General features: G+C 59.3%; 56 protein-coding genes and 5 tRNA genes (2 of these 61 running past the window's edge). 12 read left to right on the forward strand and 49 right to left on the reverse strand.

Annotation, left to right across the window (positions count from 1 at the left end; all coding sequences use genetic code 11):
* Window positions 1-684 carry the 3' portion of an alpha/beta hydrolase gene (locus AC27VU_RS12295; protein WP_400497770.1) on the forward strand. It extends 261 nt beyond the left edge of the window, so 684 of the gene's 945 nt are visible here — the last part of the coding sequence; its start codon lies beyond the left edge, outside the window; it ends in the stop codon at window positions 682-684.
* Here the strand turns inward: AC27VU_RS12295 and AC27VU_RS12300 are convergent.
* Window positions 681-2,492, reverse strand: coding sequence for an ABC transporter ATP-binding protein (locus AC27VU_RS12300; protein ID WP_488724164.1), 1,812 nt, complete (start codon window positions 2,490-2,492; stop codon window positions 681-683). The genes AC27VU_RS12295 and AC27VU_RS12300 overlap by 4 nt on opposite strands.
* 202 nt (window positions 2,493-2,694) lie before the next feature.
* Here AC27VU_RS12300 and AC27VU_RS12305 point away from each other — a divergent pair, with 202 nt between their 5' ends.
* Window positions 2,695-3,108, forward strand: a complete 414-nt coding sequence (locus AC27VU_RS12305; RefSeq protein WP_003226342.1) for a VOC family protein — start codon at window positions 2,695-2,697, stop codon at window positions 3,106-3,108.
* 57 nt (window positions 3,109-3,165) lie between these two features.
* Here the strand turns inward: AC27VU_RS12305 and AC27VU_RS12310 are convergent, their stop codons facing one another.
* The 5 genes from AC27VU_RS12310 to AC27VU_RS12330 form a co-directional block, all read right to left on the reverse strand.
* Window positions 3,166-3,495 carry a hypothetical protein gene (locus AC27VU_RS12310; RefSeq protein WP_003226343.1) on the reverse strand — a complete coding sequence of 110 codons (330 nt, stop codon included), beginning with the start codon at window positions 3,493-3,495 and terminating at the stop codon, window positions 3,166-3,168.
* Between the two features lie 106 nt (window positions 3,496-3,601).
* The gene (gene rtcA / locus AC27VU_RS12315; protein ID WP_488724165.1) at window positions 3,602-4,630 is read right to left on the reverse strand and encodes an RNA 3'-terminal phosphate cyclase; all 1,029 of its coding nucleotides are present in this window, start codon (window positions 4,628-4,630) and stop codon (window positions 3,602-3,604) included.
* A gap of 8 nt (window positions 4,631-4,638) precedes the next feature.
* Window positions 4,639-5,427, reverse strand: a complete 789-nt coding sequence (locus tag AC27VU_RS12320) for a nucleotidyltransferase domain-containing protein (protein ID WP_103483610.1) — start codon at window positions 5,425-5,427, stop codon at window positions 4,639-4,641.
* Between the two features lie 14 nt (window positions 5,428-5,441).
* Complete coding sequence (locus AC27VU_RS12325) at window positions 5,442-6,668, reverse strand: RtcB family protein (protein ID WP_488724166.1); 1,227 nt, start codon at window positions 6,666-6,668, stop codon at window positions 5,442-5,444.
* Between the two features lie 336 nt (window positions 6,669-7,004).
* Entirely contained in the window at window positions 7,005-8,552 is a 1,548-nt protein-coding gene (locus AC27VU_RS12330; RefSeq protein WP_488724167.1) for an RNA-binding protein, read from the reverse strand.
* Window positions 8,553-8,756: 204 nt separating this feature from the next.
* Here AC27VU_RS12330 and rtcR point away from each other — a divergent pair, with 204 nt between their 5' ends.
* Window positions 8,757-10,364, forward strand: coding sequence for an RNA repair transcriptional activator RtcR (gene rtcR / locus AC27VU_RS12335; RefSeq protein WP_488724168.1), 1,608 nt, complete (start codon window positions 8,757-8,759; stop codon window positions 10,362-10,364).
* Between the two features lie 92 nt (window positions 10,365-10,456).
* Window positions 10,457-10,729 (forward strand): hypothetical protein, encoded by a 273-nt coding sequence (locus tag AC27VU_RS12340; RefSeq protein WP_003226354.1) that lies wholly within the window; start codon window positions 10,457-10,459, stop codon window positions 10,727-10,729.
* 35 nt (window positions 10,730-10,764) lie between these two features.
* Here the strand turns inward: AC27VU_RS12340 and AC27VU_RS12345 are convergent, their stop codons facing one another.
* The 11 genes from AC27VU_RS12345 to thrS all read right to left on the reverse strand — a co-directional run bounded on the left by AC27VU_RS12345 (window position 10,765) and on the right by thrS (window position 19,359).
* The gene (locus AC27VU_RS12345; RefSeq protein ID WP_488724169.1) at window positions 10,765-11,184 is read right to left on the reverse strand and encodes an RDD family protein; all 420 of its coding nucleotides are present in this window, start codon (window positions 11,182-11,184) and stop codon (window positions 10,765-10,767) included.
* An 82-nt stretch (window positions 11,185-11,266) separates the two neighbouring features.
* Window positions 11,267-11,614 (reverse strand): hypothetical protein, encoded by a 348-nt coding sequence (locus AC27VU_RS12350; RefSeq protein ID WP_103483630.1) that lies wholly within the window; start codon window positions 11,612-11,614, stop codon window positions 11,267-11,269.
* A gap of 292 nt (window positions 11,615-11,906) precedes the next feature.
* Window positions 11,907-11,983: transfer RNA gene (locus AC27VU_RS12355), tRNA-Pro, on the reverse strand.
* Window positions 11,984-12,071: 88 nt separating this feature from the next.
* A complete protein-coding gene (locus AC27VU_RS12360; protein ID WP_003179985.1) occupies window positions 12,072-12,428 on the reverse strand; it encodes a MerR family transcriptional regulator in 357 nt (118 codons plus the stop codon).
* On the reverse strand, window positions 12,409-12,711 hold the full coding sequence (gene ihfA, locus AC27VU_RS12365; RefSeq protein WP_002553164.1) for an integration host factor subunit alpha: 303 nt from the start codon (window positions 12,709-12,711) through the stop codon (window positions 12,409-12,411). Before ihfA ends, AC27VU_RS12360 begins: the two co-directional genes overlap by 20 nt.
* Window positions 12,712-12,714: 3 nt before the next feature.
* Window positions 12,715-15,093, reverse strand: a complete 2,379-nt coding sequence (gene pheT, locus AC27VU_RS12370; protein ID WP_488724170.1) for a phenylalanine--tRNA ligase subunit beta — start codon at window positions 15,091-15,093, stop codon at window positions 12,715-12,717.
* Between the two features lie 26 nt (window positions 15,094-15,119).
* Window positions 15,120-16,136 carry a phenylalanine--tRNA ligase subunit alpha gene (pheS, locus tag AC27VU_RS12375; RefSeq protein ID WP_003226365.1) on the reverse strand — a complete coding sequence of 339 codons (1,017 nt, stop codon included), beginning with the start codon at window positions 16,134-16,136 and terminating at the stop codon, window positions 15,120-15,122.
* A gap of 109 nt (window positions 16,137-16,245) precedes the next feature.
* A complete protein-coding gene (gene rplT / locus AC27VU_RS12380) occupies window positions 16,246-16,602 on the reverse strand; it encodes a 50S ribosomal protein L20 (protein ID WP_002553161.1) in 357 nt (118 codons plus the stop codon).
* 28 nt (window positions 16,603-16,630) lie between these two features.
* Entirely contained in the window at window positions 16,631-16,825 is a 195-nt protein-coding gene (gene rpmI, locus AC27VU_RS12385; protein WP_002553160.1) for a 50S ribosomal protein L35, read from the reverse strand.
* 60 nt (window positions 16,826-16,885) lie between these two features.
* The gene (gene infC, locus AC27VU_RS12390; protein WP_170929410.1) at window positions 16,886-17,437 is read right to left on the reverse strand and encodes a translation initiation factor IF-3; all 552 of its coding nucleotides are present in this window, start codon (window positions 17,435-17,437) and stop codon (window positions 16,886-16,888) included.
* Window positions 17,437-19,359 (reverse strand): threonine--tRNA ligase, encoded by a 1,923-nt coding sequence (gene thrS, locus AC27VU_RS12395; protein WP_003226368.1) that lies wholly within the window; start codon window positions 19,357-19,359, stop codon window positions 17,437-17,439. Before thrS ends, infC begins: the two co-directional genes overlap by 1 nt.
* A gap of 382 nt (window positions 19,360-19,741) precedes the next feature.
* On the opposite strand from thrS, the gene AC27VU_RS12400 reads away from it, so the two are divergent.
* Together AC27VU_RS12400 and AC27VU_RS12405 are read left to right on the forward strand one after the other, a co-directional pair.
* Window positions 19,742-20,041: a hypothetical protein gene (locus AC27VU_RS12400; protein WP_003226370.1), complete on the forward strand. Its 300-nt coding sequence runs from the start codon at window positions 19,742-19,744 to the stop codon at window positions 20,039-20,041.
* Window positions 20,042-20,333: 292 nt separating this feature from the next.
* Window positions 20,334-20,546: a cold-shock protein gene (locus tag AC27VU_RS12405; protein ID WP_003179963.1), complete on the forward strand. Its 213-nt coding sequence runs from the start codon at window positions 20,334-20,336 to the stop codon at window positions 20,544-20,546.
* Between the two features lie 72 nt (window positions 20,547-20,618).
* On the opposite strand, the gene AC27VU_RS12410 is transcribed toward AC27VU_RS12405, so the two are convergent.
* Both AC27VU_RS12410 and AC27VU_RS12415 read right to left on the reverse strand, forming a co-directional pair.
* On the reverse strand, window positions 20,619-20,936 hold the full coding sequence (locus AC27VU_RS12410; protein WP_007961248.1) for an I78 family peptidase inhibitor: 318 nt from the start codon (window positions 20,934-20,936) through the stop codon (window positions 20,619-20,621).
* Window positions 20,937-21,104: 168 nt separating this feature from the next.
* Entirely contained in the window at window positions 21,105-21,410 is a 306-nt protein-coding gene (locus tag AC27VU_RS12415) for a hypothetical protein (RefSeq protein WP_473017608.1), read from the reverse strand.
* Between the two features lie 131 nt (window positions 21,411-21,541).
* Between AC27VU_RS12415 and AC27VU_RS12420 the strand changes: the two genes are divergently transcribed.
* Window positions 21,542-21,754 (forward strand): hypothetical protein, encoded by a 213-nt coding sequence (locus AC27VU_RS12420; protein ID WP_003226376.1) that lies wholly within the window; start codon window positions 21,542-21,544, stop codon window positions 21,752-21,754.
* A gap of 33 nt (window positions 21,755-21,787) precedes the next feature.
* Here AC27VU_RS12420 and AC27VU_RS12425 read toward each other — a convergent pair whose 3' ends face one another.
* The 8 genes from AC27VU_RS12425 to AC27VU_RS12460 form a co-directional block, all read right to left on the reverse strand.
* Complete coding sequence (locus tag AC27VU_RS12425) at window positions 21,788-22,816, reverse strand: nucleoside hydrolase (RefSeq protein WP_488724171.1); 1,029 nt, start codon at window positions 22,814-22,816, stop codon at window positions 21,788-21,790.
* A gap of 45 nt (window positions 22,817-22,861) precedes the next feature.
* A complete protein-coding gene (gene rbsD / locus AC27VU_RS12430) occupies window positions 22,862-23,266 on the reverse strand; it encodes a D-ribose pyranase (protein WP_400508609.1) in 405 nt (134 codons plus the stop codon).
* Complete coding sequence (rbsK, locus tag AC27VU_RS12435) at window positions 23,263-24,180, reverse strand: ribokinase (RefSeq protein ID WP_488724172.1); 918 nt, start codon at window positions 24,178-24,180, stop codon at window positions 23,263-23,265. Before rbsK ends, rbsD begins: the two co-directional genes overlap by 4 nt.
* A gap of 24 nt (window positions 24,181-24,204) precedes the next feature.
* Complete coding sequence (locus AC27VU_RS12440) at window positions 24,205-25,224, reverse strand: LacI family DNA-binding transcriptional regulator (RefSeq protein ID WP_488724173.1); 1,020 nt, start codon at window positions 25,222-25,224, stop codon at window positions 24,205-24,207.
* A 3-nt stretch (window positions 25,225-25,227) separates the two neighbouring features.
* Window positions 25,228-26,205 (reverse strand): ABC transporter permease, encoded by a 978-nt coding sequence (locus tag AC27VU_RS12445; protein ID WP_003226385.1) that lies wholly within the window; start codon window positions 26,203-26,205, stop codon window positions 25,228-25,230.
* Window positions 26,202-27,755: a sugar ABC transporter ATP-binding protein gene (locus tag AC27VU_RS12450; protein WP_103483617.1), complete on the reverse strand. Its 1,554-nt coding sequence runs from the start codon at window positions 27,753-27,755 to the stop codon at window positions 26,202-26,204. The genes AC27VU_RS12445 and AC27VU_RS12450 overlap by 4 nt, the downstream gene beginning before the upstream one ends.
* Before the next feature lie 56 nt (window positions 27,756-27,811).
* Entirely contained in the window at window positions 27,812-28,768 is a 957-nt protein-coding gene (locus AC27VU_RS12455) for a sugar ABC transporter substrate-binding protein (protein ID WP_003226388.1), read from the reverse strand.
* A gap of 202 nt (window positions 28,769-28,970) precedes the next feature.
* Window positions 28,971-29,426, reverse strand: a complete 456-nt coding sequence (locus AC27VU_RS12460; RefSeq protein ID WP_488724174.1) for a hypothetical protein — start codon at window positions 29,424-29,426, stop codon at window positions 28,971-28,973.
* A 348-nt stretch (window positions 29,427-29,774) separates the two neighbouring features.
* On the opposite strand from AC27VU_RS12460, the gene AC27VU_RS12465 reads away from it, so the two are divergent.
* The 3 genes from AC27VU_RS12465 to AC27VU_RS12475 all read left to right on the forward strand — a co-directional run bounded on the left by AC27VU_RS12465 (window position 29,775) and on the right by AC27VU_RS12475 (window position 32,026).
* Entirely contained in the window at window positions 29,775-30,863 is a 1,089-nt protein-coding gene (locus AC27VU_RS12465) for an asparaginase (protein ID WP_003226392.1), read from the forward strand.
* A 178-nt stretch (window positions 30,864-31,041) separates the two neighbouring features.
* Window positions 31,042-31,332 carry a DUF1654 domain-containing protein gene (locus tag AC27VU_RS12470; RefSeq protein ID WP_003226395.1) on the forward strand — a complete coding sequence of 97 codons (291 nt, stop codon included), beginning with the start codon at window positions 31,042-31,044 and terminating at the stop codon, window positions 31,330-31,332.
* 4 nt (window positions 31,333-31,336) lie between these two features.
* Entirely contained in the window at window positions 31,337-32,026 is a 690-nt protein-coding gene (locus tag AC27VU_RS12475) for an endonuclease (RefSeq protein WP_064588319.1), read from the forward strand.
* Window positions 32,027-32,081: 55 nt separating this feature from the next.
* Here the strand turns inward: AC27VU_RS12475 and AC27VU_RS12480 are convergent, their stop codons facing one another.
* A complete protein-coding gene (locus tag AC27VU_RS12480; protein ID WP_262142995.1) occupies window positions 32,082-32,993 on the reverse strand; it encodes a siderophore-interacting protein in 912 nt (303 codons plus the stop codon).
* Window positions 32,994-33,079: 86 nt separating this feature from the next.
* On the reverse strand, window positions 33,080-33,448 hold the full coding sequence (locus AC27VU_RS12485) for an SPOR domain-containing protein (protein ID WP_003226400.1): 369 nt from the start codon (window positions 33,446-33,448) through the stop codon (window positions 33,080-33,082).
* 250 nt (window positions 33,449-33,698) lie between these two features.
* On the opposite strand from AC27VU_RS12485, the gene csrA reads away from it, so the two are divergent.
* Window positions 33,699-33,893, forward strand: a complete 195-nt coding sequence (gene csrA / locus AC27VU_RS12490) for a carbon storage regulator CsrA (protein ID WP_003179932.1) — start codon at window positions 33,699-33,701, stop codon at window positions 33,891-33,893.
* Window positions 33,894-34,126: 233 nt separating this feature from the next.
* On the opposite strand, the gene AC27VU_RS12495 is transcribed toward csrA, so the two are convergent.
* Window positions 34,127-34,582 carry a DUF2214 family protein gene (locus AC27VU_RS12495; protein ID WP_488724175.1) on the reverse strand — a complete coding sequence of 152 codons (456 nt, stop codon included), beginning with the start codon at window positions 34,580-34,582 and terminating at the stop codon, window positions 34,127-34,129.
* Window positions 34,583-35,084: 502 nt separating this feature from the next.
* Window positions 35,085-35,161 (reverse strand) — tRNA-Val (locus AC27VU_RS12500).
* 184 nt (window positions 35,162-35,345) lie between these two features.
* Here AC27VU_RS12500 and AC27VU_RS12505 point away from each other — a divergent pair.
* A complete protein-coding gene (locus AC27VU_RS12505) occupies window positions 35,346-36,629 on the forward strand; it encodes an NAD(P)/FAD-dependent oxidoreductase (protein ID WP_003226404.1) in 1,284 nt (427 codons plus the stop codon).
* A gap of 148 nt (window positions 36,630-36,777) precedes the next feature.
* On the opposite strand, the gene AC27VU_RS12510 is transcribed toward AC27VU_RS12505, so the two are convergent.
* The 18 genes from AC27VU_RS12510 to AC27VU_RS12595 all read right to left on the reverse strand — a co-directional run.
* Window positions 36,778-37,749 (reverse strand): XdhC family protein, encoded by a 972-nt coding sequence (locus AC27VU_RS12510; protein ID WP_488724176.1) that lies wholly within the window; start codon window positions 37,747-37,749, stop codon window positions 36,778-36,780.
* A 1-nt stretch (window position 37,750) separates the two neighbouring features.
* On the reverse strand, window positions 37,751-38,986 hold the full coding sequence (locus AC27VU_RS12515) for a c-type cytochrome (protein ID WP_488724177.1): 1,236 nt from the start codon (window positions 38,984-38,986) through the stop codon (window positions 37,751-37,753).
* Window positions 38,987-38,988: 2 nt separating this feature from the next.
* Window positions 38,989-39,528, reverse strand: coding sequence for a (2Fe-2S)-binding protein (locus AC27VU_RS12520; RefSeq protein ID WP_003226408.1), 540 nt, complete (start codon window positions 39,526-39,528; stop codon window positions 38,989-38,991).
* Entirely contained in the window at window positions 39,521-42,352 is a 2,832-nt protein-coding gene (locus AC27VU_RS12525; RefSeq protein WP_139055549.1) for a xanthine dehydrogenase family protein molybdopterin-binding subunit, read from the reverse strand. The genes AC27VU_RS12520 and AC27VU_RS12525 overlap by 8 nt, the downstream gene beginning before the upstream one ends.
* A gap of 499 nt (window positions 42,353-42,851) precedes the next feature.
* Window positions 42,852-42,928: transfer RNA gene (locus tag AC27VU_RS12530), tRNA-Asp, on the reverse strand.
* Between the two features lie 94 nt (window positions 42,929-43,022).
* Window positions 43,023-43,099 (reverse strand) — tRNA-Asp (locus AC27VU_RS12535).
* 55 nt (window positions 43,100-43,154) lie between these two features.
* Window positions 43,155-43,230: transfer RNA gene (locus AC27VU_RS12540), tRNA-Val, on the reverse strand.
* A 216-nt stretch (window positions 43,231-43,446) separates the two neighbouring features.
* A complete protein-coding gene (locus tag AC27VU_RS12545) occupies window positions 43,447-44,223 on the reverse strand; it encodes an SDR family oxidoreductase (RefSeq protein ID WP_003226413.1) in 777 nt (258 codons plus the stop codon).
* The gene (locus tag AC27VU_RS12550; protein ID WP_488724178.1) at window positions 44,220-45,431 is read right to left on the reverse strand and encodes an O-succinylhomoserine sulfhydrylase; all 1,212 of its coding nucleotides are present in this window, start codon (window positions 45,429-45,431) and stop codon (window positions 44,220-44,222) included. Before AC27VU_RS12550 ends, AC27VU_RS12545 begins: the two co-directional genes overlap by 4 nt.
* An 80-nt stretch (window positions 45,432-45,511) precedes the next feature.
* Window positions 45,512-47,017 (reverse strand): amidophosphoribosyltransferase, encoded by a 1,506-nt coding sequence (purF, locus tag AC27VU_RS12555; protein WP_003226416.1) that lies wholly within the window; start codon window positions 47,015-47,017, stop codon window positions 45,512-45,514.
* 41 nt (window positions 47,018-47,058) lie between these two features.
* Window positions 47,059-47,619, reverse strand: coding sequence for a CvpA family protein (locus AC27VU_RS12560; RefSeq protein ID WP_045122548.1), 561 nt, complete (start codon window positions 47,617-47,619; stop codon window positions 47,059-47,061).
* A 98-nt stretch (window positions 47,620-47,717) separates the two neighbouring features.
* The gene (locus tag AC27VU_RS12565) at window positions 47,718-48,371 is read right to left on the reverse strand and encodes an SPOR domain-containing protein (RefSeq protein ID WP_400497106.1); all 654 of its coding nucleotides are present in this window, start codon (window positions 48,369-48,371) and stop codon (window positions 47,718-47,720) included.
* Window positions 48,355-49,662, reverse strand: a complete 1,308-nt coding sequence (gene folC, locus AC27VU_RS12570) for a bifunctional tetrahydrofolate synthase/dihydrofolate synthase (protein ID WP_488724179.1) — start codon at window positions 49,660-49,662, stop codon at window positions 48,355-48,357. The genes AC27VU_RS12565 and folC overlap by 17 nt, the downstream gene beginning before the upstream one ends.
* Window positions 49,659-50,579, reverse strand: a complete 921-nt coding sequence (accD, locus tag AC27VU_RS12575) for an acetyl-CoA carboxylase, carboxyltransferase subunit beta (RefSeq protein ID WP_027611535.1) — start codon at window positions 50,577-50,579, stop codon at window positions 49,659-49,661. Before accD ends, folC begins: the two co-directional genes overlap by 4 nt.
* A 200-nt stretch (window positions 50,580-50,779) precedes the next feature.
* Entirely contained in the window at window positions 50,780-51,424 is a 645-nt protein-coding gene (locus AC27VU_RS12580; protein ID WP_103520452.1) for a phosphoribosylanthranilate isomerase, read from the reverse strand.
* 65 nt (window positions 51,425-51,489) lie between these two features.
* Entirely contained in the window at window positions 51,490-52,314 is an 825-nt protein-coding gene (gene truA / locus AC27VU_RS12585; protein ID WP_171061913.1) for a tRNA pseudouridine(38-40) synthase TruA, read from the reverse strand.
* Between the two features lie 267 nt (window positions 52,315-52,581).
* Window positions 52,582-55,224, reverse strand: coding sequence for a motility hub landmark protein FimV (locus tag AC27VU_RS12590; protein WP_488724180.1), 2,643 nt, complete (start codon window positions 55,222-55,224; stop codon window positions 52,582-52,584).
* A 209-nt stretch (window positions 55,225-55,433) separates the two neighbouring features.
* A protein-coding gene (locus tag AC27VU_RS12595) for an aspartate-semialdehyde dehydrogenase (protein ID WP_400497102.1) crosses the window boundary here: on the reverse strand, window positions 55,434-55,860 show its 3' end. Its footprint extends 584 nt past the window's final position; only the last 427 of its 1,011 coding nucleotides appear in the window; its start codon lies off the right edge, out of view; the stop codon is at window positions 55,434-55,436.

Consider the following 55,860-nt stretch of genomic DNA (forward strand, 5'->3'; position numbering starts at 1 on the left):
CCGGCAATTCTCTATCTGCATGGCGTGCGCTGGAACCTCACCGGACAGCTGTTCCGCATCGAGCAATTGCGCGCGGCCGGCTACTCGGTACTGGCGATCGACTACCGTGGTTTCGGCCAGAGCAAGGGTGATCTGCCTTCGGAAAGCAGCGTGTACGAAGATGCCCGTGTGGCGTGGGAGCGCTTCAAACTGCTGCAGCCCGACCCGAGCAAGCGCCTGATCTACGGTCACTCCCTGGGGGGCGCCGTGGCCATTGATCTGGCCGCCGAACTCGGCCAGGACGCCGTTCGGGACAATACTCCGCTGCCGGTCAAAGGCCTGGTGATCGAGTCGACGTTCACCTCCCTCGCCGACGTGGCGGCCGCAGTGGCCAACACTTCACTACCGGTGCGCTGGCTGCTGTCGCAGAAGTTCGACTCCATCGACAAGATCGCCGAAATTCACATGCCACTGCTGGTGGTGCACGGCATGGCCGACGCGTTTGTGCCGCCGCGCTTCAGCGAGCAACTGTTCAACGCCGCCCTACAACCAAAGCGACTGCTCTTGGTGCCGGGAGCCACTCACAACAACAGCATGGCGCTGGGCGGACAGAATTATCGCAAGGCAATTGATGCGCTGATGCAGTCCAAACCCGCGCCCCACGTCGCAGGCCCCGCGCTGGCACGCAGCGCACAGGACTCCTAGCGATAGCCGCGAGCCTGCAGATCAAACAGCTTGGCATAGTGTCCATCGGCGGCGATCAGGCTGTCGTGATCGCCCTGCTCCAGTATCCGTCCGACCTCCAGCACCATGATCTGATCGGCGTTGCGCACACTGGAGAAGCGATGGGAGATCAGCAAGGTCATGCGACCTTCGGTGTGCTGGCTGAAATGCTCGAACACTGCCGCTTCCGCCGCCGGATCCAGCGCCGAGGTCGGTTCGTCGAGGATCAGGATGTCGGCATCGCGGCGCATATAGGCCCGGGACAAGGCAATCTTCTGCCATTGCCCACCCGACAACTCCTGACCGCCGGCGAACCAGCGACCCAGTTGCGTGGCGTAGCCGCGGTCGAGCCCTTCAATGAACGGCGCGGCCATGCCTTCAGCCGCTGCCGCGTGCCAGCGCGGTTCTTCGTTGAAGGCCGAAGTATCCCCCACGCCGATGTTTTCACCCACCGTGAACTGGTAGCGAATGTAATCCTGAAAAATCACGCCGATACGCCGCCGCAAGGTGATCTCTTCCCAATCCTGCAAATCGCTGCCGTCGAGCAGAATGCGCCCCTGATCCGGCCGATACAGACGGGTCAGCAATTTGATCAGTGTGGTCTTGCCTGAGCCATTCTCCCCCACCAGTGCCACGCTCTTGCCCGGCACCAGGTGCAGGTCGATACCTTCCAGCGCTGCCCGGGTTGCTCCGGGATAACGGAAACCGACGTTTTCAAAGCGCAGGCCATCGCCCGGTTGCGCGCCGACAGTGAGGTGACCGGAATCGGCCAGCACCGGTTCGGCCAGGTACTCGTACAGGTTCGACAAGTACAGACCGTCCTCGTACAAGCCGCTGATTGCACTCAGGCTGCTGCTGACCGCACTCTGGCCCTGCTTGAACAGCACCAGGTACATGGTCATCTGGCCGAGACTGATATTGCCGTTCACGGCATCGATCACCACCCAGGCATAAGCCAGATAGAACGCCCCGGTGCCGAGCAATCCAAGACCGAAGCCCCAACCATCGCGACGCAATGTCAGGCGCCGATCCTCAGCGTAGAGCTTGGCGAAGGTGTCCCGATAACGCTGCAACAGCAACGGCGCGAAGCCGAACAGCTTGACCTCTTTGATATAGGCCTCATGGGACAGCAAGGTTTCGATGTAATTTTGCTGCCGACTCTCCGGCGCACGGCGGGTGAACAAGCGGAAAGCGTCGCCGGAAAAATGCGCCTCGGCAAAGAACACCGGCAACGCGCCGATCACCAGTAATACCAGCGCCCACGTCGAAAAATGCACCAGCAGCACACCGAAGCTGATCAACATGATCAGGTTCTGGATCAATCCCAGAGACTTCATCACCAGCGCCAGCGGCCGGGTCGAAGCTTCGCGGCGCACGCGGACCAGTTTGTCGTAGAACTCGGAATTCTCGAACTGCACCAGCGACAGGGTCTGCGCCTTCTCCAGAATCAGCGTGTTGACCTTCTGCCCCAATTGCACCCGCAGCAACGACTGTTGCACCGAGAGCGCCCGTTGCGTGCCGGACAACAGCGCCAATACCCCCGCCTCCATCAGCACATAACGCAACACCGGCCACAGTGGCGCATCGCCCTGCTGCGCGTGCAACTGCATCGCCGTCACGACCGCATCGACAATGCGCTGGCCCAGCCACGCAGCCAGCGCCGGCAGAACGCCGGCAATCAGGGTCGCCAGCACCAACCCCAGAAACAACCCGCGTGATGTCGCCCAGACCAGCAACAGGGCGCGCCGGGCCTGATCGAACAGGGCGTTGAAGCGGGAAATCAAAGGCATGGCAGATCAAGCTCGACAGGTAGTACAGGGTGTCATGGTACTCCGCAGGTTTTATCCGTGCTGAAGCGCGGCGTTTTCAGAAGAAAAACATCTGGAAAAACTCTGGCCGTTGCGGCGTCCAATGCTTTGCTATGGTTTAACCGCCTTTCGCGGAACCTGGCGAAAATCGCCTCACTCCGCGCCTACTGCCAGGAACGCCATCATGAGAATCAATCCCTACCTGATCTTCAACGGCAACTGCCGCGAGGCCTTCACCTTTTATGAACAAGCCTTGCAGGGCAAACTCGAAGCGATGATGACCTACGGCGAAACACCCGCCGCCGAACACGTACCGAAGGAGCACCACAACCTCGTCAACCATACCTGCCTGAAGGTTGGCGACCAGATGATCATGGCCTCGGACACCACACCTGACCGGCCAACCGAGGGCATGAGCGGGTGCTCGATCTCCCTCAACGTCGACAGCATTGCCGAAGCCGAGCGAGTGTTTAACGCGCTGGCCAAGGACGCTCGCGTCGACATGCCGCTGCAAACCACATTTTGGGCCGCCCGTTTCGGCATGCTGGTCGATCGCTTTGGCGTGTCATGGATGGTCAATTGCGAGACTGACCAGTGATGCTGACATTTCGTCAGGCATGAAAAAGCCCAACCTCTTCAGGTTGGGCTTTTGGGTTTATCGCTGGGCCAGCTCATGCCGCACGCATTGTTCGTAATAGGTCTGCTTGACCGCCGCGGGTTTGAGCCTGGAGGTGCTGTTGTACGTCTGCTCGGTAATGCCCATCGCCGTCATGCGCATCCACGGTTGCTGGAACTTGCGCACCTGCAACTGCTTGCGCGCGCCGTACAGCGAGATCCCCGACAGCTTCGACTGCTGCGCCCCGGCAGCGATGTCCGAGCCCCAGGTACAGGCAAAACGATGACTCTTGCTCAACTCCTTCGCTTCAATGGCCGAAGCGAAGGCAGCCAGGGAAAGCGTTGCAACGGTTATGACAATCGTCCGCATATAGCCAACCTAACCTTTTGAAAAAAGGCGAGTTTGCCGGGGAAGCCCAAGCCTGGGGGCCAGCAAATTGCCGCTTTTCCGAGATTGACCTGTGCCTGCGCCGTGATCAGCGACCGCTGCGGACCTCAACCCGCAGACGCTCGGCGCCCTCCTCCGAAAATTCGATATTCACCGGCAAGAAGCGCTCGATCACTGCGATATTGCTGTGCAGATGCTCGGTCATTCTCGGGGTGGTAAATGACCCGCCGCCGGCCAGCGCCATCGGCAGCAGCAACTGGTCGGCGAGGTGTTCCGCCACCGCAGCGTCACTGCGCAACCAGTCTGCCGCCTGATTGATTGCGGTATCAGCGACCTTCTCGGCCCGTAACAACACCTGGCCAAAGGCACTGAAGACTTCGGTGACCTGTTCGAACACGTACTCCAGCAACAACACATTACCGGGGCCACGCGCCGGATCGAGCGTGATCGACTGCAATGTTTCCGATGACCAGTTCAGGCGTTTGGCCACCCGATTCAGTTCTCGCTCGGCGACAGTCGGTGCGAGACCGGCCGTCAGCGCGATTGCTTGATGCGACAGCAGTGTCCCGCGCTCACACAGATCAAGTCGCGTCAGTTGCGACGGCTGCACCGTGACGTCGATCTCACCACCACCGGCCGGGACGAAGCCGTGACGCAACAGATCCAGCTCAATGCCGGCCCCCATGCGTCGCATCAGCGGCAACCAACTGCGCGTGAGGAAATCGGCAGGCGGCGCCAATGGATTATGGGTACCGCCGCTGATCCGCACGCGACTTGTGCCCGGCGCCTGCAACAGCGCAGGCAGCAGTGTCTGCAACACCAACGTGCAACTACCGGCCGTACCGATCGCAAACCGGTAATCACCCGAACGAATCGTTCCCGGCTCGAAATGCAGCTCTTGCGAGCCCAACTCCGCTCCCGCGATCCGTGCGCCGCAGACTTCGGCAGCTGCCATCACTGCCGTCAAATGCTGACGCAACAGTCCCGGCCGACTGCGGCGGGCGCGGATCTGTTTAATGCGAAACGCCTGGCCCGTCACCATCGACAGGCTCAGCGCGCTGCGCAACACCTGACCGCCGCCAATCGCGCCGTCCAGTTCAATCACTTGCTGTTCCATTTCAATCCTTACGCGTACAACCCGACGGTCTCCCTGAGGTAGTCATCCAGTCGTCGCGAGTCTTCCTGAGTTCTGAGTAATGTGGGCACATCGCGCTCGAGTTCGGCCGCGATGAACCTGTGCAGCGCCGGACGACGCGGACCATAGGTGCTCTCGTCGGCATTGCGTTTAAGTGCCAGCAGTTCGTCGACTTCAGCCAGCAGTGCACGGTCGTCGACCGTGGTCAGCAGGTCGGCGAAGGTCATCGGTGGACGTCCACGCCCCTGATCGATCCAGCGCACCGCCAGCAATGGCCGCAGCACGTAGAAGTACTTCTTGAACCGCACGCTGTCGCCTTGCAGGTACTGGCGAAAGTTGTTTTTCGCCATCGACAGATAGTGGTTGCGGGCTGCCGGCGGGCTGTAGAACGCTTCGGCCAGCTCACGCAGTTGCGCAACCTGTGCGCTTTCGCTGCGGTACACCAATGGCGAGTCGAGCCACTCCAGCAGCGTCGGGTTGGACTTGCGCAACAACCCGAGGGTCTTGCGCAGCTCCCAGCCGCTGACATCCAGCTCATCGTCCAATGGCCGCTCGATCACATCGCGCGGCGTGTCGACCTGAACGAACCACTGCGGTTTTTCCACGTACACGAACCGTACGTCGTAGTCACTGTCGGTCGAGGCAAAGCCCCAGGCCCGACTGCCGGACTCACAGGCGTATAACACCGTGACGTTGCGCTCGCGCTCTATACGCGCCAACTCTTCCAGTACCCGCGCACGCATCGTGTCGCACAGCGGGTGGCGTTCTTCGAATTCCATGCTTGCTGCTCCTTTTATCCTTTGACGCACACCACTTGCCGCAGGGTGTGCAGCACTTCCACCAACTCGCGCTGGGCGTGCATGACTTTGTCGATGTCCTTGTAGGCCATCGGAATTTCGTCGATCACCGCTTCGTCCTTGCGGCACTCCACATGCGCCGTGGCGCGGATCTGATCCTCGACGGTGAAGGTGTTCCTGGCCTTGGTGCGGCTCATGGTGCGGCCGGCGCCGTGGCTGCAGGAGTTGAACGACTCTTCGTTGCCCAGGCCGCGCACAATGAAACTCTTGGCGCCCATCGAACCCGGAATGATCCCCAGCTCACCTTTCTTCGCCGACACCGCGCCTTTGCGAGTGACCAATACTTCTTCGCCGAAATGCCGCTCTTTCTGCACGTAGTTGTGATGGCAGTTGACCGCTTCCAGCGCCACCTCGAACGGCTTGCGAATGATCTGGCGCGTGGCCTGAATCACCGCACGCATCATCAGTTCGCGGTTCTGTCTGGCGAAGTCCTGCGCCCAACTCACCGCTTCCACGTAATCATCGAAGTGCTGGCTGCCTTCTTCGAAATACGCCAGGTCGCGATCCGGCAGGTTGGCGATGTGTTGCCGCATATCCGCCTGAGCCTTCTGAATGAACAGGTTGCCGATAGCGTTACCGACACCGCGAGAACCACTGTGCAACATGAACCAGACCCGGTTGGCTTCGTCCAGGCACACTTCGATGAAGTGGTTGCCACTGCCAAGCGTGCCCAGATGCCCGCGGTTGTTGGTGTTGGCCAGTCTCGGGTACTTGTCGGTGATCAGCTTGAAACGTGGCTGAAGCCCCGCCCACGCCTGATCGGCTTGCTGCGGAATCTCGTCCCATGCACCCTTGTCGCGCCGCGAACGGTTCGAACTGCGGCCATGGGGCACCGCTTGCTCGATGGCGCTGCGCAGACCTTGCAGGTTGTCCGGCAGGTCGGCAGCGGTCAGCGACGTGCGTGCGGCGATCATGCCGCAACCGATGTCCACGCCGACGGCCGCCGGGATGATCGCACCCACCGTCGGAATCACGCTGCCAATGGTCGAGCCCTTGCCCAGATGCACATCCGGCATCACCGCCAGATGCTTGAAGATGAACGGCATCTTTGCGGTGTTCATCAGTTGTTCGCGGGCCTCGGTTTCTACCGGGACGCCTTCGGTCCAGAGTTTGATCGGCTTGCCGTTGGCGACTTCGAGCAGTTGGTAAGTGTGTTCTTTCATTTCTCTATTCTTTATTCGTTGGCCGATGATTCGGCGTTGTTCCGTCATGTGCAGCGACAAAAAAACAGACACTGTGGCTCTGCCAGTCGAGCCCCCGTTGCCGGGGCGGGATTCGAACCCGCGTTCCGATGGAGTACCTGTTGCATTCGCTGCCTTCTTTTTCAATTAAGGTGGCACGACAAAAGTTGATGACTGTTGCGCGTTGCCGCGCACCGGGGTTAACCGGCCTCAGATGTACAGCCATCAGGCATTCGTGCCGTCACACACGCTGACAAGGGTTTGATGAGACGTCTTGGATGTAGTCCCACCGGCATTCAGCGCCTGTGACAAATCAATTCATTGCATGCTCTCGATCGCTTCGACCCAGTGCTGCGCGCCGTAACGGCCGCTGGTGAACTGCTCGACCACATCGAACACTGCATCACTGAAACCGCCGACATTCAGAATGTCATCGCGGTCCGCCGCCTGCGTTGCATAACCCGGCTGGATATCGATGCACACCAGCCGCGCCTGCGGGTTGATCTGCTTGATGCGCTCCCACTGGCGCATGGTCTCACTGGCACCATGGCGTCGCGTATCGATCCAGGACTCGTTGTCCGATACCAGAATCAGCGTATCGACCCTGGCCTTGCTGTCCGCCAGTTTCTTCAGCGGCGCCGAGCAATTGGTGCCGCCACCAAAGGCCGCGGCCAGTTTCTCCGCGTTGCTGATCACGCTGTCCCGTGGATTGAGCTGGATATCCACCACCTTCACTTCGAACGGCATCACCCGCGCCGCCGGCTGTTTGCGCAACACCGTTGCCGCGACCAGTGCCGCCACATCGATGCAACGCACCGCCGTGGTCGCGCCCTGACGATAACCGGTCGCCGGGCTGCCCATCGAACCCGATACGTCCGGGCAAACCACCACCGCACCTTCCAGCTTCGGCACGTTGGCCAGCGATAACTCAAGTGCGTCCTGCAATGCCTCGCGGATCTGCAGCGGTACGTTATCGCCAACCATCCGATAAGCCGCCAGCAACTGGTATGGATAAACCCGCGCCTTGGCCACTTCCTGCGGATCTGCAAGTCGCGCTGCCACGTACTCGACGCAACCCGGTACCTCGAATGCGCCATGCCGCTCCAGGGTGTTGAGGTTGATGCGCAATCCCTGCCAGCCCATGTTGTAAGCCTGCGCAGCCCATTGTTCTTTGCTCAGGGTTTCGTTGCCGAGCAGTTGGAACGGTACCGCGGGTACTTGATGACTCGCGCCGCTGCGAAATGCCAGCAGATCGCGGGTCAACTCAGGCAATGCCTGCACATCCACCGGTTTACCGATCAACCACGCGAAGAATGCTTCGCGCCAGGCCTCAGCCGGTTTCGGGTGAACCATCTTCACCACGTCCGCCAGCGATGGCTGGTTGCCAATCGACGCTTGCAGCAGTTGACGTTCGGTCGCGCGGTTCAGCCAGTTCTGCACCAGACGCTTGGGTTGCGAACCGAGGGATTTGCGCCCGGTGGCGCCACTGCGCAGGATCTGCACGTAGTTGCGCAACATCTTGCCGCTGTCGATCACTTGTTCAAACACCTCAGGTACCAGCGACGAACGGTTCGCCGTCAACGCCGCCAGCAGCAACGCCGGCATGTCTTTCATGTGGCCTTTTTGGCGAGCGTAGACAGCAGCCTTCGCCACGAAACGGCTGTCGAGTTCAGCCACCAGCTTCAACACTTGATCCAGCTGACTTTCAGCGCTGGCGTAAAACGTCTGGTTCAGGCAACCGGTGACCGCCAGTTGAGCCAGTTGATGCTTCGGTGTGTAGGCATATGCCGAGGCACCCGAAGCATTCAAAGTGTCGCAGGCTGGCAGTTGCTTCGATTGCGTGTTGAAGAGTTTGAAGTTGGCCATCGTGGCGTCTCGCTCTGTTGTCCTGTTCGTTGCGATAGGTATTGCAGCGGCTGTGCCAGCTTTTGAAAGTCGTAAAATTTATTTTTTATCTAATTGATTTATAAAGGCTTTTTATTTTCTAGCGTTTTCTTTTCGCTGAACCGAAGACAAACCCGGCATGAGAAATCTATCATTTGATATCGTCATTTATCTTTTGAGATAGCCATGCCAAACAAACGCACCGTCGCCATCGGTTTTATCGGCGCCACCCTGGACCGCGTTGGCAAGGGCGCCAATCGCTGGAGCCATTGGCGGCCGAGCGTGGGCCTATGCCAACAACCGGATGTGCTGATCCATCGCCTGGAATTGATTCACGGCATCGACGCGCGCGACATCAGCCTCGCTGAACGGGTTCGCGCCGATATCCAGCAGGTCTCACCGGAAACCGAAGTCCACCTGCACCCCATGGCACTGCGCAATCCGTGGGATTTCGAAGAGGTCTACGGCGCCCTGCATGACTTCACAACGGCCTACAGCTTCGATACCGAGCACGAGGATTATCTGGTTCACATCACCACCGGCACCCACGTCGCACAGATTTGCTGGTTCCTGCTGACTGAAGCACGCTATCTGCCGGCGCGCCTGATCCAGACCTCCCCCGCCCGACGCAAAAGCGAAGATGAACAAGCCACCGGCACCCACGCCCTGATCAACCTCGACCTGTCGCGTTATGACCGCATTGCCTCGCGTTTCGCCAATAAACGCCTCGAAGGCCTGGAGTTCTTGAAGTCCGGCATCGCCACCCGTAACGCGGCGTTCAACCGCTCCATCGAACAGATAGAGCGCGTCGCGGTGCGCTCCAAGGCGCCCATGCTGCTGATTGGCCCGACCGGCGCCGGCAAATCGTTTCTCGCCCGACGCATCTATGAACTCAAACGCAGCCGCCATCAAATGCAGGGCCGGTTTGTTGAGGTGAACTGCGCCACCCTGCGTGGCGATGGCGCGATGTCGGCTTTGTTTGGTCACGTCAAAGGCGCTTTCACCGGCGCACAGAACGCCCGCGACGGCCTGCTACGGGCAGCGAACGGCGGCATGTTGTTTCTCGATGAAATCGGTGAGCTGGGCGCGGACGAACAGGCGATGCTGCTCAAGGCTATCGAAGAAAAGCGCTTCTTTCCGCTTGGCTCCGACAAGGAGGTCGACAGCGACTTCCTGATCATCGCCGGCACCCACCGCGACCTGCGCAGCCGCGTCGCCGAAGGCCTGTTCCGCGAAGATCTGTACGCGCGGATCAACCTCTGGACATTTGATTTGCCCGGCCTGGCCGGGCGCCGCGAAGACATCGAGCCCAACATCGACTTCGAACTGGAACGCCACGCCCGCGATCACGGCCAGCTAGTGCGCTTCAACCTCGAAGCGCGGCGGCGCTACCTCGCCTTCGCCAGCTCTCGGGAAGCGGCATGGCTGGGCAACTTTCGCGAACTGTCAGCGTCGATTACCCGGATGGCCACACTGGCTGACAGCGGACGAATTGATGAGGCGCAAGTGCAGGAAGAAATTGATCGGCTGCGTTATGCGTGGGGGCTGACGCAAGCGGACGGGATGTCGGATGAACTACCGGGAGACGCCGAAAGCATGGACCTGTTCGATCGGCTGCAATTGAAGGCGGTACTTGACGTATGCCGGCAGGCAGACAGCCTGTCGGATGCAGGGCGCAGATTGTTTGGGGTATCGCGCCAGGCCAAGGCGCAGCCGAATGATGCAGATCGCTTGAGAAAATACCTGAGCCGGTTCGGGATTGAATGGGCCGACTTGCAAGCCGCAAAATCATAGTCCCCGCCGACTCTACCGCTCGTCCAACAGCAAGCACCTTGGGCCTGTTCATGCCTCCAATGGTTTACCCCCATCGCACGGAAGACTCAACAATGAACAAGTCGATTGTAACCATGACGCTTGCCAGCCTGCTGTTGACTGGCTCGCTCTCCTCGCAGGCCGCGGAGAAATCAGGAACGGTAGAAGCACCCGCCGTCTCACCCGGAGCCAATCAGGCGAACAGCTCCGAGTCCAACGACGAAAAAGCCAATAAAAAGGGCGAAGAAGCGTCAGGCTCAAACTCTGGCGCCGAACCCAAAGAAACCCAGAAAGATGCCGCCACCTCGAGTGACTCGGAGGATATTCAGCAAGATTCGAAACCTTAAAACTTGGGCGACTGCCGCCGCCTCATTTGACTCATCTAAACGCGGATCACAATTGTCGAGGCAAGCATGTCGCCCAGGCGTTTGCGCGAGCCAAAGAAGATGAAAATCCAGTCGAGGATGCTCAGGAAGGGCGTTGTGATGTTGCGTATGAACGATTGATACAGATTGCAGTTCAAGTAGCTACGCTCATCAATCACCGACATCCCCAGCAGTTTTTTACCCAGGCTTTGCCCGTTGGGCATTGCATCGGAAAACAGGTAATACGACACACCCGTACCAAGAGCCAGGATAGCCACCACATTTGGCGGCAAGCCAATAAACTCCGCCAACCGTCCTACGAAGAGGATCAAAAAGTAGGTGATCAACGTATCGATGATCTGCCCGCCCCAGCGACGGCCCAGCCCTGCGAGATTTTTGGGCTTTTGATATTCACTGCTGGTATTGCTGATGTCCATGCGCCTTCGCTCGATCGGAATTTAGATAACCGGGTATCGGCATCCGATCGCCAATATTTAATGGCGCTTCAGGGGAGTGCGGTCAATCAAACCCGCAAGATTGCTCCGAGTGAACAGGCTCACTGAAGGTAAAGAAGTAGAACGATATTTTCTCGTCCTCTACGTCTTTTAATTCATATCTGATCCTGTCGAGCCCACGATCGATTCGGGTAACGACGAGTTCCATGAATTGAGTCAATCCGCCACCAAAGCCGCTTAGATCAAGCGCACTGACATCCTGAAAATTTATAGTGATAGCGCTTTCTGCTGCGTCATCGAGCGACGACATCGTCAAGGCCAGGTTGTACTTGAAGTCTTGAATTTCGATATTCAGCGAAACGACCGCATTGTGCTGAATCAAAAGCGAGTTCAAGCGAGATAACTTATCCATTTTCTTAGGAACCAATGACGAAAAAGATGTGGCCTGCACTTCATTCGTGTATCTGAGCGAGCATCTTCAGCCCTGGCAGGCAGAGTATCAACCCGACATCAAATGGCTGCGCAGCCGGATCCCGCTTGTCTATCAAGTGATCCAAACTTTTCATCCAGCGACCTTTTTTGCGCGGGTTTTGCGCAGGCACAAAAAAGCCGATCTGGATGATCGGCTTAGATGAAGTCCCGAAAAACTCCCTACGCATGAAAAAGCCCAACTGGTTAGAGTTGGGCTAAGTCATTGAATTATATGGTCGGGACGGAGTGATTCGAACACTCGACCCCTAGCACCCCATGCTAGTGCGCTACCGGACTGCGCTACGCCCCGACTGGTTTGAAACCTGCCCTTCATCTCGAAGAGCGCTCAAGAATATAGCGCAAGCTTTTGAAAACTGGAAGTATTCAAACGCAGCTTTTTATTTCTTGAGAACCACCAGTACATCTTCAAGCTCAGCGATCATCTGGCGGATCATTTGCTTGTATTGGGTGGTGTCGTCTTTGGCTTCATCGCCGGACAAACGCAGACGCGCGCCGCCGATGGTGAAACCCTGATCGTAAAGGAGCGCGCGGATCTGCCGGATCATCAGCACATCCTGGCGCTGATAATACCGGCGGTTTCCGCGGCGTTTGACGGGGTTGAGTTGAGGAAACTCCTGCTCCCAGTAGCGCAGCACGTGTGGTTTTACCGCACACAGCTCGCTGACTTCACCAATGGTGAAGTAGCGTTTGCCCGGGATGACGGGTAGTTCGTCGTTATGACTTGGTTCCAGCATAAGCCTCAACTCGGGCCTTCAACTTCTGCCCTGGACGAAAGGTGACCACACGGCGAGCCGTGATCGGGATTTCTTCCCCCGTTTTCGGGTTGCGGCCAGGCCGCTGGCGCTTGTCCCGAAGGTCGAAATTGCCGAAACCGGACAATTTGACCTGCTCGTTGTCTTCAAGAGCGTGCCTGATTTCCTCGAAAAACAGTTCAACCAATTCCTTGGCTTCCCGCTTGTTCAGGCCCAGCTCTTCATACAGACGTTCCGCCATCTCAGCTTTCGTCAAAGCCCCCATACGTCACTTCCTTAACGTGGCGTTCAACCTTTGTTCGAGCGAGGTGAGGATATTTTGCGTCGTCGAATTCACCTCATCGTCATTAAGAGTGCGCGATGGATGCTGCCAGGTCAAGCCAACTGCAAGGCTTTTTCTATCAGGATCAATACCTTTACCCTGATACACGTCAAACAGCCTGAGATCCGTGAGCCATTCGCCTGCATTTTCTCGGATTACGCCCAATACCGCCGAGGCCGCGACGTCTTTGTGCGCGATCAGCGCAAGGTCACGACGCACTTCAGGAAAACGCGACAACTCGTGGAATTGCGGCATTTTTCCGGAAGCGACTTCAGCCAGAACCAGCTCGAAGACGAATACCGGACGATCCAGACCCAGGGCCTTGGACAGCTCAGGGTGAATCGCACCGATAAAGCCGACTTCACGCCCGTCACGTTCGATGCGCGCGGTTTGCCCCGGGTGCAGCGCCGGGTGTTTGCCCGGAGCGAAAGTGAAGGTATCCAGCGCACCGGCAAAGCCCAGCATCGCTTCAACATCAGCTTTTACGTCGAAGAAATCGACGGTGTCGCGACCTTGCGCCCAACCTTCCGGCAGACGGCTGCCGCAAACCACGCCCGACAGCATCGGCTCTTGCTTCAGACCTTCCAGCTGACCGACGAAGCGCAGACCGCTTTCGAACAGACGCACGCGATCCTGCTGGCGGTTCAGGTTGTGCTGCAACGCCTTGACCAGACCCGGCCACAGCGAAGAACGCATGGCAGCCATGTCATTGGAAATCGGGTTGGCCAGCAACAGCGGCTCGACGCCCGGATTGAACAGTTCGAACTGCTTCGGATCGATGAAGCTGTAAGTGATCGCTTCCTGATAACCACGGGCTACCAGCAGACGACGCAGCTCAGGCAATTCGCTGCGCGCTTCAGCCTTGGCCTGTGGCGCCAGACGCGCTTGCGGGTAACGAACCGGCAGACGGTTGTAGCCATACAGGCGAGCCAGCTCTTCGATCAGATCGACTTCCAGGCTGATGTCGAAGCGATGGCTTGGCACTTCTACGCGCCACTGCCCTGCGCCGTCAGCGGAAATATTCAGACCCAAGGCGCTGAGCAGACGCTCGACCTGTGCCGAATCCATCTCCATCCCCAGCATCTGGGTGATGCGCTGCGCACGCAGGGTGATCGGCGCGATCGACGGCAGGTGCTGCTCGCTGACGGTCTCGATGATCGGGCCGGCTTCGCCGCCAGTGATTTCCAGCAGCAGGCCCGTGGCGCGCTCCATGGCTTCACGGGCCAGTTGCCAGTCCACACCGCGCTCGTAACGATGCGAAGCGTCGGTGTGCAGGCCGTAGGAGCGAGCCTTGCCTGCCACAGCGATCTGATCGAAGAACGCACTTTCCAGGAAAACGTCGCGAGTGGTTGCAGATACACCGCTGTGCTCGCCACCCATCACGCCGGCAATCGCCAGAGCACGGGTATGGTCGGCGATCACCAGGGTATCACTACGCAGGCTGACTTCCTGACCGTCGAGCAAAACCAGCTTCTCGCCCTCTTCCGCCATACGCACGCGGATGCCGCCATTGATTTCGGCGAGATCAAAAGCGTGCAGCGGCTGACCCAGCTCGAGCATCACGTAGTTGGTGATGTCGACGGCAGCGTCGATGCTGCGCACATCGGCGCGGCGCAGACGCTCAACCATCCACAACGGGGTTGGTTTGGACAAGTCGACATTGCGGATGACGCGGCCCAGGTAACGCGGGCAAGCGGCAGGCGCCAGCACTTCTACCGAACGCACTTCGTCGTGCGCAGCCGGGATGGTCATGACCACCGGGCGAGCGACCGGCGTGTCGTACAGCGCGCCGACTTCACGGGCCAGACCGGCCAGCGACAGGCAGTCGCCACGGTTCGGGGTCAGGTCAACCTCGATGCTGGCGTCTTCCAGATCCAGATACACACGGAAATCTTCGCCCACCGGCGCATCGGCCGGCAGCTCCATCAGACCGTCATTGCCTTCACCGACCTGCAGCTCGGCTTGCGAGCACAACATGCCGTTGGACTCGACGCCGCGCAGCTTGGCCTTCTTGATCTTGAAGTCGCCCGGCAGTTCGGCACCGATCATGGCGAACGGAATCTTCAGGCCCGGACGCACGTTTGGCGCACCGCACACGACCTGGAAGGTTTCCGCGCCATTGCTGACCTGGCATACACGCAGCTTGTCGGCGTCAGGGTGTTGCTCGGTGCTCAGCACCTCGCCCACTACCACGCCGCTGAATACACCGGCGGCCGGGGTCACGCTATCGACCTCCAGACCCGCCATCGACAGACGAGCAACCAGCTCGTCGCGACTTACCTGCGGGCTAACCCAGCCACGCAGCCATTGTTCACTGAATTTCATCCTGCTCTCCTAAGAATTCGTTACGACTAGCGAAATTGCGCGAGGAACCGCAAGTCGTTGTCGAAGAACAGACGCAAGTCGTTCACGCCGTAACGGAGCATCGCCAGACGCTCGACGCCCATGCCGAAGGCAAAACCGGAGAACTCTTCCGGATCGATGCCGGACATGCGCAGCACGTTCGGGTGGACCATGCCGCAGCCCATGACTTCCAGCCAGCCGGTCTGTTTGCAGACGCGGCAGCCTTTACCGCTGCACATCACGCATTCCATGTCGACTTCAGCGGATGGCTCGGTGAACGGGAAGTACGAAGGACGGAAACGTACGGCCAGCTCTTTTTCGAAGAACACCCGCAGGAACTCTTCGATGGTGCCTTTGAGATCGGCGAAATTGATGTCGCGATCGACCAGCAGGCCTTCGACCTGGTGGAACATCGGCGAGTGGGTGATATCGGAGTCACTGCGGTACACACGGCCTGGGCAGACAATGCGGATCGGCGGTTGCTTGGACTCCATGGTGCGGACCTGTACCGGCGAGGTATGGGTGCGCAGCAACATGTTCGCATTGAAATAGAAGGTGTCATGCATCGACCGGGCCGGGTGGTGGCCTGGGATGTTGAGCGCTTCAAAGTTGTGGTAGTCGTCTTCGACCTCAGGGCCTTCGGCGATGCCGTAGCCGATGCGGGTGAAGAACTGCTCGACTCGTTCCAGAGTCCGGGTCACCGGATGCAGACCACCGGAGGTCTGACCACGGCCCGGCAACGTCACGTCAATGGATTCGGCAGACAGTTTGGCAGCCAGTTCGGCTTCTTCAAACAGAGCCATGCGCGCATTGAGAACGCCTGTGACACGTTCCTTGGCAACGTTGATCAGGGCGCCGACTTGCGGACGCTCTTCTGCCGGCAAATTCCCCAGGGTCTTCATCACCTGAGTCAATTCACCTTTTTTGCCAAGGTATTGAACCCGGATTTGCTCCAGGGCATTGATATCTTCAGCGCTTTGCACAGCCTCTAGTGCTTGAGAGACCAGCGCATCCAGGTTTTCCATGTACAGACTCCAGATACAAAATAGGGGAAGAGCTTGAAGGCTCTTCCCCTATTTATGACGTTTAACACCTGGCCCCACAGAGGTGAGGCCGGGTGACTGTCGGGGGTACTTAAGCCAAGGTGGCTTTAGCTTTCTCGACAATCGCAGCAAACGCCGCTTTTTCGTTCACTGCCAGATCAGCCAGAACCTTACGGTCGATCTCGATGGACGCTTTTTTCAGGCCAGCAATGAAACGGCTGTAGGACAGACCGTTAACACGAGCACCAGCGTTGATACGAGCGATCCACAGAGCGCGGAACTGACGTTTTTTCTGACGACGGTCACGGTAGGCGTATTGGCCTGCCTTGATTACCGCTTGCTTGGCAACACGGAATACGCGGGAGCGTGCGCCGTAGTAGCCTTTAGCAAGTTTCAGAATTTTTTTGTGACGCTTACGGGCAATGACGCCACGCTTTACACGAGCCATGAGTTACTTCCTCTATTCTTGACTAAAATTAACGAAGGCGCAGCATGCGCTCGACTTTTGCCACGTCAGACGGATGCAGCAAGCTGCTACCGCGCAGTTGACGCTTACGCTTGGTCGACATTTTGGTCAGGATGTGGCTCTTGAAAGCGTGCTTGTGCTTGATACCGTTAGCAGTTTTCAGAAACCGCTTAGCAGCACCACTTTTGGTTTTCATTTTTGGCATGTTCGGATACTCCGCATTCAGTTGATAAACATAATCAGAAGGCCTGCCGTGCCCTGTTGATTACTTCTTCTTTTTCGGGGCGATGACCATGATCAGCTGGCGTCCTTCCATCTTAGGATGCTGTTCGACCGAACCGTACTCGAGCAGGTCAGCTTCAACCCGCTTGAGGAGTTCCATCCCCAGCTCCTGGTGGGCCATCTCACGGCCGCGGAATCGCAAGGATACCTTGGCCCTGTCCCCGTCACTCAGGAAACGTACCAGGTTGCGCAGTTTTACCTGGTAATCCCCTTCCTCCGTCCCTGGACGAAACTTGATTTCTTTTACCTGAATCTGCTTCTGGTTTTTCTTCGCTGCTGCAATCTGCTTCTTCTTTTCGAAGATCGATTTGCCGTAGTCCATCACCCGGCAAACCGGTGGGACTGCGTCAGCAGAGATTTCTACCAGATCAAGCTTTGCTTCTTCAGCAATACGAAGCGCTTCATCAATCGAGACGATGCCAATCTGCTCGCCATCAGCGCCAATTAACCGAACCTCGCGTGCCGAGATATTCTCGTTGATCGGGGCTTTCGGTGCAGCTCGTTTATCTTGTCTCATTTCACGCTTAATAATAATTACTCCGAATCTGGGCGACCACGCCGGGAAACCGCTTGCGCGAGAAACTCAGCGAACTGGGCGACGGGCATCGAGCCCAGGTCAGCACCTTCACGAGTACGCACAGCGACAGTCTGCATCTCGACTTCCTTATCTCCGATAACCAAAAGATAGGGAACCTTGAGCAAAGTATGCTCGCGGATTTTAAAGCCGATCTTTTCATTTCTCAAGTCGGACTTGGCACGAAATCCGCTTTCGTTGAGAGTTTTTTCCACTTCAGCAACAAAATCTGCCTGTTTATCAGTGATATTCATGATCACTGCCTGGGTTGGCGCGAGCCACGCAGGGAATGCACCTTCATAGTGCTCGATCAGAATCCCGACGAAACGCTCGAACGAACCGAGGATCGCCCGGTGCAACATCACTGGGTGCTTGCGACTGTTGTCTTCGGAGACGTATTCAGCGCCAAGACGGACAGGCAGGTTGAAATCGAGCTGCAAAGTACCACATTGCCACACACGACCGAGGCAATCTTTCAGCGAGAATTCGATCTTCGGCCCGTAGAACGCGCCTTCACCTGGCTGCAGATCGTACGGCAGGCCAGCACTGTCAAGGGCTGCAGCCAGTGCCGCTTCGGCGCGATCCCACAACTCGTCGGAACCCACGCGCTTTTCCGGACGAGTGGACAGCTTCATCTCGACGTCGGTGAAGCCGAAGTCGCGGTAAACGTCCATGGTCAGCTTGATGAACGCTGCGGATTCGGCCTGCATCTGCTCTTCGGTGCAGAAAATATGGGCGTCATCCTGAGTGAACGCACGCACACGCATGATGCCGTGCAGCGCACCCGACGGCTCGTTACGGTGGCAAGCACCGAACTCGGCCAGACGCATCGGCAGCTCGCGGTAGCTCTTCAGGCCCTGGTTGAATACCTGCACGTGGCACGGGCAGTTCATCGGCTTGATGGCGTAGTCGCGGCTTTCCGACTCGGTGGTGAACATGTTGTCGGCGTAGTTGGCCCAGTGCCCGGATTTCTCCCACAGGCTGCGATCGACCACTTGCGGGGTCTTGATCTCCAGGTAGCCATTGTCACGCTGCACCTTGCGCATGTACTGCTCGAGCACTTGATACAGGGTCCAGCCGTTCGGGTGCCAGAACACCATGCCTGGCGCTTCTTCCTGGGTGTGGAACAGGCCCAGGCGCTTGCCGATCTTGCGGTGATCGCGCTTTTCCGCTTCTTCGATGCGCTGGATGTAAGCCGCCAGCTGCTTCTTGTCAGCCCAAGCTGTGCCGTAAACGCGCTGCAATTGCTCGTTCTTGGCATCGCCGCGCCAGTAGGCGCCGGACAACTTGGTCAGCTTGAAGGATTTCAGAAAACGCGTGTTCGGCACGTGCGGGCCGCGGCACATGTCGACGTATTCTTCGTGGTAATACAGGCCCATGGCCTGCTCGTTCGGCATGTCTTCGACCAGACGCAGCTTGTAGTCTTCGCCGCGGGCCTTGAACACTTCAATCACTTCGGCGCGCGGAGTGACTTTCTTGATGACGTCGTAATCTTTATCGATCAGCTGATGCATGCGCTGTTCGATGGCGGCCATGTCGTCCGGAGTGAAAGGACGCTCGAAGGCGATGTCGTAATAGAAGCCTTCATCGATGACCGGACCGATGACCATTTTCGCAGTCGGGTACAGCTGCTTGACCGCGTGGCCAACCAGGTGCGCGCAAGAGTGGCGAATGATCTCCAGCCCCTCTTCATCCTTTGGCGTGATGATTTGCAGCGTCGCGTCGCTGTCGATGATGTCGCAGGCGTCGACCAGCTTGCCGTTGACCTTGCCGGCCACGGTGGCCTTGGCCAGACCGGCACCAATGGATGCGGCGACCTCGGCTACGGAAACCGGGTGATCGAATGAACGTTGACTGCCGTCGGGAAGAGTAATAGTTGGCATGGCGCCTCCTCTCCTAGTGGTGACCCCTACCAAAGGTCACGTGGGTTGGGATGAGCCAGTACAAGATCCGATCCAGGCCATTCAATGACGAACGCCTGCCTTACAGCGGCAGGAGCCTTGCGGCCAACCGGAAAACCGAACCAGAGTGACTGGGATTCAAATCAGAATTTTTCGCACGCTGACCGCTGCCGGGGCTGAAGTCCATCCGGAGCCTGAGAACGCTTGAGCCCGGCATGCTAGCACAGATGACCGGTCATCGACGTCATCGAATTGAGGTGTTGCTGATTTGCGCATTTTTGCGGCGCGAAGTGAACTTGGGATATACGCTTTGCCTCAAATAAGCTGAGAATCGTCGCCGATATCAACCCAAGGAGTTTCCGACATGCGCCTTATCCGACTTTTTGCTTTCGCGGCCCCGCTGGCCCTGCTGCTGCCGCTGAGTGCCAACGCGGCCTGGCCTGCCGGCGTCAAAGCCCAGTACATGAACGACTGCACCGCCGCAGCCAGCAAGAGCGTCAATCCGGCCGAAGCCAATAAGCACTGTGCTTGCGGTGCCGACGTTCTGGAAAAGAAATTCACCACGCAAGAGATCGCACAGCTGATGGACAAGAACACCCCGCCGAGTGGTGAACTGGGTCAGCGCGCATTGAAAGAAATCTCGGTTTGCCGCGTGCAGAAATAAGCGCTGACGAATGTTTTTTCGGGCGTCCAGCAGGCTGAAAACCGCCAAAAAGACCCCGAAATCGATAATTTACGCAGGTTTTATAGCTTTTTTTACACCCTCTTCACTCGGCTGAAAGCCACTGAAACCGGGGCTTGCAGACATTTCAGAGGTTGAAATCAATGCAATATGAAAGCAAACAGCACGTCCGGGGGGCTACCAAAGCGAACATTTCGACTATGATACTCCGGTGTGCCCAGTTGGCCTGAGCAGCACAGTACTACTGAAAATATATGTTTCTTGGAGATACACCATGTCTAATCGCCAAACCGGCACCGTTAAATGGTTCAACGATGAAAAAGGCTTCGGCTTCATCACTCCTCAAGGTGGCGGTGACGACCTGTTCGTACACTTCAAAGCTATCGAATCCGACGGTTTCAAAAGCCTGAAAGAAGGCCAGACCGTCTCTTTCGTGGCTGAGAAAGGCCAAAAGGGTATGCAAGCTGCACAAGTTCGCCCAGAGTAATTTCCCGGCGCACTAAAAAAACCCCGTCCATGTGACGGGGTTTTTTATGCCTGCAACAAAAGCGGTCAGCGATCAGCCACAGTTGACGCGGGTGACTACCAGGTTGTTGTCGGTATTCAGATTCAAGCGATCGGAACGATACTCCAGAGTAATCATGTCCGTTGGCTTGAGGAATCGAGCGTTTTGCGCGCCAGCCTTGGCACGAGCCTGATCGAGCAATTCCGGCGAAGCTTTTTTACCGATGGCAAATTCCGCTGCCTTTGCTTCACAGCGGCTATGACCGGCATCGGTCGCCACAGGATCCTTTGCCGACTCGCTGGAGGTTGTGCTGCAACCGGCCAACATGGCAACGGCCATAAGTGCACCCAGTGACGCGAACTTCAAAGGCATGAAGCCTCCTTTTTTCAAATGGTTAAGCTGAGATCGTGCGACCGCCAATCTGGCGTTTGGTTTCACAACAAGTGCTGCCACCCTGCCCCACGATCCGAAAAAACGCCGAGTCTGCCTGAAGTGCGCGCAACGCATCCTCACGCAATCGTCACCGAATATTAACGAAGCTCAATAGACGTCGATGTAATCGAGCGGCGAATTCGGCCAGTTTTCCTTGAGCGCGTTGAAAATCTGCATTACCCAGACCTCATCACTGGCCGCAACATTGCCGACGCACCCCGAACCCTTGGCCCAGGTTTCCAGACGAAACAGCAGGCCATCGATGTCCTGCCCGCCCGTCACACCAGAAGAAATATAGGCAATCCCCCCCTTCGTCACACGCAACTGCGTGTGCACATCATCGCTGGCCGACGCCAGCAACTGGCGCACAGCGTCGAGTGTGAGGCCGTCGGGGGTGTTCAAATCGATCTGCACAGCACATTCCTTGGATCAGCCGGAAAACACCAAGTGTCGCATAGCGTCGCGCTCATGCCTAAGTCGCAGTGCCAAACGCCCGACAAAGTGGTTAACTCAGGTACAGACATTCCCGACTTTCGAGCGCATTCATGAGCACTGTAAGCATCAACGCCGACATCAAGGTTCTTTGGCCAAAGGGGCACAGTTCATATAGCCCTGGCAGTTCGGAGGAGTTGGCGTTGATCAGCATCGATCTGCTGGTCAAGACCATGGGAACACAAGGTGCGCAGACGTTTATCGCCCAGATTTTCGAACGCTATCAGCACGAGCACAAGGGCGCGCAGGACACCGAGAGGGAGTAACGACCCGCAGGCTGGCACCTGCGGGTCCATGCCTTACTTCAAGCGCTTCAGACGCTCGGTCAGCAGATCGAAGAAGCCCTGGGCATCGCCGCTCTCGACCCAGAATGCATTCTTCGGTTGTTTCAGGCCGTCGTACCAGTCGACGACAGTCTGGCCAAAGGTGATCCCTTCACGGCTGTCGATGGCCACGTTCACCGAGCGACCGGTGAACAGCTCAGGCTTGAGCAGGTAAGCGATGACGGTCGCGTCATGCACCGGGCCGCCCGGGATGCCGTAGTGCTCCATGTCACCCTTGATGTACTCGTTGAGGATGTCGCCAACAATCTTGCTCGCGTTGTTGTTCAGCGCAGCAATCTGCTTCAGACGGGCATCGCTGGTGAGGATCTTGTGGGTCACGTCGAGCGGCAGGTAGGTCAGCTTCACGCCACTCTTGAGCACCACTTCCGCCGCTTGCGGGTCGGCGAACAGGTTGAATTCGGCCACCGGGGTGATGTTGCCGCCATTGAAATGCGCGCCCCCCATGATCACCACTTCCTTGATGCCATTAACGATCTCAGGCTCCTGGATCAGCGCCAGCGCAAGGTTGGTCTGCGGGCCGAGCATGGCGATGGTGATGCTGTGCGGCTTGGCTTTTTTCAGAGTGTCGATCAGGTAGTTGACCGCATTGCCTTCGGCCAGGCCCTTTTTCGGCTCATGCACGGTGACACCCGACAGGCCTTCCTTGCCATGGATGTTCTCGGCGTAGATCGGCGTACGCATCAGTGGCTTCGGCGCACCGGCATAGACCGGAACATCTTCGCGCCCTGCCCACTCGCGAGCCAGGCGCGCGTTACGCGAAGTCTTGTCGAGACGCACGTTGCCGGCCACGGTGGTCAGTGCGCGAATGTTCAGTTCATCCGGCGAAGCCAGGGCGAACAGCAAGGCGACCACGTCGTCGGCACCCGGATCGGTGTCGATGATCAGGTCGATCTTTTCAGCAGCCTGAGCGCCGGTGGCGGTAATAAAAGACAAAAGCAGCAGACTCCGAAGCAATTGGTGGAGTTTTTGAGCATAGCGGTGCATGGCGCACTCCTTGTGCTGATGAAAATGAAAGGGTCGAAAACCCGATTAGAACGTTACCCCGGCCACCAGCACGATGTTGCAGTACGGCTGACATTCGCCTGTACGAACAATCGCCCGTGCCTGTCGGCTGAGAACCTTGAATTGCTCATGAGTCAGCAGATCGCGCCGACCGAGAGCGCCCTCTTCTTGCAACTCGTCCAGCACGGCCAGTGCAGTCGGCTGTTTGTCGAGGATTTCGTTGGCCAGCACATGGCGCTCCACCTGCATCTCACTGAGCACGACTTTCAGCGTGCTGATGAAATCCGGAACACCGTGGGTCAGCGCCAGATCGATCAACTCGACACCTGGCGGTACCGGCAGTCCGGCATCACCGATGACTACCATGTCGCCATGACCCAGGGAGGCGATCAGCCGCGACAACGCGACGTTGAGCAGTGGAGTCTTTTTCATGCGGGTTTGAACGCCTTTACGTCGGACATCGTTGGAATGGAAGGTTGTGCGCCGGCCCGGGTCACAGACAATGCTGCCGCGATCTGCCCGTAACGGATTGCCTCGGCCTCGGATTTGCCACTGGCGAGCGCCGCGGCAAAACCGCCGACAAAGGTATCGCCCGCAGCGGTGGTATCGACAGCCTTCACCTTTGGCGCCGGGAAATGCTCGAAACCTTTGCCATTGGCAAACAGTGAACCCTGCGCACCGAGGGTAATGATGACCTTGCCCGCGCCCATGGTAATCAGCTGGCTGGCCGCGCTTTCTGCGGTTTCCAACGAATCGACTGGCAACCCGCTCAACGCAGCGGCTTCACTTTCGTTGGGGATCAGGTAGTCGATGGCGGCAAACCAGTCTGCCGGCAGCGGACGACTGGCCGGCGCCGGATTGAGGATCACGGTCTTGCCCAGCGCACGTGCGCGCTTGAGCGCATGACCCACCGTCGCATCCGGGATCTCGAGCTGACAGATAACCACGTCGGCCGCCTGCAGCACCGCATCAAAGCGGTCAATCACGGCCGGGGTCATTGCACCGTTGGCGCCGGCGACGATCACGATGGCGTTCTGACTGTTGTCATCCACCACGATCAGTGCCACACCACTGGAATCTTCAACCGTGCTCACCGCGTGACAATCGATCTGCTCGGCCAGCAACGCGTCGCGCAATTGCACGCCGTAGTCATCGTTACCAACACAGCCGACCATCGCCACTTGTGCACCCAGGCGCGCAGCAGCGACTGCCTGATTGGCGCCCTTGCCGCCGGACACGGTGGCAAAGGAATGACCGATCAGCGTCTCCCCGCCTTTGGGCAGCCGTGGCGCCCGGGTGACCAGGTCCATGTTCAGGCTGCCTATTACCACTACATTTGCTGGCATACATCACTACTCGTCAATTCGGTTTCAGCGGTACTCGGTGAACACGCCGGACAGCGGCGCAGTCGATTCGCGCAAGACAATACTCGGGGTCACGATCCGTTGATCGGTGACCAGGCTCGGGGTAGCAATCCTTCGCAGCAGCACTTCGGCAGCCATTTCGCCCAACTGCAGGATCGACTGGCCGACGGTGGTCAGCGCCGGGTACACATAGCGGCTCATCTGGATATCGTCGAAACCGATCACCGACAGTTCGCTTGGCACGCGCACATTGCGCTCGGCCGCCGCACGCAGCACACCGATACCGATCATGTCGTTACCGGCGAAGATCGCGCTCGGCGGATTGCTTTCGAGCAGGACCGCCGCTGCGTTGTAGCCGCCGGTACTGGTGAAATCGCTTTCCAGCATGCGCTCGGGGCGCACCGTGATCCCCGCCTCCTTCAGCGCCCGACAAAAACCGGCCTGACGCATTTGCGCCACGCTGGTACTCGACGGACCACCGATGGTGGCGATGTCACGATGCCCCAACTCCAGCAGGTGACGGGTCGCCAGATAGGCGCCATATTCATGATCAATGCGCACCAGATCCGCATCCACGCCTTCAAGCCCGCGGTCGACAATGACCATCGGCGTTTTCACGCCCGCCAGCCCTTGTGCCAGACCGGTATCGCCACCCGCGGAGGCGACGATCAGACCGTCGATGCGCTTTTCCAGCAGCACACGCAAATAGCTGCGCTGTTTTTCCGGGTTGTCATCAGAGTTGCAGAGGATCACGCAGTAGCCGTTACGCTCGCAGTAATCCTCGATACCCCGCGCCAACTCGGCAAAATACGGGTTGAGGCTGTTGGGCACCAATAAGCCAATGGTCGCAGTAGTCTTGGCCTTCAGCGAGCGCGCCACCGCACTCGGCACGTAGTCGAGGGTTTTGATGGCCGCCTCGACCTTCAGCCGCACTTCCTGACTGACCGGGCGGGTCTTGTTCACCACGTGAGAAACCGTGGTGTAGGAAATCCCCGCGAGCGCCGCCACATCCTTGATCGTTGCCATTTCTTAGCCCCGTCGACTGGCGCGCTGGCTGCGATAGGTATCGAGCACCACCGCAATGACAATCACCGCGCCGGTGATGATGCGCTTGGTTGGCTCGGTGGCACCGATCTGCGCCAGACCGGCGGCGAGTACCGAAATGATCAACACACCAAAGAAGGTGCTGATCACCGACCCACGGCCACCCATCAGACTGGTGCCACCGATCACCACGGCGGCGATCACTTGCAGCTCAAGGCCAGAACCGGCATTCGGGTCCGCCGCTTCCAGACGGGAAATCTGGAACAGCGCGGCGATACCAGCGAGCAGGCCCATCAGGCTGAACACCAGAATCTTGTACGGCTTGGGGTTGATCCCGGCCAGACGCACCGCTTCTTCGTTGGTGCCGATACCAATCAGGTAACGACCGAACACGGTGCGGGTCAGTACAGCTTGCGCAATGAAGATCACCAGCAAGGCAATGATGAACGACGGCGAAATGCCGAAGGCGATCGGGTTCGACAGCCAGGCAAAAGAATCACCGATGTAGGCGGTGCGCGAACCGGTCATCTGATACGCCAGGCCACGGGCCATTTCCAGCACACCGAGCGAAACGATGAACGACGGAATGCGCCACGCCACGGTGATCGAACCGGTCACCGTACCTGCCAGTGCCGCCACCGCCATGCCGAGCAATGCCGCTGGCAACACGCCCCAGCCCCAACCGAGAATCGCCACGCTGACCGTCGAGGCGGCAAGCGCCAGCACTGAACCGACCGACAGATCGATGCCGCCGATGATCAGTACAAAAGTCATGCCCACCGCCAGCACCATCAGATCGGGGATCTGGTTGGCCAGCGTGCTGAAAGTGTCATAGGACAGAAAGTGGCTGCTCATCATCGAGAACAGCGCCACCATCGCCAACAATGCCCCGGCCAGGCCCAGATAGGTGCCCAGACCGTAGAAATTGCCACTACGTTTGCCGGCAGAAGATGCAGTTTTCATGGGAGATCCCTAGGCGCCGCTTCATTGAGCAACGCATCACGTTTTTGGTAGCCGGCGAACGCGGCGGCAAGCAAATCATCCTGGGTCCAGCTGTCGCGCTCGAAGGTGTCGATCAAACGCCCTGCCGACAGCACACCGATCCGGTCGCAGATCAGCATCAGCTCGCGCAGGTCACTGGAAACCACCACCAGTGCCTTGCCCTGACGCGTCAACTCGCCCAGCAAGGCGTAGATATCGAACTTGGCACCGACGTCGATACCGCGAGTCGGCTCGTCGAACAACAGCACCGAGCAATCGCGCTCCAGCCAACGGCCGATCACCACTTTCTGCTGGTTGCCGCCGGACAGTTCCGACACCAATTGTGTCGGGCTCGAACTGCGGATTCGCATGGCGTCGATCTGACGCTGCGCCAGGGAAATTTCGTCGCTGGCATTGACGATCCCTGCCCTGGAAATCTCCGGCATGTTGCCAAGGGCGATGTTGGCGCTGATCGATTGACTGAGCAGCAGGCCTTCGCCCTTTCGGTCTTCGGTGATCAAGGCAATGCCATGCTTCACCGCATCAACCGGCGAACGCACATTGACTACCTGCGCCGGCGAACCCAGCGCAATCGTGCCGCTGTCGGCCAGATCGGCGCCGAAGATCAGTCGCAGCAATTCGGTGCGCCCTGCCCCGATCAGCCCGGAAATCCCGAAGATCTCGCCGGCACGCACTTCGAAGGAAACATCACGCACCTTGTCGGAGCGGGTCAGGCCCTTGACCGTCAGTGCCGGGGCGCCGATCTTGCGCGGGCCCATGTCGATGTGTTCGCCCAGTTCGCGGCCGACCATCAAGGTGACCAGTTGCTCACTGTTGTAGTTGGCCATCGGCTCGACGCAGACCAGATTGCCATCACGCAGCACAGCAATGCGCTGCGCGACGCGCGCCAGCTCTTCGAGACGGTGGGAGATATAGATGATGGAGACGCCACGCGCCTGCAAACGAGTGATCTGCTCGAAGAGCATTTCCACCTCGCGGGCGGTGAGCATCGCGGTCGGTTCATCGAGGATAAGCACATGGCAATCGCCGATCAGGTTGCGCGCGATTTCGACCATCTGTTGATGGCCAATGCCCAGTTCGCCGACCAGGGTGTCGGGGTCAATGGCGTCGAGGCCGACCTGTGCCATGGCTTCGATCGCGGCTTTGCGCAATTGCTTGCGACTGATCCAGCCGCCGTTGCTGGGCAGATTGTCGAGAAACAGGTTTTCCGCCACCGACAGGGTCGGCAGCAGATTGAGTTCTTGCATGACCATGCGCACGCCAAGCTCTTCGGCCTGGGTGCGGCTGCCCGGACGGTAGTCCTTGCCCTGGAATTGCATCTGACCGGTGGTGGGCGTAACCAGCCCCCCAATGATCTTCGACAGCGTGCTTTTACCGGCGCCATTCTCGCCGGTCAGCGCCAGCACTTCACCGCGCATCAGCGTCAAGTCGATGCCCGTGAGCACCGGTTGCGCATAGGTCTTACCGATACCGCTGACCGAGAGGACAGCGTTCGGGGCGGAAACTGACATAAAAACTCTCCATGCGCTCGTCCGGACGGACGAGCGCCGTTGTGTCGCCGGAAGACTTACTTGGTGACCAGCTCGACTGGCGTTTCGATCACGCCATTGACGCCGCTGTCGACTTTTTCGCCCTTGAGGATTTTCAGCGCAGTCTCGATACCGAACACGGCCTGCTTGGCAGCGAACTGATCGGCCGTCGCCAGCACACGACCATCCTTGAGCATCGGCTTGATCGCATTGATGTTGTCGTAACCGACCACTTGGACCTTGCCCGCCTTGCCGGCAGCGCGCACAGCGGAAACAGCGCCAACGGCCATGCTGTCGTTACCCGCCAGCAGCGCCTTCACATCCGGGTATTCGCTGAGAATCGACGCGGCAACCTTGTTGCCCTTGTCGATCTCCCAGTCGCCGGATTGCAGCGACACTACCTTGATCTGCGCCGCCTCCATCGCATCCTTGAAGCCTGCGGTGCGCTGCTGGGCGTTGGTGGTGGTGGATACGCCTTCGATGATGCCGACTTCGTCACCGGCCTTCAGTTGCTTGGCCAGGTATTCGCCGACCAGACGTGCACCTTTACGGTTATCCGGGCCTACGAAAGGCACGCTGATGTTTTTGCTTTTGACGATCTGCGGATCGAGTTGGTTGTCGATGTTGATCACGGTGATGCCGGCATCGACGGCTTTCTTGATCACCGGCACCATGGCTTTGGAATCGGACGGTGCGATGACCAGCGCGTTGACCTTGGCCAGAATCATCTGTTCGACGATGCGGGTCTGGCCGGCGGTATCGGTCTCGTCCTTGATGCCGTTGGAGATCAGGTCGAAGTCGGCGGAGTGTTCTTTCTGGTAGGCCTTGGCGCCATCTTCCATGGTCAGGAAGAATTCGTTGGCCAGGGATTTCATGACCAGTGCGACTTTGGGTTTTTCCGGAGACTCGGCGAAGGCCGAAGAGACAGGTAGTGCGGCGGCTGCGGCAGCCAGCATAGCGACAGCAAGAAGACGTCCAGCGAATGGCAGCTTCATGGGTTCACTCCGATCTTATGATTATTGTGAGCAACGCTCGCGCTGGCGTAAGCTTCAGCATTCTCGCCAGAGCGATAGCGCACCGGAAAAGCCGCGCAAACGTTTGCGTAGACCGAACTATGCGAATCCCGCCGACATTTGTCAACAATCAGAAATCGTCGTTGTATTGCGGGGCGCAATCGTCTGATTCGCCCCTTACCGCTCAAGCGGTGGTGCTGACCAGATTGCCGCTGGTGGAATCCTTGGTCATTTCCTTGACCAGCGCCGCCGCCACTTGCATCAGCTCCCCGCTGGTTTGTGCAATCTGCCCCTGAACGGACATGACCGCCTGAGACTTGGCCTCAGGTGTTGGATAGCTCGCGGCCTGGGCTGCAGCCAGTTGCTGTTGCTGCTCCTGCAGTTGCTTTTGCAATTCCTGCATGCGCTTGAGCAGCATTTTCACGGTGACGCTCAGATTATCGCCGCTGTCAGCGCTCTCCGCCTGGCTGGCCTCTTGCGCGGGACCACCAGTGCGGACTTGATTGCTCGGGTCTTTTTCAACGCCAAGCGCCTCGTCGGCCGCATCTGCTTCCGCCTGGTTCATTGCATTGATTGTCGCTGCGGTTTTACCGCCAATGGTGACTGAGCCGGGATTTGAAAAACCGATCGTCAGTGACATGTGAACTCCCTAAATAAACGTTTCCTTCCACAGCCATCGGCCTGCTGACGGGTTTCTTTAGCAGAGAACCTGAACCGGCAAGCCGTTGCGGTCGCCAGGAGATGTAGTCCCTTTCGGCGAACCGAACACGAAAGCTTCCTTTGTTCGGAAACCCGGCCATGTCATTCGCCGCATCATTGGCCAATCCATAAAATCTTGATGTAAATCATGAAGTTAAACATTTTTCTAAAGCAAAGTAGCGCTGGTACAGATCCTGCTCCCTAGCCTGCACCCCGGGCATTCAGATCGGCACGGGGTGCATCTAGATGAACCTGCATCAGCACCGTCTCACTACTAGAGAGAAAAATAATGAAATCTGCTTTCAACACCTTGGTTCCGGGCGCTTTGGCCCTCCTCCTGCTCCTGCCAACAGCCCTTCAGGCAAAAGAAGTCGAAACCCAGACCAAACTCGCCAACGTCGTAGTGCTTGCCACGGGCGGCACCATTGCCGGTGCCGGCGCCAGCGCCGCCAACAGCGCCACCTATCAGGCGGCCAAGGTCGGCATTGAACAACTGATCGCCGGTATCCCTGAACTGAACAAACTGGCGAACGTGCGTGGCGAACAGGTCATGCAGATCGCCTCGGAAAGCATCACCAATGACAACCTGCTGCAACTGGGTCGCCGCGTATCCGAACTGGCCGACAGCAAAGACGTCGATGGCATCGTCATCACCCACGGCACCGACACCCTGGAAGAAACCGCGTACTTCCTGAACCTGGTGGAAAAAACCGACAAGCCGATCATCGTGGTCGGCTCGATGCGTCCGGGCACCGCCATGTCGGCGGACGGCATGCTCAACCTGTACAACGCCGTCGCCGTCGCCAGCAGCAAAGATGCGCGCGGCAAAGGCGTGCTGGTGACCATGAACGATGAGATCCAGTCCGGTCGCGACGTGAGCAAGATGATCAACATCAAGACCGAGGCGTTCAAAAGCCCTTGGGGCCCGCTGGGCATGGTGGTCGAAGGCAAATCCTACTGGTTCCGCTTGCCAGCCAAGCGCCACACCATGGATTCGGAATTCGACATCAAGAACATCAAGAGCCTGCCTGACGTAGAAATCGCCTACTCCTACGGCAATGTCGACGACACCGCCTACAAGGCTCTGGCCCAGGCCGGCGCCAAAGCCATCATCCACGCCGGTACCGGCAATGGCTCGGTGTCCTCCCGCGTTGTGCCATCCCTGCAAGCCCTGCGTAAAGATGGCGTGCAGATCATCCGCTCTTCCCACGTCAACGCCGGCGGTTTCGTCCTGCGCAACGCCGAACAGCCTGACGACAAGTACGACTGGGTGGTCGCTCACGACCTGAACCCGCAAAAAGCCCGCATCCTGGCCATGGTCGCCCTGACCAAAACCAACGACAGCAAAGAGCTGCAACGGATGTTCTGGGAATACTGATTGGCCTTCGCCTGACCCTTTCCGGGTCGGGCAACCTGCTTACCACTCGTCCGCACGGCGGGTGGTGCTGCCGCCTACGCTGAGCGCGAATTTTTCGTACAAAATAATCGACCCGACCTACACCAAAATCGGAAAAGCGCTGTCAGAGGATTTTCTTGAATTTTAAGCAGTTGCGAAAATGCTTACAGTTAAATACTGTATGCACGTACAGCTTAATAAGGATAACCTCGTGGCCACCTCTCCTGATGCTCCTGACGCTTACGAACGCATGGGCATGCGCGTTCAGAAAATCATCAATTCCCCTACCGCACAAAAAGCCAAAGCCGCACTGATCTTCCGTCTGCCGGACGAGCCTGTGGATGCATGGGAGCAACTGCTCGAGGAAATCGACGAGAACGACAACGTCACACTCGCCTATCGCGACGATGGCGGCGTGCAGATTTTTTGGGTTGTGCCGAAGGAAGATTGATTCAATGAGTGTCCGCTGTTTTGCTTTGCTGCTGCTGTTCATCGCTTTTGGCGCCCAGGCTGGCGCGCCCCGCACTTTTACCGAGGCCAAGAAGGTCGCCTGGAAACTCTATGCACCGCAGTCCACCGAGTTTTACTGCGGGTGCAAGTACACCGGCAACAAGGTGGACTTGAAGGCTTGCGGCTACGTACCACGTAAAAACGCCAAGCGCGCTTCGCGCATTGAATGGGAGCACATTGTTCCGGCGTGGGAATTCGGTCACCAGCGCCAATGCTGGCAGTCGGGCGGACGCAAGAACTGCACCCGCTATGACCCGAGCTATCAGAAAGCCGAAGCCGATCTGCACAACCTGGTGCCGAGTATTGGTGAGGTCAACGGTGATCGCAGCAACTTCAGTTATGGCTGGCTGCCGGTGCAATCCGGACAGTACGGATCGTGCCTGACCCAGGTCGACTTCAAGGCCAAGAAGGTCATGCCTCGCCCGTCGATTCGCGGCATGATCGCTCGCACCTATTTCTACATGAGCAAGCAATACGGCTTGCGCCTGTCAAAACAGGATCGCCAGCTGTATGAGGCGTGGGACAAGACCTACCCGGTGCAGGATTGGGAGCGCCAGCGCAACCAGAGCGTGGCGTGTGTGATGGGACGCGGCAATGAATTCGTCGGCCCGGTAAATCTGAAAGCCTGCGGCTGATCCTTCAGTCCAAAAGAAAAGGCCTCGAACGTGGTGTTCGAGGCCTTTTTGGCTTTTAGCTGCCAGCTTTGTTGTAGCGCCAGTAGCCCATCAGATTGAGTGACTCGCGCGGGATACCGCATTCCTTGATCAGGTATTTACGCAGGCGCATGACGGCAGCGCTTTCTCCGGCAATCCAGCCATAGAATCCTGCAGGGGCGGTGTTGGCGATCTCCCAAAGAATGTTTTCGTCGATATCGACCTCGGCCAGTTCAGCGACCTGCCCGAGTGATTGGCCCTCTGTTGGCCGGACCCCGTGCATCACCGCTTCCACCATCAGCGCTCCAGCCACTGTTGCTGGCGCCTGATCGCGAACCAGCCACTGCACTGTCAGCCCGGGCCAATCCGGCACCGAGAGCATGTCTTGCGCACTGTCCACCTCAAAGAACGCCTGAGTCCGGGGCGGCTCGTACATGGCAGCCAGCTCTTCGAGAATCCCCATCGCAGCCGGCAATGCCGTGGCATCAGCCACCAGCAAAACCTCCTTGAGCACCTGCGGCGGTTTCCATTCGAATCCTCCGGCGTCCTGTGCCGAAAACTCGCTGTCGGGAGCAAGAATCTGCATAGACGCTCCCGGCTGCGCATGCAGCGCCCAGCGCGAAGCGGGGCCGGTCTCGCCATGCAGGACAAAATCGATGTCGACCTCACCTTGTTCGGCGCGCAAATGACGGATGGTGTAAGTGCGCATTGCTGGTCGACGACTCGCGAGCATCGAGCGAAATCGGGCGTACCAGCCCTCTTCCTGCGCAAGATTCGCGGGTGTTCCATCTTCAGCGGGGAAAAACAGTTTGATCCGCTGATCAGGCGCCCAGGTGGCCATACCACTGATTGAGGGGTCGGTCAGCGTGATCCGCATCAGGTGCGGACTCAAGAGGGTCTTGCGATGCAGAACTGCATTGAAGAGTGTGTAGGGAGCGGCGGAGGCCATGCGGAGCTCCTTCGAGAAATCGTGATTGACTCGTATAAGACGAGTCACCTGCGATGCCCTTTAGGCCGCTCCGCTGAATGTGCTGCTTACGGCGCGAGCGGATGCTCCACGATGACCGACTCGACATTCTGCTTCTTGGCTTTCACCAATGCCGCATCCACTTCTACCTTGCGAGCTTGCGCCTCGGCCTGAGAGTTGAACGGACCGATCAGGATCCGTGTCTTGCCGCTGCTGTCCTTGATCACGGTCGGCACGAATGCATGCTCGATCAACCAGCCACTCAGATCGCTGACAGCCTGGGGCGTTTCGCCGCGTACTTCGAGGTCCCACTGCGGAGCAGATGCCGTAGCAGGCGCGGCCGCGACTGTCGTTTTCGGCTTCTGCACATCTACACTCTTGCCTTCACCACACCCTGCCAATGCCAGTGCCGCGACCATCCAGACCAATTTGCGCACAACGCTTTCCTCGAAAATCACAAAGCGCCGATCTTAACATTCATAAATACTTCGCGAGGCCCGCAAAATGGGCACAAAACAACGAGATTGATGATTGCAGCCTCTGTATAGTTACGCCCTGGGAATTAATGCCACATCTGCGCGTCAGAAAGAGGCACCCAAACCGTGAGACTTCGCACTAATCTATACGTACCACCGACCTCTGCACTGTCTGAATCAGGTGCCCTACAAAGCAATCAAGGAGAAGACCATGCTGATACTCACCCGCAAAGTCGGTGAAAGCATAAACATTGGTGATGACATCACCATCACCATCCTCGGCGTAAGCGGTCAGCAAGTCCGTATCGGCATCAACGCCCCGAAAAACGTTGCCGTGCACCGTGAAGAGATCTATCAGCGCATTCAGGCTGGCCTGACCGCCCCGGACAAGCCACAAACGCCTTGAGCCACCCCGCAGTCAGTAGCCAGTTCGTTTGCCTCTGCGTAATGACTGGCTAAAAATTCACGCGCCGTATTGCCATCCGCTCCCCAGTCCACTCACTGGGCACGGCGCCTGACACATGCCCTTCCTCTCCGCTTCATTCGCTCCCTTCCCTCTCCCCAGCAGCGCGATACTACCTGCGACTGCCAAGCTTGGCTGTCAGACATTTCCGAGAGAACACAGAGAATTGCTCCCTGCTAGCCGAACATCACGCCGCGTGCCATGCCGGTGGCTGCAATCACCATCAACACCAGCAGCAGCGCCTCGATGTGACTGAGCCGTGCATACAGCTTTGCACGCCCGGTATCGAACGCCTTGCCCCGCGCCAACGCGATCCGCCATTTGACCAGCGTGATCATCGGCGCCAGCTCAATCAGCAGAATCAGTACGAACAACGCCATCTTCAAATGAAACAACGGCTGATGCAGATAGTAGTCAGTGCCCTTTTCAAAGCCGCCAAAGGCGCGCATCCCCCCGGTCACCAGCAGAACCAGCGCGGCAATCCCCCACAGATTATCGGCGAGCAAAACACGCCTGGCCTCGCCGACACCCGCCGCCATGCGGCTGAACGCCGTACCACGAGTCAATACCGCCCAGAAGCCCAAGGCAAAAGCCAATAGATGAATTGCGGCAAGAAACCAGTGAGCCAGCATCGACGAACTCCTTTGAGAAAGCCCTGGAAACGCCAGTCAGTAGTAGTCGAAAAATCGAGGCTTCGCCCATGCGCGATCGTGGATCGCGGGAGGCTTCGTGCGAAAGCTGGGGGAACAAAGGGAGGGATTGCCAAATCGCAGGCAAAAAAAATCCCAAGCAGCTGATGGAAGCTTGGGATTTAAAAATGCATAAACCGTGGTGGTGAACGCGGGGCAGATGTTACTGAAGTTCACGAACAGCAACAACATTTTTTTGATAACCGGTCGGTTAAAAATACCGGTAAGCCCTTCAATATCCGCACTTTTTCGACGGATCCAAAAAGAAACAGAAAATCATATGCAGTGGTCGTGTTATTTCGAAACACGCTAAGCGTTCAAGGTAACGAAAGATGAGAAGTGATCGACGAGGCCGGTTGAGCAGGCTTTGGCAAATCGCAGACAACAAAAAAGGGCCCACCTTTCGGTGAGCCCTTCCAGACCGCCCAGCAGAGCGGATTTTGTTTGGTAGGCGCGATTGGACTCGAACCAACGACCCCCACCATGTCAAGGTGGTGCTCTAACCAACTGAGCTACGTGCCTGCTGTGAGGCGGCATTCTACGGAATTCCGGAGGGGTGTCAACACCTTTTTTTCACCTAACCCTATGAATATGCAAAATATTTAATTTCGGGCCGGTAGAGAAGATTTTTCCGGTGGCTGGCGGAGGTTTTTCAACTCGGGTAGGATCGACGCACTCGTAAAATATATTAAACAGAGGCTGCAGGATGGCGAACACCCCTTACCCAGAGTCTTATTACGCTGCGTCGGCCAATGCCGTACCGCCACGTCCGGCCTTGCAGGATGATGTGGAGACGGATGTCTGTGTGATCGGCGCCGGGTACACCGGGCTGTCCTCGGCGTTGTTTCTGCTGGAGAACGGTTTTCGCGTGACGGTACTGGAAGCGGCCAAGGTCGGGTTCGGTGCGTCGGGGCGTAATGGCGGGCAGATCGTCAACAGCTATAGCCGCGACATCGACGTCATCGAGCGCAGCGTTGGCCCCAAGCAGGCGCAACTGCTCGGGCAGATGGCCTTCGAAGGGGGCCGGATCATTCGTGAGCGCGTCGCCAAGTACAACATCCAGTGCGACCTGAAGGACGGCGGCGTGTTCGCCGCGCTGACGACCAAGCAGATGGGCCATCTGGAATCGCAGAAACGCCTGTGGGAGCGCTTCGGCCACACGCAACTGGAACTGCTCGACCAGCGCCGCATCCGCGAAGTGGTCGCCTGCGATCAATACGTCGGCGGCATGCTCGACATGAGTGGCGGCCACATTCATCCGCTGAACCTGGCGCTGGGTGAGGCCGCCGCCGTCGAATCCCTCGGCGGCACGATCTATGAGCAATCTCCCGCCGTGCGCATCGAGCGCGGTGCCAACCCCGTGGTGCACACGCCGCAAGGCAAGGTCAGGGCCAAATTCATCATCGTCGCCGGCAACGCCTACCTCGGTAATCTGGTGCCGGAACTGGCGGCGAAATCCATGCCGTGCGGCACCCAGGTGATCACCACTGAACCGCTGGGCGATGAGCTGGCGAAAACTCTGTTGCCGCAGGATTACTGCGTCGAAGACTGCAATTACCTGCTCGACTACTACCGACTGACCGGCGACAAGCGCCTGATCTTCGGCGGCGGTGTGGTTTATGGCGCGCGGGATCCGGCGAACATCGAAGCGATCATCCGCCCGAAAATGCTCAAGGCATTCCCGCAACTCAAGGACGTGAAGATCGATTACGCCTGGACCGGCAATTTCCTGCTGACCCTGTCGCGTCTGCCGCAGGTTGGGCGCCTGGGCGACAACATCTACTACTCGCAAGGCTGCAGCGGCCATGGTGTGACGTACACGCATCTGGCCGGCAAGGTGCTGGCCGAGGCGTTGCGCGGACAGGCCGAGCGTTTTGATGCATTTGCCGATCTGCCGCATTACCCGTTCCCGGGCGGGCAGTTGCTGCGTACGCCATTTGCGGCGCTGGGTGCGTGGTATTACGGACTGCGTGACAAGCTGGGTTTCTGATCAGTTTTCTTGACTGGCAAACAACTGTGGCGAGGGAGCTTGCTCCCGCCGGGTCGCGAAGCGGCGCCTCCTTTATCCAAAAAAGAAGAGCTGCTGCGCAGCCCAGCGGGAGCAAGCTCCCTCGCCACAAATATTTGCAAAGTCCAGATCAGAGTTGATCCCGAGCAATCCCGCTACGAATCCGCAAGATATCCGCCAGCACCGCCAAGGCGATTTCCGCGGGCGTCTTGCTGCCCAGGTTCAGGCCGATCGGCGCATGAATCCGCGCCAGTTCAACCTCCCCTAGCCCACCAATCCTGCGCAAGCGCTCGAAGCGTTTCTGCGAAGTCTGCTGCGAGCCCATGACGCCGATGTAAAACGCCTCGGTGCGCACCGCTTCCATCATCGCCAGATCGTCGATACGCGGATCATGGGTCAGCGCCACCACCGCGGTATCGCGATGACAACCGCCGTCAGCGATGAACACCGACGGCAGTTGCCGACGAATCTCCACGCCATTCAGTACCACGCCTTCGAGTACTTCATCACGCGGATCGCAGAGAATCACCTCAAAGCCGAGACCCACCGCGAACTCGGCACAGGCCTGCGCCACGCTGGAGTAACCCGCCAGCAACAAGCGCTGAGCGGCACCGATGCGAATCCGCACCCGGTCGATCTCGCGCTCGATGCGTGCGCCCTGCTCGCGATCCGCGAACAGACTGCGCGCACCGCTGGCCAGATCGACCTCGCGAATCAAACGGCGCTGACCGAGCAACGCTGCTTCAAGCTCACGCAGATGCGCCTGCACCTCGCAGTCGGCGTCAAATTTCTCTACCAGTACGTCGAGAATGCCGCCACAGGGCAGGCTGACCCGCGAGCGCGGATCATCCCCTTCACCGTAACGCACGACGTTGACCGCATCGAGAAACGCGCCCTCAGCCACGCGCTCGAGAAAATCTTCCTCGACGCAGCCACCGGACAGCGACCCGATCCACTGGCCGGTTTCGTTCACCGCCAGCAGCGAACCCGGCGCACGCGGCGCCGAGCCATAGGTGGTCAGCACGGTGCAAAGCCAAATGCGCTGCCCCGCCACCGACCACTCCAGTGCCCGCCGCACAACCTGTAGATCGAGATGCTGCATGTCAGTGCGCCTTGTGCTCGACGGCCGGAGCGTCAGCCTGCAGTTTCTGCACGTCGCTCACCGCCAACGCTGCCGATTGACCGCCCCAGCCTTGCCGCAGGTAGTTCAGCAGATCGGTCAGTTGCTCAGCACTGAGCTTGTCGGCGAAACCCGGCATCGGTTGCATGTGTTCGAACCCGGCGAATTTCTGCTCGCCGATGCCGTCCTCGATCACTCGCACCAGGTTGCGCGGATCTTCCAGACGCAGCGTGGTGTTGCCGCGCATGGCCACGGCGATGTGCGGTTTGCCTTCGCCACCGGCAGCATGACAACCGGCGCAGACGTTCAAATATTCCTGACGGCCGCGCTGGGCGCTCGGGCTGAGTTTGTCCAGCGACACTTCAGCCAGCTCTTTGGCTACTGGTGGTTTGTCGCCGAGCAGGAACGTCGCCATCGCCGCCAGATCCTGATCGTTCAGGCCCTGGGTGCTGTTGTGGAACACCGGGAACATCTCGTTGAACATCGTGCCCTGGGCGCTCATGCCGTGCTTGAGGAACGTGCTCAGGTCCTGCTGATTCCAGCCGCGCGCCGCCAGATCGGTGGCGAGCAGGCTCGGTGCCAGATAACCGTTGAGGATGCCGCCGGTCAGGCGCTTGTCCAATTGCATCGCACCCGGCAGGCCGCGTGGCGTGTGACATTCGCCGCAGTGACCGAGCACCTCGACCATGTACTGGCCGCGCTTCCAGGCTTCGCTTTTGCCTTCGCCCGACTCGAGTTTCAAGGCCTTGCCATACATCATGTTCCAGCCGATCAGGCCCGGACGCACGTTGAACGGAAAACTCAGGCTGGTGACCGGCGCGGCGCGCTCGATCGGCTCGATGGTTTTCAAGTAAGCGTGGATTGCATCCGAGTCTTCCCGAGGCACCAGGTGATACGAGGTGTAGGGCATCGCCGGATACAGATTCGCCCCGTCGCGACGCTTGCCTTCGGTCAGCGCTGCGAAGAATTCGTCATCGCTGTACAGACCGATGCCGTGCTCTTTGCTCGGGGTGATGTTGGTGCCGTAGATCGTGCCGAACGGCGAGACGATCGGCAGCCCGCCGGCAAACGGCGCACCGCCCGGCGCGGTGTGGCACGCCATGCAGTCGGCGGCGCGGGCAAGGTATTCGCCGCGCTTGACCTGATCATCAGCGTGAGCAAACGACACCGGCACAGCCAGCCCGACCGCCAGGGTCAGGCGGGTCAATAGATGCTTCATGCTCAACCCTCCTTGACCAGACCGAGATCCGTCAGCACGTTGCGCGTGGCGTTGTAGTAACGCACGTACCCGGTGCAACGGCAGATGTGGTGGCCGAGGCTGTCCTCGATGACTTTTTCCAGTTGGCTTTTGACGATCGGCTGGCGCTGCAGCTTCTCTACCAGCACCGTCGCGGCGTTGACGAAGCCCGGGGCGCAGTAGCTGCACTGGAAGGCGAATTCGTCGACGAAGCGCTGCTGAATCGGGTTCAGCTCGGTAACCTGACCACTCTCATCACGCTTGGCGTGACTTTCGATGGTGCGGACTTTCTTGCCTTCGAAGTAATGCGCGCCAGTGATGCAGGTACGCACTTCTTCACTGGTGCCGTCCGGGTTGTCGACAATCACCACGCAGGCGTGACAGATGCCCTGGCCGCAGCCCAGGCGTGAACCGGTGAGGTTCTTGTATTCGTGCAGATAGTCGATCATCGGCAGGTCATCAGGGATGTCCACCGGGCCGACGGATTGACCATTGAGGGTCAGTTGAAGCGGACGGTTAGCCATTGAGGGCCTCCTTGATGCGCGCTGCAGTGATTGGCAGATCGCGAACACGTTTACCGATGGCGTGCGCCACGGCGTTACCGATGGCACCGACCACCGGGATCATCACCACTTCGGCGATGCCTTTGGACGGATCGCTTGGCGACAGCGGCGGCAGAATCTCCGCGGTCTGCTTCCACACCGCCACGTGACGGGCCATCGGCAGGCGATAACGGTTGAAGTTCCAGTCACCCTCCCCCGGCCCGCCTTCGTACAGCGGCATCTCTTCCATCAGCGCGTGACCAATGCCCATGGCGATCCCGCCTTCGAGCTGGCCCTTGACCAGTTCTTCGACCAGCACCCGACCGCACTCGACCCACGAATGGTGGTTGAGCACTTCGACTTCCGCCGAGCCTTTGTTGACCTTGAGCTCTACCAGCGTCGCCACTGGGCTGTAGTAAGTCACAGCAGCGTTGTTCAACTGGACCACCGGGTAGTTGATGTTCTGACGATCCAACAGGTGGAAACCCGCTGTGCTCATCAGCGCTTTCTTCGCCTTCGGCGCGCCATCACCGTACTTCACCGCCAGACCGTCGAGCGGCAGACGCTCGCGCACGCCGTCGATGCTGTATTCGGCCTCGGCCCAGCTCCAGCGGTTGAATGCGTGAACGGTGGCACCGGTCACCAGACCACGCTCGTGAGCATGCTTGGCCAGCTCTTCGAAGCTCAATGGCTGCATACCGTTGGCAGTGAGTTTGCCGTCGACCCAATGCGCATCTTCACGACGCACGACATAAGGGTTGGCTTGACCGCCGTAAGGGCCCTGACGCCAGATTTCCATGGCCGCCGGCCACAAGCCGTTGTTGAACAGCACGCGCGCCGCTTCACGGGTGGCGTGGCTGAAGTAGTAAGCCGAGTTGGTCGCGGACGACGCCGAGGCCAGCTTGCCGACCCAGCGCGGGTTGCGCAGCAGGTTGTCCTGCTCGGCCTGGCTCATGATGTAAGGGTTGCCGCTGGTGATCAGCTGCATTTCCTTCCATTCGGTTTCGCCGGTCTTGACGTCGTGTGCCGGGCTGCCGAGGAAATCGGCAACAACCAGCGCTTGCGAAGTGGACATGCCGGTGCCGATTTCGATACCGATGTGACGCAGGGTGATGCGCCCCTCGGCGGTGAACTCGATACTGGCCATCGGCGCTTCGGAGCCGGTGCCGAAGTCTTTCTGGCAAATAGCGAAACCCACGCCGTACCAGTTGTCCGGGTCGGCAGCTTCGCGCTGCTTCTTGATCGCGTCGCGGTTTTTCCAGACTTCGTGCACCGAGGCCTTGTCGAGAATCTCGTGCAGGCGCAGAGCACCGGCCGGAATCGCGCCCTGGGTGTTTTTCATGCCCGAACGCAAGGCGTTCTTGCGACGCAGATCAATCGCGTCGACACCGAGGCGATTGGCGATTTCGTCGACCATCATTTCGGTCGAGGCCATGCTTTGCAGGGTGCCGTAACCGCGCATCGAACCCGCTTCAACACCACGCGAGTGGTAAGCGGTGACCTGCAGATCGTTCTGCGGCATGTAGTAGATCGACTGGGCTGCCGTGGCCCCCACTGCCGCTACCGACGGGCTGTAGTTGATACGGCCGCCACCGTCGACGCTCATCTCGGCACGGAAAATCTTGAAGCTGTAGTCGTTCTTGTCCACCGCCAGTTGGTAGCGGATGTCGAACGGGTGACGCTTGATGCCGCTCTGGAACTGCTCGTAGCGGTCATTGGCCAGACGGATCGGCACACCAGCGCCATACAGCGCAGCGAGGGCCGCGTAGTAGACGAAGATGTTGTGGTCTTTGGAACCGTAGCCCACGGTGTAGCCCGGGTGCATGTTCAGGTTCGCCAGGCCGAAGCGCGATGGCGCGATCATTTTCGCGGTTTCGGTCGCGGCTTCCAGCGGGCACTGAGTGGCGACCACGAAGTGCAGGGTCTTGGTTGCCGGGTCGTACCAGCCGTTACCGTTGTCTGGCTCCATGGCGGCCGGTTCGATCGACGGGGTTTTGTAACGCTCGTCGAACACCAGCCAGTTGTCCGGCGGCGTGTCGATCTGCTGCTTCATGCGATCGGCGTAGAACAGGCCGCGCTCGGTCAGGTTGCCGTGCAGGTTCGGCTGGGAATTCCATACCGGGCGACGGTTCTTCAGCATCGGGAACAGGATCGAGTCCTTGAGGCTGGCGAACTCGTCTTCGTCGGCCGAGGTCGGGCCGCCCACACGCACGTAGCGGAAGCTGCCATAGGGGTCGCCTTCGTAGTACGGCACTTGTGCACCGTAACGAATCGCCTTGTCATTGAATTTGAGTTTGTTCTTGGCCTGGCGGAAACGCTCGAAATCGTTCCAGATCAGGATCGCCACCGGGTGACCGATGAACATCGGCACTTTGCCTTCCGGCAGCAATGGGTCCGGCGCGTGCTCTTCCGGGAAGACGATGCCGTCCTTGTCCAGATCGGCAGCGGTGACGATACGGTCAGGTTGCAAGTCGGCACCAAGCCACGACAGGTCGTAACCGGCGTAGATACGGTCAGCCTTGATGGTTTTCAGCAGCATGGCGTGGCCTTGCTGTTCAGGCCAGCCCGGCATGTCCTTGGAGCGAATGTCGCGGGCAAACACTTTGCTGCCGCAGACCTTGGACAAGGCGTCGTTACGTTGGCGTGCCTTGCCGTTGTGGCCGAGCCACTTTTCGGACGGCACGGTTACGCTGTTTTCCATCAAGGCAGCCAGCGCCTGACTGCTGAGCGGCGTGAGCGTGACGCTCACACCCGCCACCAGCCCGCCCTGGAGGAACGAGCGCCGGGATATATCACGGTTGGACATGGATCATCCTCTGGGCGGTTATGTGTCCGCCCTTCTGGTTATCTACTGGGAATCTCGAGTCTTGCAGAAGCCCTTCTTGGCGAAACAAAGGGCGTGTTGACAGTGCAAAGCTGACCGAAAGGTTAACTTTAAAGGTTTCTGAGCGTCCGGCAAACAACCAGTTACAAAAATTTGACTAAAGAATCAAAAAATCAATGCGACGTGGCACCGCAGCAGATCGCCGAGCAAACCGGCAACCCACTGTGGGAGCGGGCTTGCTCGCGAAGGTGTGGTGTCAGGCAGCCCATTTTTAACTGACATACCGCTTTCGCGAGCAAGCCCGCTCCCACAAGGGAATTTGTATTGGAGTCAGGGTGTGGGCAGGAGGAAAAGGAGGGAAATAGCAAATTTCAGACACAAAAAACCCCGGCCTTTCGACCAGGGTCTTTGCTATCGATTCCGAAACAACCAACGGTTGCTTTCGGTGTTTCAAGGCGTTCAGTGGTCCTTGAAACAGATATGGCGCAGCGGACGGGACTCGAACCCGCGACCCCCGGCGTGACAGGCCGGTATTCTAACCGACTGAACTACCGCTGCGTATCGCTTTAAGCTTGCGCTCAAGTAACTCGTTTTGACTGAAAGCTTCGGTGCTTTTCAATCGCGAATCAGACAATGCCTGACTCGTAAAATATGGCGCAGCGGACGGGACTCGAACCCGCGACCCCCGGCGTGACAGGCCGGTATTCTAACCGACTGAACTACCGCTGCGCGTCGGTGGAGGCACTTTCAGCCTACCTCTTGCTTGCGCAAGTTTCTCGGGGAGTGGTGGGTGATGACGGGATCGAACCGCCGACATTCTGCTTGTAAGGCAGACGCTCTCCCAGCTGAGCTAATCACCCGTTTGCATCTCCGAGGCCGCGAAATTTACGCAGGTAGCGAACCTAAGTCAATAGCAGGATTGAAGTTTTTCTGAAAAAGACAAAATTGCTTCCCACCTGCGAGACCGCCTTCGCGAGCAAGCCCGCTCCCACAGGGAAATGCATTCCTCATGTGGGAGCGAGCTTGCTCGCGAAGACGGCAGCCCATTTGACGCAAATTCAGGAGAAGAACGCGATCTACTCGGTGTAAATCATCTTCTTGGTCATGCCACCATCAACGACGAATTCCTGCCCGGTGACAAACCCGGCATTGCGCGACAACAGCCACGCCACCATCGCCGCCACATCCTCGACCGTCCCTACCCTGCCCGCCGGATGCTGCGCATGATCGGCATCGGCCAGCGGCTCGGCACGGCGTGCGGATGGATCCCGTGCATCGATCCAGCCCGGGCTGACCGCATTGACGCGAATCTCCGGCCCGAGGCTGATCGCCAACGCATGGGTCAGCGCCAACAAGCCGCCCTTGCTCGCCGCATACGCCTCAGAATCAGCCTCCGACTGCCGCGCACGGGTCGAGGCCAGATTGACGATCGAGCCGTTATGCGCGCGCAGATACGGCGCACAATGTTTGGCCAGCAACATCGGCCCACTGAGATTCACCGCCAGCACCCGGTTCCAGTAAGCCAGATCAAGGCTTTCCAGGGTGATGTTGTGCGGATCTGCCACCGCCGCGTTGCACACCAACGCATCGAGACGACCAAACTGCCCAAGCACTTCGGCGACACCCAGCGCGACCTGGCTCTCATCCGCCACGTCCATGGCGATGAACCAGGCATTCTCGCCCAGCACCTTCGCCACTTTCGAACCGCGCACACGATCCAGATCGGTCAGCACCACTTGCCAGCCTTCGCTGATCAGCCAGGCAGCAATGCCCAGACCGATGCCACGCGCGGCACCGGTGACCAGCGCCACGCGGCCATGGGTGCCCGCCTTCGGAGTAGACAATTCGATCACAACGCCGCCAGACCGCGGGACAGGTCGGCCTGCAGGTCCGCCACGTCTTCCAGACCGACCGCGATGCGGATCAGGCTGTCACGGATCCCAGCAGCTTCCCGCTCCTGTGGCGCCAGACGGCCATGGGAGGTGGTGCTCGGATGGGTGATGGTGGTTTTGCTGTCACCGAGGTTGGCGGTGATCGAGATCAAGCGGGTGGCGTCGATAAAGCGCCACGCGCCCTCTTTGCCGCCCTTGACCTCGAAACTCACCACCGCACCGAAGCCCTTCTGCTGACGCTGGGCCAGCTCATGCTGCGGATGGCTCTTGAGACCGGCGTAATGAACCTTCTCGATACCGTCCTGCTGCTCCAGCCATTCGGCCAGTTGCTGAGCGTTGGCGCAGTGCGCCCTCATCCGCAGATTCAGGGTTTCCAGGCCCTTGAGGAAGATCCAGGCGTTGAACGGGCTCAGTGTCGGCCCGGCGGTGCGCAGGAAACCGACAACTTCTTTCATCTGCTCGCTGCGACCAGCCACCACACCGCCCATGCAACGGCCCTGACCGTCGATGAACTTGGTCGCCGAGTGCACGACGATGTCCGCGCCGAGTTTCAGCGGCTGCTGCAAGGCAGGCGTGCAGAAGCAGTTGTCGACCACCAGCATCGCGCCTTTGGCGTGAGCGATTTCCGCCAGCGCGGCGATATCCACCAGCTCAGCCAGCGGGTTGGACGGCGACTCGACGAAGAGCAGCTTGGTGTTCGGCTTGATCGCCGCATCCCAACCCGACAGATCGGCCAGCGGCACGTAGTCGACTTGCACACCGAAACGCTTGAAGTACTTCTCGAACAGGCTGATGGTCGAGCCGAACACGCTGCGCGACACCAGGACGTGATCACCGGCGCTGCACAGGCTCATCACGACAGCCATGATCGCGGCCATGCCCGTGGCGGTGGCGACCGCTTGTTCGGCGCCTTCCAGCGCGGCGATGCGCTCTTCGAACGCGCGCACGGTCGGGTTGGTGTAGCGCGAGTAAACGTTGCCCGGCACTTCCCCGGCAAACCGCGCAGCCGCGTCGGCGGCGGTACGGAACACGTAGCTGGAAGTGAAGAACATCGGATCACCGTGTTCGCCTTCCGGCGTACGGTGCTGACCGGCACGTACGGCCAGGGTATCGAACGCTACGCCTTCGAGGTCGCTGTCCAGCCGACCGGCATCCCATTCCTGACTCATGCTGTCACTCCTTGCCCTGTTCTGAATAAATGAAAGTCTTTTGCCAGATACAAAACCGGCCCCTCAGGGCCGGTAGAAACTCAGTTGTTGTACAGATCGATGATCGCACTGACCGCCTGGGTCTTGACCTTGGAGGCATCGTTGCGTGCCTGCTCGATCTTGTCCAGGTAAGCCTCGTCGACGTCGCCGGTGACGTACTTGCCGTCGAACACTGCGCAATCGAAGTTTTCGATCTTGATCTTGCCGCCACCGACCGCTTCGATCAAGTCAGGCAGGTCCTGATAGATCAGCCAGTCGGCGCCGATCAGATCTGCCACGTCCTGCGTCGAACGATTGTGCGCGATCAGTTCGTGAGCGCTCGGCATGTCGATGCCGTAAACGTTCGGGAAGCGCACGGCCGGGGCCGCCGAGCAGAAGTAGACGTTTTTCGCGCCAGCTTCGCGGGCCATCTGGATGATCTGCTTGCAGGTGGTGCCGCGTACGATCGAGTCGTCGACCAGCATCACGTTCTTGCCGCGGAATTCCAGCTCGATCGCGTTGAGCTTCTGGCGAACCGACTTCTTGCGCGCCGCCTGACCCGGCATGATGAAGGTCCGGCCGATGTAACGGTTCTTGACGAAGCCTTCGCGGAATTTCACACCCAGGTGGTTCGCCAGTTCCAGCGCGGCGGTGCGGCTGGTGTCCGGGATCGGGATGACCACGTCGATGTCGTGCTCTGGACGCTCGCGCAGGATCTTCTCGGCGAGTTTCTCGCCCATGCGCAGACGCGCCTTGTACACCGACACACCGTCGATGATCGAATCAGGACGCGCCAGATAGACGTGTTCGAAGATGCACGGAGTCAGGGACGGGTTGGTCGCGCACTGACGAGTGTGCAGCTTGCCGTCTTCAGTGATGTAGACCGCTTCGCCCGGGGCCAGGTCGCGGATCAGGGTGAAACCGAGCACGTCCAGCGAAACGCTTTCGGAAGCGATCATGTACTCGACGCCTTCGTCGGTGTGACGCTGGCCGAACACGATCGGACGAATGCCGTGCGGGTCACGGAAACCGACGATGCCGTAACCGGTGATCATCGCCACCACCGCGTAACCGCCGACGCAACGGTTGTGCACGTCGGTCACAGCGGCAAATACATCTTCTTCGGTCGGCTGCAGCTTGCCGCGCTGGGCCAGCTCGTGAGCGAACACGTTCAGCAGCACTTCCGAGTCGGAACTGGTGTTGACGTGACGCAGGTCGGATTCGTAGATTTCCTTGGCCAACTGTTCAACGTTGGTCAGGTTGCCGTTGTGCGCCAGGGTAATGCCGTAAGGCGAGTTGACGTAAAACGGCTGCGCTTCGGCCGAGGTCGAGCTGCCGGCAGTCGGGTAACGGACGTGACCGATACCCATGTGGCCGACCAGGCGCTGCATGTGACGCTGCTGAAACACGTCACGCACCAGGCCATTGTCCTTGCGCAGGAATAACCGGCCATCATGGCTGGTCACGATACCGGCAGCGTCCTGGCCGCGGTGCTGGAGCACGGTTAGCGCGTCATACAGCGCCTGATTGACGTTCGACTTACCGACGATACCGACGATGCCACACATGCGACGCAACCCCTACTTAATGGATCTGAACTGAACAACACTCACTGAGGCGTTTTGGCCGACGGCAAGAGTTGCTCCTTGAACGGAATATCAGCGGGTACGCTGATTCCGCTGGCAAGCCACTGACTGCTCCACCCGAGAATCAGGTTTTTGGACCAATCGGCGACCAATAGAAACTTTGGCACGAGCTGTGACTCTTTCCACCACCCGTCCTGCTGTACCGGCCCCAGGCTCAACAGCCCGACTGCCACGACCACCAGCAACACGCCACGCGCCGCGCCGAAGGCCATGCCCAGGAATCGGTCGGTGCCGGACAACCCGGTCACGCGCACCAACTCGCCGATAAGATAATTGATCATTGCGCCCACGATCAGTGTGGCGACAAACATGATGGCACAGCCCGCGATCACGCGAGCCGATGGGGTTTCGATGTATCCGGCGAGGTACTCGGACAGTGAGCCACCGAACATCCAGGCAACAGCTCCTGCGATGATCCAGGTCACCAGCGATAATGCTTCCTTGACGAAGCCGCGGCTCAAACTGATCAAAGCGGAGATGGCGATGATTGCAACAATCGCCCAGTCAACCATGGTAAATGGCACAGTGCAGCCTACAGACGGATAAGGCGGCGCATTTTAGCAGAGCGCACCGCTGTCGGTAAGCTGCGATTGTCAGTGCATTTCAATCCGGACGATAGTTTTTAGCCACGCTCAGGCTGGAAGCGCACGACAAAACCCTTGAGGTTCTGCTGACGGCCCAACAGATCACGCAGGCGATCGGCTTCGGCGCGCTCGATCAGCGGGCCGACGAACACCCGATTCTTACCATCGGCGGAACGGATGTAGGCGTTGTAGCCTTGGCTGCGCAGGGTTTTCTGCAGGCTTTCGGCGCTGGCGCGACTCGACAGACTGGCCAGTTGCACCGACCAGCTGACCGACAGACCGTTGGCGTCGACGCGGCTTTGTGTGGTGTCAGGCTTGGCCGGAGCAGCAGCAATCGGCTGAGCCGGCGCCGGAGCAGGCTTGGCGACTGGCGCAGGCGCAACCGGTTTGGCTACCGGAGCCGGTGCCGGCGCTGGTGCTGGGGCAATCGGCATCGACGGCGCCGATTGCTCGGCCACCTCATCATCACTCGGGACCGGTTCCTGCGGCAGTGCTTGCGGCTCGGGCACGGCTACCGGCTCAAGCTGCACTTGCGGCACGGCAGGCGCTTGCGGCGCAGCCGGTGCATCGACCGTGACCTGGCGCTGCTCGTCCTGACGGGAAAACAGCATCGGCAGGAAAATCACCGCCAGCGCCACCAGCACCAGGGCACCGACCATGCGCTGCTTGTACGCTTTATCCAGCAAAGCCATTTGCCGCTTCCTCCGTGGAGCGCCGGGCCAGCCATTCAAGGGCCTCGGCGACACAATAAAATGATCCGAACAACAGAATCTCGTCGTCGCTGGTTGCGATCTCGCACTGCCCTTCCAGCGCAGCCGCGACACTGTCATAGGACGTGACAGAGGCGCCAAGGTTCTGCAACGCCGCGTGTAATTCACTGACCGGACGCGCGCGCGTCGAATCCAGCGGCGCTACCGCCCAGTGCTGGACACTAGCATTCAATTCGCCGACAACACCATCCAGATCCTTGTCCGCCAACAGGCCGAACACCGCCAGACGCTTGCCCACCGGCGGCCGACTGGCCAGACGTCGCGCCAGATACTCCGCCGCGTGCGGGTTATGTCCCACGTCCAGCAGCAGGTTCAGGCGCTTGCCGTTGAACTCGAACGAGCGCAGATCCAGCCGGCCGACCACGCGAGTGGCCTGCAAGGCCGCAACAATTTGCGACGCATTCCACGGCAAACCGAGCAGCAGATACGCCTGCAATGCCAGCGCTGCGTTTTCCATCGGCAGGTCGAGCAGCGGCAAATCATGCAATTCGACCACCTGACCCCGTGCGTCGGTGCCGCGCCATTGCCAGTTGTGATCGGTGATTCCCAGATCGAAGTCGCGCCCGCGCAGAGAGAACGGGCACGCCAGCTCGCGAACCTTGTCGAGCAGAGGTTGCGGAGGATTCAGGTCGCCGCACAGCGCAGGTTTGCCCTGGCGGAAAATCCCGGCCTTCTCGAAAGCCACGGACTCGCGGGTATTACCCAGGTACTCGGCATGATCGACACCAATGCTGGTGACCAGCGCGATATCGGCATCCACCACGTTGACCGTATCCAGACGCCCGCCCAGACCGACTTCCAGCACCACAGCGTCAAGCTTTGCCTGCTGAAACAGCCAGAACGCCGCCAGGGTGCCCATTTCGAAGTAAGTCAGGGAAGTGTCGCCACGCCCGGCCTCGACCGCAGCGAAAGCTTCGCACAGCTGTGCGTCAGTGGCTTCGACGCCATTGAGCTGCACCCGCTCGTTGTAACGCAGCAGGTGCGGAGAATTGTAGACACCCACGCTCAGGCCCTGCGCCCGCAGCAACGAAGCCACGAAAGCGCAGGTCGAACCCTTGCCGTTGGTGCCGGTGACCGTAATCACCCGAGGCGCCGGCTGGCCCAGCCCCATGCGGGACGCTACCTGTTGCGAACGCTCCAGCCCCATGTCGATGGCCGATGGATGCAACTGCTCAAGGTAGGCGAGCCACTCGCCAAGGGTACGCTCGGTCATACGTTGGCAGGCACCGGTGGAACGACGATTGGCTCGACAGGAGCGGCGACGTAGGTCGGAGTCGGCTGGCCGGTCAGTTGTGCCAGCAGATTGCCCAAACGTGGACGCAGTTCACGACGATCAATGATCAGGTCGATTGCGCCATGCTCCAGCAGGAACTCGCTGCGCTGGAAGCCTTCCGGCAGCTTTTCACGCACGGTCTGCTCGATCACACGCGGACCGGCGAAGCCGATCAGGGCTTTCGGCTCACCGACGATCACGTCGCCGAGCATTGCCAGACTGGCGGAAACGCCGCCGTAGACCGGGTCGGTCAGCACCGAGATGAACGGAATGCCTTCTTCACGCAGACGCGCGAGCACGGCCGAAGTCTTGGCCATCTGCATCAGCGAGATCAGCGCTTCCTGCATGCGCGCACCACCGGAGGCGGCGAAGCAGATCATCGGGCAACGGTTTTCCAGGGCATAGTTGGCGGCGCGCACGAAGCGCTCACCGACGATGGCGCCCATGGAACCGCCCATGAAGCTGAACTCGAACGCCGACACCACCACCGGCATACCCAGCAGGGTGCCACTGACGGAGATCAGCGCGTCTTTTTCGCCGGTCTGCTTTTGGGCTGCGACCAGACGGTCCTTGTACTTCTTGCCGTCGCGGAATTTCAGACGGTCAACCGGCTCCAGGTCTGCACCCAGCTCGTTGCGGCCTTCGGCATCCAGGAAGATGTCGATGCGCGCCCGTGCGCCGATGCGCATGTGGTGGTTGCACTTGGGGCAAACGTCCAGGGTCTTTTCCAGCTCAGGGCGATACAGCACAGCCTCGCAGGACGGGCATTTGTGCCACAGACCTTCAGGCACCGAGCTCTTCTTGACCTCCGAACGCATGATCGAAGGGATCAGTTTGTCTACCAACCAGTTGCTCATGCTTTTTTTCTCCAGTACCGGCGGCCCGAACGCTCTGGTTCGCAGCCCCGCGTATGCCCTTCAGCTAAATTCATGTGTGTGGCGATGATTGATGGAACGCCGCGGTCAGCGCGAAACATGACCTGCGTGCAACTCCAGAAACCCTCAGCCTCGCCTGCTTTGTGCAAGTGCATTGATGGACGGCGGCAGACTGCCAGCCGTCACATCGAAGTAGACGCTCCCTGCGAGCTTCTACGTACGGCATTGATGAACGCGCGGATCTTCGCATGATCCTTGATGCCTTTGCTCGCTTCTACCCCGCCGCTGACATCGACCGCGTAAGGTTTGACCCGGGCTACGGCGTCGGCGACGTTTTCCGGGGTGAGGCCACCGGCCAGGATCAGCGGCTTGCTCAACGTTTGCGGAATCAAAGACCAGTCGAATGCCTCGCCGGTTCCGCCGGGCACGCCTTCGACGTAAGTGTCGAGCAGCACGCCACTGGCGCTCGGATAAGCATCGACGGCTGCCGCGATGTCGTCGCCGGCCTTGACCCGCAGCGCCTTGATGTAGGGACGATGCCAGCCTTCACAGTCGGCAACGACTTCGTCGCCATGGAACTGCAACAGATCCAGCGGCACGGCATCGAGGATTTCCCCCAGCTCGCAGCGGCTGGCATTGACGAACAGGCCAACGGTGGTCACGAACGGCGGCAACGCCTGAATGATCGCCCTTGCCTGCTGCACGCTTACCGCCCGCGGGCTCTTGGCGTAAAACACGAAACCGATCGCATCGGCTCCCGCCTCGACCGCTGCCAACGCATCTTCTATGCGGGTAATCCCGCAAATCTTGCTGCGAACGGCTGACATGTCGATAAAAACCTCAAGGCAAAAACCGGGAAAGTCCCGGATGGTAACAAAAGCGTTCGGGGGCGTCAGCCGTCAAGGCCCGAGAAACCCGTAAGGAAATGTGGCCCGATGAAACGCTCGGGCAACGGGAACTCGTCGTGGTACTCGACTTGCACCAGATACAGACCGAACGGATGCGCCGTCACGCCACCGGAACGGCGCTCGCGACTCTCCAGGACTTCCTTCATCCACTCGACCGGACGCTCGCCGGCACCGATGGTCATCAGCACACCGGCAATGTTGCGCACCATATGGTGCAAAAAGGCGTTGGCGCGAATATCGAGAACGATCATCTTGCCGTGGCGAGTCACGCGCAGGTGGTGCATTTTCTTGATCGGCGATTTCGCTTGGCACTGCCCGGCACGGAACGCACTGAAATCATGAGTACCGATCAGATACTGCGCGGCCTCGGCCATACGCTCGACGTCGAGCGGGCGATGGTTCCAGGTGATCTCTTCGTTGAGATGGGCCGGACGAATCTGATCGTTGTAGATCACATAGCGATAACGCCGCGCGATGGCTTTGAACCGCGCATGAAAATGCGCCGGCATCACCCGCGCCCAGCTGACACTGATGTCATGAGGCAGATTGATATTGGCGCCCATCACCCAGGCTTTCAGCGAACGATCGACTTGTGTATCGAAATGCACCACTTGTCCGCAGGCATGCACGCCCGCATCGGTACGCCCGGCGCACTGCAGTGAAACCGGCGAGTTGGCGACTTTCGACAAGGCTTTCTCGAGCTCTTCCTGCACCGTGGCCACGCCGGTCAACTGGCGCTGCCAGCCGCTGTAGCGCGAACCTTTGTATTCAACGCCAAGCGCGACTCGGTAAAAGCCGTCGGGTGCCATTTCGGCGACCGGGTTATCTATGTTTGCCAAGGTGGGACAGCCTGCTGATGTGCAAAGGCGGGCATTATAAGGCTGTGGACCGGGGATGCCAGTCAGTTCTGTGTTGACGGATCCGACCTCTTCGCGAGCAAGCCCGCTCCCACAGGAGGAATGTATTCCAAATGTGGGAGCGGGCTTGCTCGCGAAGGCGGTCGATCAGGCACCACAGAAATCCAGCCCAAACAAAAACGGCAGCCTCGATGGGCTGCCGTTTTGTTTACCGCCGAATCACGCCAGGTGCGAAAGCATTTCCTTGGCTTCGCCACGCTGCTTTTCGTCACCCTCGGTCAACACTTCGTTGAGGATGTCGCGCGCGCCGTCGCTGTCGCCCATGTCGATGTAGGCCTGAGCCAGATCGAGCTTGGTCGCGGCTTCGTCGGTGCCGGCGAGGAAGTCGAAATCGTCTTCCCCCAGATCACCACCCAATGCCGCATCGTTTTCAGTGAAGGTCGGCTCGGCAATGCTCTGCGACAAACGATCCAGCTCGGCGTTGACGTCATTCAGTTCCGCTGCGAATGCGTCAGGCTCGGCCGCCGGGTTGCTGTCCATCTCGTCGGCCAGCGACAGATCGAAATCCGCCGGCAGCTCCAGATCGTCCTGCGGCACTTCGCTGACGACCGCAGGCTCGACCGGCGACAGGTCTTTCACGCCTTCGTCCAGATCCAGCAGGAAGTCATCGTCCGCCAGGTCCGCCGCCGGGGCTGGCGCAGGCTCGGCACCCAGATCCAGATCGAGGTCGAAGTCCGACAGGTCGTCGAGGTTCTCTTTGATCTCGGTCTGCTGTTGCAGCACCGATTCGAAGCTCAGATCGTCGTCTGCCGGGAATTCGTCCAGCTCTACCGGCGCTTCAGGCGCGACGACAGGGGCAGGCTCAACCGGGGTGATGTTGTCGAGGTCGTCTAGGCTCAGGTCGAACGCGCTATCCAGATCATCTGCCGCAGGAGCAGGCTCAGGTGCAGGCGCCTCTGGCTCGTCGAGCAGCAGATCCTTGACGTATTGCGCGTCCAGTTCGGCGGCGACCGCCGCTGCGGCCAGACCCGCGACCGCGACGACCGCCATGGCCGGGAAGCGCTTTTTCAGTTCTTCGACCTTGGCGAAGTTATCGCCGTTGGCCACCAACTGACGCTCCTGAGCGACGAACGCATCGCGATCACCCTGCTGACCGTAGACTTCCATCAGCTTCAGACGCAGATCACTGCGCTGCGGCTCGAGGCTGACGCCCTCCTCCAGCAACGCTGCGGCCTGATTCAGGCGACCGGCGTTGATGTGCGACTGAGCCTTGTCCAGCACGTCATCGGAACGCTCGGCGGCCGGCGCGACCAATGGCGCGGCAATCGGCTCAGCCATCACCACCGGAGCCACGACTGCCGCTGGCGCTGGCGCAGCTGCCGCAGTGTTGAGCTTGACGCTGGCAGCGGGTACTTCAAGGCCTTCGAAGCTGCTTTCCGGCAGATCCTGCTCGGCAGAGAACTCTTGCTCTTCCGCCAGGGCGCGGGCCATGCGCAGGTGTTTCTCGGCTTCCTGCTGGGCTTTGCGGCGACGAGCCAGCAGCAACAGCAGAAGCAGCAGCACCACCGCACCGCCACCGATCAGACCCAGCAGGATCGGATTGGTCAGCAGTTCGTTGAAGGTTTTATCCTCATCGACAACCGGCTTCGGCGCGACCGCCGGCGTTTCGGCAGGCGTATCGACCGGTGGCGCGATCGCCGACTCTGGCGTTGGTGCCGCTTCTGCCGGGGTGGCTGGCGGGGTCGCGGCCAGTTCGGCGGTGATCGCCGGTACGGCAGCAGTGGCGGCTGGCGCAGCGCCCGGGCCTTCGGCCTGCATCTTCGCCAGTTGATTGTTCTTCAGCTCGATCAGGCGTTGCAGCTTGTCCAGCTGACTTTGCAGATCGGCCATGCGGCTTTTCAGTTCCTCGTTGTCACGACGGGTCGTGTCGAGGCTTTCCTGGGTGACCGCCAGTTTGTTGCTCAAGGCCTTGGCATCGCCTGCCGGGCCTTTGCCACGACCCTTGGCGCCTTCGGCAGACACCAGACTCAGGTTGTCCTTGGCATTCTGCCCGGTGCCGACATTGCTGCGGCCTCGCTTGGTGGCATCGAGCTGCTGCTGGCCGGTGCCAGGCTTGGCCACATAGCGACGACCCTGACGCCAGGCTTCGTTCTGCGCCGCCACTTCGGCAATCGCCTTGGACTGCGGCAGTGCGGCACTCTGCGTTGCATCCGGCAGACGCAGCACTTGGCCGGTTTTCAGCCGGTTGATGTTGCCGTCGATGAACGCATCCGGGTTCAGCGCCTGAATCGCCAGCATGGTCTGCTGCACCGAACCGCCGGTACGCGCCTTCGCGGCGATTTCCCACAGGGTGTCGCGCGGCGTGGTGGTGTATTGCGTCGGGTGCGTGGCACCAGTGGTCGGCGCAGTGATGGTCTGCGACGGCGCCGGTTGCGCGGCGGCGTCAGCGGTCTGCGGCGAGAACTTCGACGGATCCAGCAGCACGCTGTAATCGCGCAGCAGACGGCCGTTCGGCCACATTACCTGGACGAGGAATTTCACCATCGGTTCCGACAGCGGCTTGCTCGAAGTCACGCGCAGCACGCTCTTGCCGCTGGCGTTGAGCACCGGGGTGAACGTCAGGTCGTTGAGAAAGGCCTGGCGATCAACGCCGGCCTTGGCGAAATCTTCTGGCGAGGCCAGGCTTGGCACCACTTCGGCAGCGGTGAGATCCTTGACATCGAGCAGCTCGATCTCGGCCACCAGCGGCTGGTTCAGGGTCGACTTCAGGGTCAGCTCCCCGAGCCCGAGGGCATGCGCCATACCGGAGGACAGCGCCGAGGCGGCCGCTATTGCTAACACCAGTTTGCGAACTTGAACCATAGCCTCATCCTTTGTTTGAACGTTCCTCGGCCAGCGAGAAGATGTTGATTGCCGCTGCCGTAAGGCATTGCGCGCGACGACGACAGACTGCCGCGCGCGATCATTTCTTTGATGCCCCGGAAAGTCCCGGAGGGTGACACGTTATCAAGTGCTCCGGGCAAGCATAGCGCTCACCTAGAATCAGTCGACAAATTGTTGCCAAGTATCTTTTACAGCAGGTCTTTTATCAACAATTCAGCGACCTGCACAGCATTCAGGGCTGCCCCTTTGCGTACGTTATCTGACGTCAGCCACAGATTAAGTTCCGCCGGGTCATCGACGCCGCTGCGCACCCGACCGACATAGACCACATCCTGCCCCACCGCGTCACCCACCGCGGTCGGATAATCGCCGGCTTCAACCAGCTCGATGCCGGGCGCGTCCTCAAGTGCAGCGTTGACCTTTGCCAGGTCGACCGCGCTCGCTGACTGCAAGGTCACGCTATAGCTATCGCCAAAAAACACCGGGGCTTGAACGCAAGTTGCGGAAATCTTTAATAAAGGCTGCTTCAGCACCTGACGCAACTCGCGCACCAGACGTTTTTCCAGCAGCGTGTGGCCTTGAGCGTCGGGGGTGCCGACCTGGGCCAGCAGGTTG

It is taken from the genome of Pseudomonas sp. 14P5.3.2, from assembly GCF_057799175.1.

Excerpts from the sequence above, each read along its gene's own strand:
- AC27VU_RS12400 (WP_003226370.1), top strand. The coding sequence starts at position 19,742 with ATGCGCCTTATCCGACTTTTTGCTTTCGCGGCCCCGCTGGCCCTGCTG.
- AC27VU_RS12525 (WP_139055549.1), bottom strand. The coding sequence starts at position 42,352 with ATGTCCAACCGTGATATATCCCGGCGCTCGTTCCTCCAGGGCGGGCTG.
- pheS (WP_003226365.1), bottom strand. The coding sequence starts at position 16,136 with ATGGAAAACCTGGATGCGCTGGTCTCTCAAGCACTAGAGGCTGTGCAA.
- AC27VU_RS12515 (WP_488724177.1), bottom strand. The coding sequence starts at position 38,986 with ATGAAGCATCTATTGACCCGCCTGACCCTGGCGGTCGGGCTGGCTGTG.
- AC27VU_RS12305 (WP_003226342.1), top strand. The coding sequence starts at position 2,695 with ATGAGAATCAATCCCTACCTGATCTTCAACGGCAACTGCCGCGAGGCC.
- AC27VU_RS12520 (WP_003226408.1), bottom strand. The coding sequence starts at position 39,528 with ATGGCTAACCGTCCGCTTCAACTGACCCTCAATGGTCAATCCGTCGGC.
- AC27VU_RS12580 (WP_103520452.1), bottom strand. The coding sequence starts at position 51,424 with ATGTCAGCCGTTCGCAGCAAGATTTGCGGGATTACCCGCATAGAAGAT.
- AC27VU_RS12480 (WP_262142995.1), bottom strand. The coding sequence starts at position 32,993 with ATGGCCTCCGCCGCTCCCTACACACTCTTCAATGCAGTTCTGCATCGC.
- AC27VU_RS12420 (WP_003226376.1), top strand. The coding sequence starts at position 21,542 with ATGAGCACTGTAAGCATCAACGCCGACATCAAGGTTCTTTGGCCAAAG.
- pheT (WP_488724170.1), bottom strand. The coding sequence starts at position 15,093 with ATGAAATTCAGTGAACAATGGCTGCGTGGCTGGGTTAGCCCGCAGGTA.
- AC27VU_RS12565 (WP_400497106.1), bottom strand. The coding sequence starts at position 48,371 with ATGGCTTTGCTGGATAAAGCGTACAAGCAGCGCATGGTCGGTGCCCTG.
- AC27VU_RS12445 (WP_003226385.1), bottom strand. The coding sequence starts at position 26,205 with ATGAAAACTGCATCTTCTGCCGGCAAACGTAGTGGCAATTTCTACGGT.
- rtcR (WP_488724168.1), top strand. The coding sequence starts at position 8,757 with ATGCCAAACAAACGCACCGTCGCCATCGGTTTTATCGGCGCCACCCTG.
- AC27VU_RS12460 (WP_488724174.1), bottom strand. The coding sequence starts at position 29,426 with ATGTCACTGACGATCGGTTTTTCAAATCCCGGCTCAGTCACCATTGGC.
- AC27VU_RS12410 (WP_007961248.1), bottom strand. The coding sequence starts at position 20,936 with ATGCCTTTGAAGTTCGCGTCACTGGGTGCACTTATGGCCGTTGCCATG.
- AC27VU_RS12325 (WP_488724166.1), bottom strand. The coding sequence starts at position 6,668 with ATGAAAGAACACACTTACCAACTGCTCGAAGTCGCCAACGGCAAGCCG.
- AC27VU_RS12345 (WP_488724169.1), bottom strand. The coding sequence starts at position 11,184 with ATGGACATCAGCAATACCAGCAGTGAATATCAAAAGCCCAAAAATCTC.
- AC27VU_RS12360 (WP_003179985.1), bottom strand. The coding sequence starts at position 12,428 with ATGCTGGAACCAAGTCATAACGACGAACTACCCGTCATCCCGGGCAAA.
- AC27VU_RS12320 (WP_103483610.1), bottom strand. The coding sequence starts at position 5,427 with ATGGAATTCGAAGAACGCCACCCGCTGTGCGACACGATGCGTGCGCGG.
- AC27VU_RS12475 (WP_064588319.1), top strand. The coding sequence starts at position 31,337 with ATGAGTGTCCGCTGTTTTGCTTTGCTGCTGCTGTTCATCGCTTTTGGC.
- rtcA (WP_488724165.1), bottom strand. The coding sequence starts at position 4,630 with ATGGAACAGCAAGTGATTGAACTGGACGGCGCGATTGGCGGCGGTCAG.
- AC27VU_RS12300 (WP_488724164.1), bottom strand. The coding sequence starts at position 2,492 with ATGCCTTTGATTTCCCGCTTCAACGCCCTGTTCGATCAGGCCCGGCGC.
- purF (WP_003226416.1), bottom strand. The coding sequence starts at position 47,017 with ATGTGTGGCATCGTCGGTATCGTCGGTAAGTCGAACGTCAATCAGGCG.
- AC27VU_RS12470 (WP_003226395.1), top strand. The coding sequence starts at position 31,042 with ATGCTTACAGTTAAATACTGTATGCACGTACAGCTTAATAAGGATAAC.
- AC27VU_RS12505 (WP_003226404.1), top strand. The coding sequence starts at position 35,346 with ATGGCGAACACCCCTTACCCAGAGTCTTATTACGCTGCGTCGGCCAAT.
- rbsD (WP_400508609.1), bottom strand. The coding sequence starts at position 23,266 with ATGAAAAAGACTCCACTGCTCAACGTCGCGTTGTCGCGGCTGATCGCC.
- AC27VU_RS12310 (WP_003226343.1), bottom strand. The coding sequence starts at position 3,495 with ATGCGGACGATTGTCATAACCGTTGCAACGCTTTCCCTGGCTGCCTTC.
- AC27VU_RS12465 (WP_003226392.1), top strand. The coding sequence starts at position 29,775 with ATGAAATCTGCTTTCAACACCTTGGTTCCGGGCGCTTTGGCCCTCCTC.
- AC27VU_RS12450 (WP_103483617.1), bottom strand. The coding sequence starts at position 27,755 with ATGTCAGTTTCCGCCCCGAACGCTGTCCTCTCGGTCAGCGGTATCGGT.
- AC27VU_RS12350 (WP_103483630.1), bottom strand. The coding sequence starts at position 11,614 with ATGGATAAGTTATCTCGCTTGAACTCGCTTTTGATTCAGCACAATGCG.
- AC27VU_RS12455 (WP_003226388.1), bottom strand. The coding sequence starts at position 28,768 with ATGAAGCTGCCATTCGCTGGACGTCTTCTTGCTGTCGCTATGCTGGCT.
- AC27VU_RS12425 (WP_488724171.1), bottom strand. The coding sequence starts at position 22,816 with ATGCACCGCTATGCTCAAAAACTCCACCAATTGCTTCGGAGTCTGCTG.
- AC27VU_RS12340 (WP_003226354.1), top strand. The coding sequence starts at position 10,457 with ATGAACAAGTCGATTGTAACCATGACGCTTGCCAGCCTGCTGTTGACT.
- AC27VU_RS12550 (WP_488724178.1), bottom strand. The coding sequence starts at position 45,431 with ATGAGTCAGGAATGGGATGCCGGTCGGCTGGACAGCGACCTCGAAGGC.
- AC27VU_RS12405 (WP_003179963.1), top strand. The coding sequence starts at position 20,334 with ATGTCTAATCGCCAAACCGGCACCGTTAAATGGTTCAACGATGAAAAA.
- thrS (WP_003226368.1), bottom strand. The coding sequence starts at position 19,359 with ATGCCAACTATTACTCTTCCCGACGGCAGTCAACGTTCATTCGATCAC.
- truA (WP_171061913.1), bottom strand. The coding sequence starts at position 52,314 with ATGGCACCCGACGGCTTTTACCGAGTCGCGCTTGGCGTTGAATACAAA.
- rplT (WP_002553161.1), bottom strand. The coding sequence starts at position 16,602 with ATGGCTCGTGTAAAGCGTGGCGTCATTGCCCGTAAGCGTCACAAAAAA.
- folC (WP_488724179.1), bottom strand. The coding sequence starts at position 49,662 with ATGACCGAGCGTACCCTTGGCGAGTGGCTCGCCTACCTTGAGCAGTTG.
- accD (WP_027611535.1), bottom strand. The coding sequence starts at position 50,579 with ATGAGCAACTGGTTGGTAGACAAACTGATCCCTTCGATCATGCGTTCG.
- AC27VU_RS12330 (WP_488724167.1), bottom strand. The coding sequence starts at position 8,552 with ATGGCCAACTTCAAACTCTTCAACACGCAATCGAAGCAACTGCCAGCC.
- AC27VU_RS12510 (WP_488724176.1), bottom strand. The coding sequence starts at position 37,749 with ATGCAGCATCTCGATCTACAGGTTGTGCGGCGGGCACTGGAGTGGTCG.
- AC27VU_RS12440 (WP_488724173.1), bottom strand. The coding sequence starts at position 25,224 with ATGGCAACGATCAAGGATGTGGCGGCGCTCGCGGGGATTTCCTACACC.
- csrA (WP_003179932.1), top strand. The coding sequence starts at position 33,699 with ATGCTGATACTCACCCGCAAAGTCGGTGAAAGCATAAACATTGGTGAT.
- AC27VU_RS12590 (WP_488724180.1), bottom strand. The coding sequence starts at position 55,224 with ATGGTTCAAGTTCGCAAACTGGTGTTAGCAATAGCGGCCGCCTCGGCG.
- rpmI (WP_002553160.1), bottom strand. The coding sequence starts at position 16,825 with ATGCCAAAAATGAAAACCAAAAGTGGTGCTGCTAAGCGGTTTCTGAAA.
- AC27VU_RS12495 (WP_488724175.1), bottom strand. The coding sequence starts at position 34,582 with ATGCTGGCTCACTGGTTTCTTGCCGCAATTCATCTATTGGCTTTTGCC.
- rbsK (WP_488724172.1), bottom strand. The coding sequence starts at position 24,180 with ATGCCAGCAAATGTAGTGGTAATAGGCAGCCTGAACATGGACCTGGTC.
- ihfA (WP_002553164.1), bottom strand. The coding sequence starts at position 12,711 with ATGGGGGCTTTGACGAAAGCTGAGATGGCGGAACGTCTGTATGAAGAG.